Genomic DNA, 48,183 nt, shown 5'->3' with positions numbered 1-48,183 from the left:
TCCATGTCACTTTGAGTGCCCACACAGATTGTCTGATAAATTGTTAAAGAGCAGTTGCGACGCGCTTTAGCGCTCTGTCGCGAGGTCCCGTATAATACGTTTTCCTCATTCAGAGTCAAGCATTTATTTTTGCTTTTCTCTGGCAGAATTTCCGCAGAAACCCTGCTGACCCGGCGGCTTGTCTGCCGTTGTTCCGTGTCAGTGGAGGCGCATTATAGGGAGTTCTGAGACGTTGACAAGCCCTGTTTTAAAAAAACTTTTCAACCGCTCAAAATCCCGCCATCACGCCCATTTTACGTGCTATTTGCTCGTCATTTGTGCGACTTCCCGCGCAAAATTGGCAACCTGCTTCCAGTCGGTATAGACGACTTCTTTACTGGTATCCGTTTCACCGCCGGTCATCTTCATTATCAGGCGAATCATGAAGCGATCGTACCAACGATAGCGCGGGTAGCGCAGCGCGCCGGCAAACACCGCGCTGCGCTGCGGTTGCCATGGCGAATTAAGCAGAAACTTACGCGTATAGCTATTGGTCTGCGGCGTGCGCTTCTCTGGCTTACGCGCAACGAGGTTGACCGAGAAAAATGCCCCCGGCAGCGCATTCAGCGACTGCAGATGTTTCTTCACGAAACGGTCCAGCGCCGGATGAAAGTGCCCGTAACGAATCGAGGCGCCAATCACCACGCGATCGTAGTGGTGCCATTCAACCTCTTCCGTACGGTTGAGATTAACCGTATCCGCATCGATACCCAGCTCTTTCAGCTCAGAGGCCAGGAAGGAGGCAATTTCACGCGTCTGCCCGTCGCGGGTGGAGAATAATATCAACGTTTTCACAAGCACTCCGGTTATTCGCGCCAGAAAGTGGGGGTAAAGAGCACCAGTAAGGTGAACACTTCCAGACGACCAAACAGCATATTAGCAATCAAGATCCATTTCGCGACCGGGTTCATTGTCGCGAAGTTATCCGCCACTACGCCAAGTCCTGGCCCGAGGTTGTTTAACGTTGCCACAACCGAGGCGAAAGCAGAAAAGTCATCCACTCCGGTCGCAATGATAGCCAGCATGCTAATAATGAACACCAGCGCATAGGCAGAAAAGAATCCCCATACCGCCTCCAGAATACGTTCCGGCAGCGCACGGTTACCTAACTTAATGCTATATACCGCATTCGGATGCACCAGACGCTTGAGTTCGCGGTTCCCCTGCTTGAACAACAGCAGTATGCGGATAACTTTCAGACCGCCGCCCGTCGACCCGGCACAACCGCCAATAAATGCCGAGCACAATAGCAGCACCGGCAGGAATAACGGCCAGCGCGCGATGCTGTCGGTGGTAAAGCCCGCCGTCGTCGCCATCGAAACCACCTGGAAGAAGGCCTGATTCAGCGTCGTCAGCGCCGAGCTGTACACATCATGCAACCACAGCACCAGCGTACAAATCACCACCAGTGTCAGTTGGACACCAATAAACATGCGGAATTCAGGATCGCGCCAGTACACCTTCAGACTGCGGCCGCTGAGCAATGAAAAATGGAGGCCATAGTTACAGCCTGAGATCAGCAGGAAAACCGCAATAATCGTATTAATGGCTGGACTGTTAAAATACCCTACGCTGGCGTCATGCGTAGAGAAGCCGCCAATCGCGATAGTCGAAAAGCTGTGACCGATGGCATCAAATGCCGGCATACCCGCGAACCAGAGCGCAAGCGCGCAGGCCACCGTCAACAATACGTAGATAAGCCACAGCGTTTTGGCCGTCTCGGCGATACGCGGGCGCATCTTATTGTCCTTCAGTGGTCCCGGCATTTCCGCCCGATACAACTGCATCCCGCCGACGCCCAGTATCGGCAGTATTGCTACCGCCAGCACAATGATCCCCATACCGCCAAACCACTGCAGCATCTGTCGATAGAAGAGGATGGCATGAGGTAAAGAGTCCAGCCCCACCAGGGTGGTAGCGCCCGTTGTGGTCAGGCCCGAGAATGACTCAAAAAACGCATCCGTTATCGTCAGATTCGGCTGTTCGGCGAAAATAAACGGTAGCGCACCGACGCTGCCCAGCACGGTCCAGAAGAGTACGACAATCAGAAAACCCTCGCGGGATTTCAGTTCGCCCTTCTCACGACGGTTCGGCCACCATAGAAGAGAGCCTATCGCCAGCGCGACAAAAAAGGTCTGGGTAAACGCCCGCCCCGCGCCATCGCGGTATAACAGGGCCACTAATCCCGGAAGGATCATCGTCCCCGAAAACAAAATGACCAACAGTCCAACGATTCGGGTTATGGCGCGAAAATGCATCTCTGGCGCTTCCTTTGGTATGCAAAAAAATCAGGTGGGGATTATTCGTCAATCTTCAGTAATTGCAACGAACCACGACTAAAATCAGCCAGCTTTGTCGAAAAAGAGACCACTTCAGCTTGCGGAAGCGCCACACGAAGCTTGACGAAGGCCTGATAGTCACTATCGACAATTTGTCCTGAGAACTGAGCCAACAGCGTTTCAATGCCAGCTAACTGTCCATATTCACACTGCAAAGTATATGCGGTCAGCGGCGTCTTGCGCTGCGTTGTCAGCCCGGCAAGGGCCTGATGAACGCCACCGCCGTACGCTTTAACCAGACCGCCGGTTCCAAGCAAAATACCGCCGTAGTAGCGTACCACGACGGCCGTTATTTCGCCGACGCCGCTGCCCATCAGCTGCGCCAGCATAGGTTTACCCGCGGTGCCTGCTGGTTCGCCATCGTCGGAAAAGCCCAGCTGTTGAGAGTCATTGGGTGGCCCGGCCACCCACGCCACACAATGATGACGGGCGTCAGGGTGCTCCGCCCTGACCGACTCAACAAACGCCTTTGCCGCTACCACGCCATCGGTATGCGCCAACCGCGTGATAAAACGACTTTTTTTAATCTCTTCGACAAAGGTCACCGGCGCGGCCGGTATCAACCAACTTTCCATTACGCCAGTTTCAGGTCACGCGTCATATTTTCAACACTGTTTTCGTGGATGACGACGTTATCTTCAATACGGATGCCGCCAAACGGCTTCAATGCTTCAATTTTTTGCCAGTTGAAGTGTTTGCTGAACGACCCTTCACGCCACGGCGCCAGCAGAGATTCAATAAAGTAGATGCCCGGCTCGATGGTCAGCACCATACGCGGCTGCAAAATACGCGTGCAGCGCAGATACGGATACTTCGACGGCGCCGCCAGATGAGTACCGGTATCATCCTGCATGAAACCGGCCACATCATGGACCTGCAGGCCCAGCGGGTGACCGATACCGTGCGGCATAAACGGCCCGGTCAGATCGTTTTCAACCATGGCCTCTTCGCTCATGTCGGTCACGATTTGGTACTTACGCAACAGTTTAGCGATGCGTTGGTGGAACTGGATGTGGTAATCCACATAGCTTTTGCCCGCCTTCATCGTGCTAATCAGAGCCAGCTGCTCATCGTTAACGTCTTTAATCAAATGGGCAAAGTCATTGTCGCCATGTGCCGCCCAGGTACGCGTCAGGTCTGCCGCATAGCCGTTGTATTCCGCCCCGGCATCCAGTAAGAAACTGCGCGCTTCTGCCGGCGCGCGATGATCCAGTTTGGTGTAATGCAGTACAGAGGCGTGTTCGTTAAGCGCCACGATATTGCTGTAAGGCACATCGGTGTCGCGATGACCGGTAGCCGTCAGATACGCCTGGTTGATATCGAATTCGCTCATTCCGGAGAGGAATGCCTCATGGGCCGCGCGATGCCCGTTAACCGCCGACTTCTGCGCTTCGCGCATGCAGGCCAACTCATAATCGGTCTTAAAGGAACGATAGTAGTGCAGGAAATCAATCACCCCTTTCGGGTTGATATGACTGGCAGCGATCTCCAGACCAAGCGCCCGCTCCGGCACCGGCCCGATATAGGCGATATTGCCGCGCGCCGCAGGCAGCTGGCTACCGATACCGTCGGCTTTCGGCAGGGCAATCACTTCAACCTCTTCCGTCCAGAACGAGGTCGGCAGCGGTTCAACGTTATGCCAGTAATCGACCGGCAGGTAGAACCACAGTTTCGGTTTGTTGACGCCATCAACCAGCAGCCAGCAGTTGGGCACCTGCGTCACCGGGACCCAGGATTTAAATTGCGGATTGACCTTAAACGGGTACGGATGGTCGTCCAGGAAGACATTGATCAGCTCGCCGGAGTGAATCAGCAACGCATCAAGATTAAAACGAGCCAAAGCATCACGGGTACGTTCTTGTAGGGTAACGATATGATTTTTATAGAGCGCGGCTAGTGATTCCATCTTTCATCCTTTGCTTTTATTAGATGTGATTCCCCGCATCTTAGCACATCGGCCCCAGGCAGGGTGATTTCCGCCGGGTGTGATCAGGCCAGCATTTATTTAAAGACTCGTTTGCAATTCTTTAACATAAATCCCACACTCCGTTGCATCTGGTACGACCAGATCACATTGCTGGATTCAGGAGACTGACATGCTCTACAAAGGCGACAACCTGTACCTCGACTGGCTGGACGATGGCATTGCCGAACTGGTGTTCGATGCTCCCGGCTCGGTGAACAAGCTCGATACCGCAACCGTAGCCAGCCTCGGTGAGGCGCTGGAGGTGCTCGAAAAACAACGCGATCTTAAGGGGCTGCTGCTGCGCTCCGGAAAAGCGGCCTTCATCGTCGGCGCCGACATTACCGAATTTCTGTCCCTGTTCCAGGTACCACAGGAGCAGTTGAGCCAGTGGCTCCATTTTGCTAACAGCGTCTTTAACCGTCTGGAAGATTTACCGGTGCCGACTATTTCAGCGGTGAACGGCTATGCGCTGGGCGGCGGCTGCGAGTGCGTGCTGGCGACGGACTACCGTCTGGCTACGCCGGATCTGCGTATCGGCCTGCCGGAAACCAAACTGGGCATCATGCCGGGCTTCGGCGGCTCAGTGCGTATGCCGCGTCTGCTCGGCGCCGATAGCGCGCTGGAAATCATCGCCGCAGGCAAAGATGTCGATGCCGAACAGGCGCTGAAAATCGGCCTCATCGATGGCATCGTCAAACCAGAGAAGCTGCGCGATGGCGCGCTTGCTATTCTGCGTCAGGCTATTAACGGCGAGCTGGACTGGAAAGCGCAGCGCCAGCCGAAGCTGGAGCCATTGAAGCTCAGTAAAATTGAAGCGGCCATGAGCTTCACCATCGCCAAAGGCATGGTGGCGCAGACCGCCGGGAAGCACTATCCGGCGCCGATGACGGCGGTAAAAACCATCGAAGCGGCCGCGCGTTTTGGCCGCGAAGAAGCCCTGAATCTGGAAAACCAAAGCTTTGTCCCGCTGGCGCACACCAAAGAGGCGCGCGCGCTGGTTGGTATCTTCCTTAACGATCAGTATGTCAAAGCCAAAGCGAAGAAGCTGACCAAAAACGTTGAGACGCCGAAACAGGCCGCCGTGCTGGGTGCCGGGATCATGGGGGGCGGTATAGCCTATCAGTCCGCCTGGAAAGGCGTGCCGGTGCTTATGAAGGATATCAACGACAAATCGCTGACGCTGGGCATGAACGAAGCCGCTAAGCTGCTCAACAAGCAGCTTGAGCGCGGCAAAATCGATGGGCTGAAGCTGGCCGGCGTTATTGGCACGATTCACCCGACCCTCGATTATGCTGGCTTTGAGCGCGTAGATGTCGTGGTCGAAGCCGTCGTCGAGAATCCGAAAGTGAAAAAGGCCGTGCTGGCGGAAACCGAAGAGAAAGTCCGCCCGGATACGGTTCTGGCTTCTAACACCTCAACGATTCCAATCGGTGAACTGGCCAGCGTCCTGAAGCGGCCGGAAAACTTCTGCGGTATGCACTTCTTTAACCCGGTGCATCGCATGCCGCTGGTAGAAGTGATTCGCGGGGAAAAAACCTCAGATGACACCATCGCAAAAGTCGTGGCCTGGGCGAGCAAAATGGGCAAAACGCCGATCGTGGTTAACGACTGCCCCGGCTTCTTCGTCAATCGCGTGCTGTTCCCCTACTTTGCCGGATTCAGCCAACTGCTTCGCGACGGCGCGGACTTCCGCAAGGTCGATAAGGTGATGGAGAAACTGTTCGGCTGGCCAATGGGCCCGGCATACCTGCTCGACGTGGTCGGTATCGATACCGCGCACCACGCGCAGGCGGTAATGGCCGCCGGCTTCCCGCAGCGCATGCAGAAAGATTATCGCGACGCGATCGACGCGCTGTTCGACGCCAGCCGTTTCGGCCAGAAAAACGCTCTCGGCTTCTGGCGGTATAAAGAAGACAGTAAAGGCAAACCGAAGAAAGAAGAAGATCCGGCCGTCGACGCCCTGCTGGCGGAAGTCAGCCAGCCACAGCGTGAGTTCAGCGACGATGAGATTATCGCCCGGATGATGATTCCGATGGTCAACGAAGTGGTCCGCTGCCTGGAGGAAGGTATTATCGCCAGCCCGGCGGAAGCGGATATGGCGCTGGTTTATGGTCTTGGTTTCCCTCCGTTCCACGGCGGCGCATTCCGCTGGCTGGATACCCAGGGCAGCGCAAAATATCTCGATATGGCGCAGCAGTATCAACACCTCGGCCCACTGTACGAAGTGCCGGAAGGGCTGCGTAATAAAGCACGCCATAACGAACCCTATTATCCCCCGGTAGAACCAGCCCGCCCGGCGGGCACTCTGAAAACGGCTTAAGGAGTCACAATGGAACAGGTTGTCATTGTTGATGCAGTTCGCACCCCGATGGGCCGTTCGAAGGGCGGCGCCTTTCGCCACGTGCGCGCGGAAGACCTCTCCGCGCACCTGATGCGTAGCCTGCTGTCGCGTAACCCGTCGCTTGATCCGGCCGCGATTGACGATATCTACTGGGGCTGCGTACAGCAAACGCTGGAGCAAGGTTTCAACATTGCGCGTAACGCCGCGCTGCTCGCAGAGATCCCGCATTCGGTACCGGCGACGACGGTCAACCGCCTGTGCGGTTCATCAATGCAGGCGCTGCACGATGCGGCGCGGATGATCATGACCGGCGACGCCAGCGTCTGCCTGATTGGCGGCGTCGAGCATATGGGTCACGTCCCGATGAGCCACGGCGTGGATTTTCACCCGGGTCTGAGCCGTAACGTGGCAAAAGCGGCCGGGATGATGGGGCTGACCGCCGAAATGCTGGCGCGTCTGCACGGTATCAGCCGGGAGATGCAGGACCAGTTCGCCGCGCGTTCCCACGCTCGCGCATGGGCGGCAACGCAGTCCGGCGCATTTAAAGCGGAAATCATTCCGACAGGCGGCCATGATGCCGACGGCGTGCTGAAGTCATTTAACTATGATGAGGTGATCCGCCCGGAAACCACCGTGGAAGCGCTGGCAGCGTTAAGGCCCGCCTTCGACCCGGTGACCGGTACCGTCACGGCAGGTACCTCATCCGCGCTCTCCGACGGCGCAGCCGCCATGTTATTAATGAGCGAAAGCCGCGCCCGCGAGCTGGGGCTGAAACCACGCGCTCGCGTGCGCTCCATGGCGGTGGTCGGCTGTGATCCATCGATTATGGGCTATGGTCCGGTACCGGCATCGAAGCTGGCGCTGAAAAAGGCCGGACTGACTACCAGCGATATCAACGTTTTTGAAATGAACGAGGCGTTTGCCGCGCAGATCCTGCCGTGCATTAAAGATCTTGGCCTGATGGAGCAGATCGACGAGAAGATCAATCTTAACGGCGGCGCGATTGCCCTCGGTCACCCGCTTGGCTGCTCGGGCGCGCGCATCAGTACCACCTTACTTAACCAGATGGAGCGCAAAGACGCGCAGTTCGGTCTTGCCACTATGTGTATTGGTTTAGGTCAGGGGATCGCCACGGTATTTGAGAGAGTGTAAACCAACAACTCAGGCCGGATAAGCCACGCGCCATCGGGCTTTTGCCCGGGGCGCAACGCTTATCCGGCCTACAGAGGTATCTCTGCGCCATTGACGTCATTGGCGCAGAGAGAAGCGTTTAGTTGCCGTTTTTCCCGCCTGTCAGGGGCGGGTTTTTTATTTCTGTCGTTCTCTGCCCCTCTCCCTGAAGAAAAGGGCGTGAGAATCAGATAAAGGCAAACGCATCGCCGAACAGGCGATCTTCGCGGGCATTGCGCTCATTACAAAACAGCTCACGGGCAATTTTTGCCATCTCGAAGCGGCCGGCAATATAAATATCATGCTCTGCCAGGGTGCCATAGTCCTGCAGTACCGCGGTCAATACGGTGCCAGAGCGCCCACGCCACTCTTCTTCCGGCTGTTCCACAACCGGCTCAACACGCAGACCCGGATGTTCCACGCTCAGCGCTTCCAGCTCAGCCAGATCGTAGAGATGTTTCGCTTCGCGACCGCCCCAGTACACTGCAATATCGCGGTTCGGGTTGCGGGCCAGCGCCGTGAGCAGAATGGAACGCACATAGGAGAACCCGGTTCCTCCGGCGATGAGAATCAGCGGACGATCTTCATCCTCACGCAGCCAGGCTTCACCATGCGGAATATCAACCTCGATCTCGCGCTCTTTCAGAATGCGATCCATGACCGCCATCGCATACAGGTTGAGCTCAGAGGCGCCAATATGCAGTTCAATACATTCCTGCTCCGCCGGTGTGGAAGCCATGGAGAACGGACGCTTGTCGCGCTCGTCCATTACCACCATCAAATATTGACCAGCGCGGAAAGAAAACGCCGCTTCCGGCACTAATCGAACGCGATACACGGTATCGGTAATTGCCTCCACCGAGGTCACTTTACAGCTTAAGGTTGTCATGCGTCCCCTCTGTCGGGTCTATAGAGCAAAACAGCGGCGTTAGCCCCGCTTACTGTTATTTAAAGATAGCCAGCTCATCCCAGATGGCGTCAACACGTGCCGTCACCTCAGGATCTTTCTTAATAGGACGACCCCATTCACGCTGGGTTTCGCCTGGCCATTTATTTGTGGCATCCAGCCCCATTTTTGAACCCAGGCCGGAAACCGGCGAGGCAAAATCCAGGTAATCGATCGGCGTATTTTCTACCAGTACCGTATCACGAGCCGGGTCCATACGGGTAGTAATCGCCCAGATGACGTCGTTCCAGTCGCGCGCATTGACGTCATCATCGCAGACGATCACGAACTTGGTGTACATAAACTGGCGCAGGAACGACCAGACGCCCATCATCACCCGTTTTGCATGGCCAGCGTACTGTTTCTTCATCGTGACCACGGCCAGACGGTAGGAACACCCTTCCGGCGGCAGGTAGAAATCAACAATTTCCGGGAACTGCTTTTGCAGGATCGGCACGAAGACTTCATTCAGCGCGACGCCCAGGACCGCAGGTTCATCTGGCGGGCGCCCGGTATACGTTGAGTGATAAATCGCATCTTCACGCTGGGTGATATGCGTGACCGTAAATACCGGGAAATTATCCACTTCATTGTAGTAGCCGGTATGATCGCCATACGGCCCTTCCGGCGCCATTTCACCGGGCTCAATATACCCTTCCAGCACAATTTCCGCGCTGGCCGGTACTTCAAGATCGTTGGAAACGCACTTCACCACTTCGGTTTTGGTGCCGCGTAGCAGGCCGGCAAACGCATATTCTGAAAGCGTATCGGGAACCGGAGTCACGGCGCCAAGAATGGTCGCCGGGTCAGCGCCCAGCGCCACGGAGACCGGAAAACGTTCGCCCGGATGAGCCGCGCACCACTCCTGGAAATCCAGCGCGCCGCCGCGATGGGAGAGCCAGCGCATGATCAGCTTATTCTTACCAATGAGCTGCTGGCGATAGATGCCCAGGTTCTGCCGCTCTTTATGCGGACCGCGCGTGACCGTCAGTCCCCAGGTAATCAGCGGAGCAGCATCTTCCGGCCAGCAGGTCATGATCGGAATACGCGTCAGATCAACGCTGTCGCCTTCAATGATTTTTTGCTGGCAGGGCGCTCCGCGCAGACGCTTCGTCGGCATATTCAATACCTGCCTGAACTGCGGCAGCTTATCGAACAGATCGCGAAAGCCTTTCGGCGGTTCCGGCTCTTTCAGAAAAGCCAACAGTTTACCCACTTCACGCAGCGAGCTGACATCCTCCTGCCCCATTCCCATGGCGACGCGACGCGGTGTGCCAAACAGATTGCACAACACGGGCATGGTGTAGCCTTTCGGGTTTTCGAAGAGCAGGGCCGGGCCGCCGGCACGTAAAGTGCGATCGGCAATTTCGGTGATCTCAAGGTGCGGATCGACCGGCAGGGATATTCTTTTCAGTTCACCCTGCTGCTCCAGCAATGTCAGAAAGTCGCGTAGATCGTGGTATTTCATGGAGTTATTATTAACCTCTATACAGGCGGCTGATTATACGGTGTTCGCCAGCGCCATGCTGTATTTTTGTTAAATTAGAGTGAAAGAACATAGAATTTTTGATTTCACTTATATTGGCTTTCGCGATCGCACCAGGCTTTTGTTATGCTTGCTGCTAATAGAGTGGAAAGAGTTATTATGCAAGCCTGGTATTTACTGTATTGCAAACGTGGGCAGCTTCAGCGCGCCCAGGAACACCTCGAACGACAGGCAGTGAATTGCCTGATGCCGACGATCGCACTGGAAAAAATCATCCGCGGCAAACGCATTACGGTGAGTGAACCTTTGTTCCCCAATTACCTGTTTGTCGAATTCGATCCGGAAATTATCCACACGACGACTATCAGCGCCACGCGAGGTGTGAACAGCTTCGTTCGTTTTGGCGCCCAGCCAGCCACGGTACCGTCCGCGGTCATTCACCAGCTCTCTATCTATAAGCCGGAAGGTATCACCGACCCGGAAACGCCGCACGAAGGCGACTTCGTCTTGATTACCGACGGCGCGTTTGAAGGCCTGCAGGCTATCTTTAGCGAACCGGATGGTGAAGCGCGCTCCATGCTGCTGCTGAATCTGCTTAACAAACAGGTACTGCAAAGCGTCAAAAATACCGACTTTCATAAAATCTGACGGTACGCTTAAAAACGGATGCCAAAGAGCGTTCTGACATTCGCGTCAGTGATCTCTTCCAGCCGCTGAGCCTCCTCCCCGCGCCATCCGGCAATACTGGCCACAATATGCGGCAGGTATACTGGTTCGTTCCGGCGGGAAGCGGGCTTCGGGCTAAGATCGCGGGGCAGCAGATACGGGGCATCCGTTTCAATCAACAGGCGTTGTGCCGGGATATCCGGCAGCAGCTCGCGCAGCTCAAGCCCTCGTCGCTCATCGCAGACCCAGCCAGTGATGCCAATATACAAACCGCGGTTCACACAGGCACGCATTTCTTCGCGGGTTCCGGTGAAGCAGTGCAGCACCGCACCAGGCAGTTTATCCAGCCAGGGCGTGAGGAGCGCCAGAAAACGTTCATGGGCATCGCGGCAGTGCAAAAAAACCGGCATAGACAGCTCGGCTGCCAGCGCCAGTTGCGCGCTGAAGGCGGCTTCTTGCTCCTGCGGGGTTGAAAAGTTGCGGTTGAAGTCCAGCCCGCATTCACCGATAGCAACAACCTCCGGCTGGCGCGCCAGCTGAGAGAGGGAATCGGCCACCGACGCCGTCCAGCTGCTGCTGTCATGCGGATGCACACCGGCGGTTGACCAGCAGCGGGTATAGCGATGTGCCAGCTGCCGGGCCTGCTCGCTTTCATGCAGGTTAGTCCCGGTGAACAGCATGCCGGTCACGCCCGCCGCCTGAGCGCGGGCCACGACCTCATCGCGATCGCGGGAAAACTGTGGACTGGTCAGATTGACGCCGATATCAAACATCGCTTCTCCAATATGACAACCGCCCTGACGGGCGGCTGGTTACTCTTCTTTGCTGCCCGCTTCTTCAGCGGCGGCATCCTCGTCACGCGTCAGACGTTTTCCGGTATAGAAACGCGCGAAGAAAACCCCGATCTCAAACAAGCAGTACATCGGAATCGCCAGCAGCGTTTGCGAGAAGACATCCGGTGGCGTCAGCAGCATACCGACGACGAAGGCCCCCACCAGTACGTACGGGCGCTTCTTACGCAAATCGTCCGGGGTCGTGACGCCCATCCAGCACAGCAGTACGATCGCAACCGGCACTTCAAACGAAACGCCAAAGGCGATAAACAACGCCATGACGAAATCGAGATAGCTGCGAATATCCGTCGAGACCTGCACGCCCTCCGGCGCCGCGTGCGTCAGGAAGCCAAACGCCAGCGGGAAAACGACAAAATAGGCAAAGGCCATACCGATATAGAACAGCAGCGTACTGGAAACCAGCAGCGGCATCACCAGCCGACGCTCATGCTTATACAACGCCGGGGCAACAAACGCCCAGACCTGGTAAAGAATAACCGGCACCGACAGAATCACCGAGACCATGAAGGTCAGTTTGATCGGTGTAAAGAAAGGGGAAGCCACGTCGGTGGCGATCATCGTTGCACCCACCGGCATCTGCCGGATAAGCGGTGCGGAAACCAGCTGATAGATGTCGTTGGCGAAGTACACTAACGCCAGAAAAATGACCAGTATCGCGATGATGCTATTGATCAGGCGCTTACGCAGCTCAATCAAATGCGAAATTAGCGGTTGAGTATCTTCTACGCCCATTTTTACGGTTTATCACTCGATGCAGGGGAGGAATCGGAAGCGGTGACGGCCACTTTTTCTTTGGCGGCCGGGAGAGGCTCCGGCTGCGTAGCGGGGGAGGCTTCAGCAACACTCTCTTCCGGCGCATGCGCAGGCGCGCTGGCCTGATGTTCAGCCGTCGCCGGCGTAATATTCTGACGCTGCGCTTCACTGCCCTTCACTACCGGGTTATGAATCGTGTTTGCTTCGTCGCTCGCTTTCTCAGGATCATGGGCGGTATAAGAGCGTTTCATCGATTCAGCGGCTTCACGCAGCTCATCCATTGACGCTTTCAGCTCCGGCGTCAGGTTCTCCAGGCTCGCCTTTTCCACTTTCTTCAGGCTTTCCTGGAACTCCTGCAGTTTTAGTTCCTGAGTGATCTCATTTTGTACGGTAGCCGCCAGCGATCGTAACGTGCGAATCCAGCTGGCCACCGTTTTTACCGCTACAGGCAGTCGCTGTGGCCCCAGGACAATGAGGCCAATGACGAACACCAGCAGTAGTTCACTAAAACCGATATCGAACACGAATTACACCTGCTCTTTGTCGTGGCGTTTTGTCTCGTCTTTTTTCGCATCATCCGGCTTATCGGCGATCGATTTCGCCGTAAAATCTGCATCCGGAGCAGAATTTTCAGGTTTTTCATCATCGCTCATGGCTTTTTTAAAGCCTTTGATCGATGCCCCCAAATCTGATCCCAGCGAGCTCAGCTTTTTCGTCCCGAAAAGCAGAACCACAATGACGACGACAATTAATAACTGCCAAATACTGATACCACCCATACACGTTCCTCTATGACAGATGATGAATTATTAGGACGCATTATACACGTCATCCCGCGGGCCGCCTCTCTGTCAGACCGCTCGCATGATTTCGCGCAAAAACGAATGCGCTGCGATCAAGGCGCTTGCCATCAGTGCGTTTTCCGCCAGCCAATCAGCCAGGACACCGCGCCAGCGGCCATCAACCAGCCTGGCATCATGCCCCATTCCGGGCGGTGGATAAATAACAGCGTACCACTCAGTAACAGAACCGCACCTATACCAAACAGATAACGGGACTGCCCCTGGCGAACATGTCGCACCTGGAAGTCGCGCGCAATGCTATCCACGCTGGTCTGCAGCTGCTTGCTCTGCTGCAAAGTCTGGTACACCAGTTCAGGTATTTCCGGCATTCTTTCGATCCAGAACGGCGCTTTTTCTTTAAACGCACGCACCAGCGCCGGAATGCCGACCTGATCTTTAATCCACGACTCAAGGAAAGGTTTCGCCGTTTTCCACAAGTCTAACTGAGGATAGAGCTGGCGGCCTACCCCTTCTACGTAAAGTAATGTCTTCTGCAGCAACACCAGCTGCGGCTGCACTTCCATATTAAAGCGCCGGGCGGTGTTGAACAGGTTCAACAGCACATGGCCAAACGAGATCTCAGCCAGCGGCTTCTCGAAGATCGGTTCGCAAACGGTGCGAATAGCAAACTCGAACTCTTCAACATTGGTATCCGCAGGAACCCAGCCGGAATCCACGTGCAGCTCGGCGACTTTACGATAGTCGCGGTTGAAGAAGGCGATGAAGTTTTCCGCCAGGTAGCGCTTATCCTCTTTGTTCAGCGACCCCACGATGCCGCAGTCAATCCCGATGTACTGGGGGTTCTCCGGATGGTTGTAGCTGACAAAAATATTGCCCGGATGCATATCCGCGTGGAAGAAGCTGTCGCGGAACACCTGGGTGAAAAAGACCTGCACGCCGCGTTCCGCCAGCAGCTTCATGTTCGTGCCCTGCGCCTCCAGCGCCTCCACGTCGGAAACCGGGATCCCGTAAATCCGCTCCATGACCATCATGTTTTCGCTACAGTAATCGGAGTAGACCTCCGGTACATACAGCATCGGGCTGTCTTCAAAGTTACGCCGCAGCTGAATGGCGTTAGCAGATTCGCGTAACAGATTGAGTTCGTCCAGCAGCGTTTTTTCGTATTCGCGAACCACTTCCTGTGGGCGCAGGCGGCGACCGTCGGGCAGTAAACGCGGCACCCAGCGCGCAAGACGATAGATAAGTTTCATGTCCGCTTTAATCACCGGCACAATGTCCGGGCGGATCACCTTGATAACGACCTCTTTGCCGTTCTCTTTCAGCCGTGCGGTATGGACCTGCGCGATAGAAGCCGATGCCAGCGGTTCAATCGAGAAATCGTCAAACCAGGCCTCTACGGGAAGGCCGCCCATCGCCTGTTCGATCTGCTGTTTCGCCAGCCGGCCATCGAAGGGGGCCACGCGATCCTGCAGTAGCGCGAGCTGATCGGCAATTTGCGGCGGGAACAGATCGCGGCGGGTGGAGAGCATCTGGCCGAACTTGATCCACACCGGCCCCAGCTCCTGCAGCGCAAGACGCAGACGTTCACCGAGGGGTTGGTTTTTATGACGATTCGGCATCCAGAACAGCATTCGCCGTCCGATACGCAGCGGCAACGTGATACGCATTTTGGGAATGAGCTCATCAAGCCCATAGCTCAAAAAGGTGCGGATAATAAGATACAGGCGCCGTAATTCTCCTGGCGTCATTTGCCCTCCAGCGTTTCCAGCCGTTTTTCCAGCGCGGAAAGCGCGCGTTCTACAGCCGCGGTTTCTTCGCCAAACCAGGCCATTTCCAGCGGCCCTGGCGCCATACGCCACTCTTCGGTCAGCGCCTCAGCGACATAGCGCTGCTGACGCCGGGCGCCGTGCCGCAGAAAGCGCGCTCCGGAACGAAAGACCTTGCTGATCCCTTCCGCAACGATATCGCCGGTGTAAGGCGCCAGCAGTTCAGCCGGATCGAATTCCGCCAGGTCACATAGCGCCACCGTGTTCTGCACTACCTGCAGATCGCCCTGCACTTCCAGGTCACCGCTGCGAATAAGCGCAGTGAGCTGTTGACGGTTGCGCAGTTGGGGCAGCACGCTGAGGCGGGTAATGACGGTGCAGTCGGCATCGCCTTCCCAGTCCCCCAGCACATCCACCTGATGCTCGCCGAAGACCAGCACAACCGGCGTCGATAGCTCCTTCAGCTCAACGCGCAGCACCTTCCCCAGCAGACGCTGGCGAGCAGGTTTTAACGCTTTGTCGCGCCAGAGAAAGGTGTTGAGAGCGGTTTCAATGCCAGCGGTAACCAGTGGTTTGAAAGGCATGCGATCCCCCCTGTCAGAACTTATAACCGCGGTGCAACGCAACGATACCAGCCGTCAGGTTGTAGTAGTCGACGCTTTCAAAACCGGCGTCCTGCATCATGGCCTTCAGGGTCTCCTGATTCGGGTGCATGCGAATAGACTCCGCCAGGTAGCGATAGCTTTCACCGTCTTTGGCAACCAGTTCCCCTACGCGCGGCAGCACGTGGAAAGAGTAGGCGTCATAGGCTTTGCTGAGTGGCTCAATAATCGGTTTCGAGAACTCGAGCACCAGCAGACGACCGCCCGGCTTCAGGACGCGATACATTGAACGCAGCGCTTTGTCTTTATCGGTGACGTTACGCAGACCAAACGAAATCGTGATGCAGTCAAAAGTGTTGTCGGCAAACGGCAGCGCTTCCGCGTTAGCCTGGATGTATTCAACGTTGCCGACGATACCGATGTTGCGCAGCTTTTCGCGCCCCATTTTCAGCATGGAGTCGTTGATATCCGCCAGCATGACGCGACCCGTTTCACCCACCAGGCGAGAGAACTTCGCCGTCAGGTCGCCGGTGCCGCCGGCCAGATCCAGAACGGTCTGTCCACGGCGCACGCCGCTGCAATCGATGGTGAAACGCTTCCACAAACGATGAATCCCGAACGACATCAGATCATTCATAACATCATATTTTGCGGCCACAGAATGGAATACATGCGCCACCATGTCCGCCTTCTGCTCTTTGGCTACCGTCTGAAAACCAAAGTGCGTCGTTTCTTGTGAATCCTCAACCATCTTAATGCCTGCTTATCAAGAAAATGTTCACCGAGTGTAACAGATTCAGCGCATTTCCCATACGCTTCAACGCGGCGTAGCGGGCTCGCCGGGCATCACCTCATCGGCCGGATCGGCGGTAAATTCGTTATCTTCAAGCGATTTTTGGTCTTCTTCAGAACGATACTCATCGTCATGAGCCGTTGCCCGATCGACTAAATCAGGATTAATCCCGCGCTTCACTTCAACGCCGAGACCGCGGAACGCTTCTGCCTGTACCAGCAGATTCCCGCGCCCGGAAGCCAGCTTTTTCATCGCCTGACGATAGTTATCCTGAGCTTTATCCAGGCTCTGCCCGATGGCGGACATATCATCAACGAACAATCGCATTTTGTCGTACAGCCGACCTGCGCGCTCAGCGATTTTCTGCGCATTGCGACTTTGATGTTCATAGCGCCAGAGATTGGCAATCGTGCGCAGCGCCACCAGCAGCGTCGTCGGGCTGACCAGCATAATGTTGTTCTTCAGTGCTTCGCTGATAAGCTCAGGCTGACGGTCGATAGCCAGCAGGAAAGCTGGCTCCACGGGAATAAACATCAGCACATAGTCGAGCGAACGCAGGCCCGGCAGCTGCTGATAATCTTTACGCCCGAGCAGGCGAATATGGTTACGTACCGAGGCGATATGCTCCTGCAGCGCCGCCTCGCGGGTATAGTCGTCTTCGGCATTAAAATAGCGTTCGTAGGCAACCAGCGTCATTTTGGCATCAATGACCACGTCCTTCCCCTGCGGCAGGCGGACGATCACATCGGGCTGCATGCGCGAACGACTTTCCGTTTCGATACTGACCTGGGTCTGGTATTCATATCCTTCGCGTAACCCGGAAGCTTCCAGCACGCGGGTTAACACCACTTCGCCCCAGTTACCCTGCGTTTTGTTATCCCCTTTCAACGCTCGGGTCAGGTTCAACGCCTCCTGTGCCATCTGCGCGTTCAGCTGCTGCAGATTGCGGATCTCATGAGCCAGGGTATGCCGCTCACGCGCCTCCTGGCCAAAACTGTCCTGCACCTGGCGGCGGAAACCGTCCAGCTGTTCACGCAGCGGCGTCAGCAGGCCATGCAAACTCTGCCGGTTCTGCTCCTCAACGCGCCGGTTGCTGTGTTCGAAAATGCGGTTTGCCAGGTTTTCAAACTGCTCGCTCAGACGCTGTTCGCTGTTCGCCATCTGACGAATTTTATCCTCGGCGTGTATCCGGGTAGATTCAAGGCGGGTGGTGACTTCGCGGAGATCGGCCTCCAGAGAGCTATTGATGTCGCGCAGGCTGCGCAGTTCGTTATTCAGCAGCTCGCATTCATCGCGCCAGTGGGCCTCCTGCACCAGCTGCTGGCGCGCGGCGCTGAGTTCGATATCCAGTTCGCGACGCTCCTCGATAAGATCGGCGCGCACCTGGTCAGCTTTGGCTTTAGTCGCCAGCCATCCTGCGACCAGCCCTACGGCCAGCGCCACAACGGCACTTATCACAATCGAGATATCCACAACGCCCCCTGCGGCAACAGCTTACGACACAAAAATAGAATTGTGCTGTATAAACGTCCAGTTTAAAAGCGATTTCCTGCGAGGCGCCGCGCAAAAAACAAAGGCCGGAAGATCCGGCCCTGGGGTGAGAAGTGAGGAATTACAGCAGGCGGCGAGCCGCTTCCACGACGATTTTTACCGCGTGGCTTTCGGTTTGCTTCATGGTTTCCGCGTTCGGAATTTCCTGCTGGGTACGGTTGACGATAACTCCGGCGACCATCCCGGCACGCAGCCCCTGGCTGGCGCACATGGTCAGCAGGGTCGCCGACTCCATCTCGTAGTTCATGACTCCCATGGACTGCCACTCTTCCATAGACCCTTTAAAACGGCTGACCACGCGACCGGAGAAGGTGTCGTAGCGCTCCTGGCCTGGGTAGAAGGTGTCAGACGATGCGGTCACGCCGATATGGGTGGTCGCCCCGATCGATTTTGCCGCTTCCACCAGCGCAGTGGTGCAGGCAAAGTCAGCTACGGCCGGGTATTCCATCGGCGCAAAGTGCAGACTCGCGCCGTCGAGACGTACGGATGCGGTGGTGACCAGCACGTCGCCGACGTTAATGTGTGGCTGGATAGCGCCGGTGGTGCCGATACGCAGGAAGGTCCGAATCCCCAGCTGCGCCAGCTCTTCAACGGCAATGGACGTTGACGGGCCGCCGATACCGGTAGAGCAGACAATGACCGACTTGCCATCCAGTTCAGCACGCCAGGAGGTAAATTCGCGATGAGATGCCAGTTTGACCGGCTTATCCATCAGCGCAGCGATCTTTTCCACACGCTCCGGATCGCCAGGGACGATAGCCAGCGTAGCCCCTTGTAAATCGTTTTTGGTGAGGCCGAGATGAAAAACATCAGACTTAGACATAAAAAACTCCTCTGTGGGTCGAATTATCAGCAGAAGCAAAACGGTACTGTACAGAAGCTATTTGCTTAATTTTGTGACAAAAATCACCATGAACAAAAATCATTGCAATGATTTTCCATAAAAAAGTGATAGGAGTCACATTAACAAGTTATATTCAGCGGGTCTGAACAAAAGATAGCCTGTTTCAGGCACTGTGCTTTGTTAACGTCCGGTCGATAGCGTCTATAGTTATCGATGCGCTAATAAATAAGGGTACGGAGAATACCATGACCACAACCAAGCAACCTGGCTTTGCGCCTGCAGCCACACCACACGCTTCTACCGCCGTTCATACCTCGGAGGAGAGCATCACCACAGGCGAAACGTCGATCCCCACCCAGGGAGAGCACATGCCGGCGTATCATGCTCGTCCGAAGAATGCCGATGGCCTGCTCCCGGTCGTTATCGTTGTTCAGGAAATTTTCGGCGTCCATGAACATATCCGCGACATTTGCCGCCGCCTGGCGCAGGAGGGATATCTGGCTATCGCACCAGAGCTCTACTTCCGCCAGGGCGATCCGAATGACTATACCGATATCCCCACCCTGTTCCAGGAGCTGGTCAGCAAAGTGCCGGATGCCCAGGTGCTGGCTGACCTCGACCATGTCGCCAGTTGGGCCGCACGCCACGGAGGCGATGCTCATCGTCTGCTGATCACCGGCTTCTGCTGGGGTGGACGCATTACCTGGCTTTATGCCGCCCACAACCCGCAGCTGAAAGCCGCTGTCGCCTGGTACGGGAAGCTGGTCGGGCAGAAAACCCTGAACTCAGCGAAATATCCGCTGGATATCGCCGTTGATCTCAACGCGCCGGTGCTGGGGTTGTACGGAGGCAAAGACGCCAGCATTCCGCAGGATACGGTGGAAACCATGCGCCAGGCGCTTCGCGCGGCCAACGCCAAAGCGGAGATCATCGTCTACCCACAAGCCGATCACGCCTTTAACGCCGATTATCGCGCCAGCTATCATGAAGAGTCGGCCAAAGACGGCTGGCAGCGCATGCTGGCGTGGTTTGCCCAGTATGGCGGGAAGCGCGCGTAAGCCGCTAACGGTTGCCGATATGGCGGTTAATCATATCGGCGATCGTTCCGTCATTCATCCATGTCGCCAGGCAACCACAGACAAATTCATAGTGCTGTAGCCTGTTCCGGGGAACGCAAATCGCTTGCTGTATCTGGCTGAAGCTATCAGGCAACAGGTGAAACTGCGGATATTCCCGCGCCACGCTGGCAAGCGGTTGACGGATCCCGGCAACCATATCCCCTTCCCCGGCGATAAACGCGCGGATTGCCTCCTGGGAGGTCGCGTATTGCTGCATCGTCGCCTGGCGTAACGTTCGAATCAGATACAGTTCATAGGCCGCCCCTTTCCCGACGTTAATCGTCACGCCCGGGCGATCCATCTCTTGTACGGAGTGGATATCGCTGTCGTTTCTGACCAGCAATGAACTTTCAATCGTGACATAGGGCGGGGTGAAGCACAGCTGGTCTTCACGCGCGGGATCAATTGCCAGGAAAGCAATATCCCACTGATCCAGTGGGGCCGCATCAACCACTTTTCCGGCCGTCGGCCAGGTCACAAACCGCGCCTCGCAACCGCATTCAGCGGCCAGTTTTTTGGCTAACTCGGCGGTGATGCCGCCAGGGGTGTTATCCGGCAATAGCGTGGCGAGAACCGGGTTCCCCAGATTAATAGCAAAACATAAAGACCGCTGCGGATCGTCGGGCCTGGTCATCATTCTCCCCCGGGAATATCAGTGCTTGCTCAGTGCAGCTAAGCGTAGCCCAGACGGGGAAACTCCGCAGGTTGAACGGTGCATTTGCCGCTACGGAACAAAAAAGACAAAAGAAGAGGAGGCCTGAGCCTCCTCCGGGACGGGGGTGACAAAATTATGCCTGGCGCAGGTTCTGCGCGGCTTTCACCATGTTGGCCAGTGCGGCGCGGGTTTCCGGCCAGCCGCGGGTTTTCAGGCCGCAGTCCGGGTTAACCCACAGACGTTCCGCCGGGATACGCTGCGCCGCTTTCGCCAGCAACGCTTCAATCCACTCCACGCTCGGGACGTTCGGCGAATGGATGTCATACACGCCCGGCCCGATTTCATTCGGGTATTCGAACTCTTCAAACGACTCCAGCAGCTCCATGTCAGAACGCGAGGTTTCGATGGTAATCACGTCCGCATCCAGCGCGGCAATCGAATCCATGATGTCGTTGAACTCGCAGTAACACATATGGGTGTGGATCTGGGTATCATCCCGCGCCACCGCGGCATTGATCCGGAAGGCTTCCACGCCCCACCGCAGGTAAGCATCCCAGTCGCTACGCTTGAGCGGCAGACCTTCACGCAGCGCCGGTTCATCAATCTGGATGATACCGATACCGGCGGCCTCCAGATCCGCCACTTCATCACGCAGCGCCAGCGCAATCTGCTTAGCGATAGTTTCGCGGCTGACATCTTCACGCGGGAAGGACCAGCACAGGATGGTCACCGGACCGGTCAGCATGCCTTTCACCGGTTTGTCGGTCAGCGACTGGGCAAACTTCGCCCACTCAACGGTGATCGCTTCCGGGCGGCTGACATCGCCGATAACCACCGGCGGCTTCACGCAGCGGGAACCGTAACTCTGTACCCAGCCATTTTGCGTGAAGATGAACCCGTCGAGGTGTTCACCGAAGTACTCCACCATGTCATTACGCTCGGCTTCGCCGTGAACCAGAACATCCAACCCTAAACGTTCCTGCTCTACAATCGCCTGCCTGATGTGTTCAGCGATACCGGTGCGGTAGTTGTTCGCATCCAGGTTGCCTTTTTTGAAGTCCAGGCGCAGGCCGCGGATCTCGGTAGTTTGTGGGAAAGAGCCGATGGTCGTGGTCGGCCACGCCGGCAGATTAAAGCGCGCGCGCTGCGCCTGGGCGCGTTCTGCATAAGGGCTGTTACGCTGGCTGTCCTGTGCGGTAATCGCCGCCAGGCGTTTTTCCACTGCGGCATTATGCACGCGGGTTGAGTGGCGGCGAGCCTGAATCGGCGCGCTCCATTCCACCAGTTTCGCCGTATCGCCGCTGTTCAGCGCATCGCGCAGCAGGGCCAGCTCGGCACATTTTTGCAGGGCGAAGGCGAACCAGCTTTTCACTTCCGCATCGAGGCGGGTTTCCACGCTCAGATCGATCGGGCTATGCAGCAGAGAACAGGAAGAGGCAACCCACAATTCGCGCTTACCGACGATATCTTTAATTTGCGCATACTTCTCCGTCAGGTCGGCGCGCCAGACGTTGCGGCCATTGATCAGGCCCGCAGAGAGCAGCCAGTCGGCTGGCAGACGCTGGTGCAGATCGGCCACATTATCTTTACCGTGAACCAGGTCAACATGCAGGCCCTGTACCGGCAGCGCGGTGATGGTGTCGAGGTTAGCGGTGATGCCTTCAAAGTAGGTGGTCAGCAGCAGCTTAACCTGACCTGCGAGCGCGTCATACGCTGGTTTAAACGCATCCAGCCACGCCTGCGGCAGCTCCAGCACCAGAGCCGGCTCGTCAATCTGCACCCACTCGATACCGCGTTTTGCCAGCTCTGCCAGCACCTGCTGATAAACCGGCAGAATGTCGTTCAGCAGACTCAGGCGGTCAAACTGTTCGCCTTTTACTTTGCCGAGCCACAGATAAGTCACCGGTCCCAGCAGGACGGGTTTAATCTTATGACCCAGCGCCAGCGCTTCGTCCACTTCATCCAGCAGCTGGGTCCAGGTCAGCTTAAACTGCTGGCCTTTGGTGAACTCTGGCACCATGTAGTGGTAGTTGGTGTTAAACCATTTGGTCATTTCTGCCGCTGCCGCCGGTTCGCCGGTCGGCGCACGGCCGCGGCCAATGCGGAACAGGGTATCGATATCAACCGAGCCATCTTTGTTCTGATGACGAGCCGGCACGTTACCCAGTAGCAGGCTGGTGGTCAGAACATGGTCGTACCAGGCGAAATCGCCCACCGGCAGCAGGTCAACGCCCGCTTGCTGCTGCTGCCCCCAGTGGCGGGCGCGCAGCTCGCGGCCCACCGCCAGCAGTTCTTCGCGGGTCGAGTTACCCGCCCAGTAGCTCTCTTGCGCTTTTTTCAACTCCCGACGCAGGCCAACGCGAGGGAAACCGAGGGTGTGATTAATAATTGTCATTTTTAAGACCTCATAATTTTTTAATCCGAAGGATTTCGGATTTAGGGAAGGCGGCAAACTTGATCATCCCCGGGAGCTTACTCATGTAAGTGACCGGGGTGAGCAAGCGCAGCCAACGCACCATAAATTCGAAAGACACAGGATTTAGCCATCCAGATGTTTACACATCCATAATTGACAGGTACTGTATATTCCTCAAGCGCAAATTATTCATGCCGAAGTGAAGGACTTTCATGATCGAAATTAAACACCTGAAAACGCTACAGGCGTTGCGGAACAGCGGGTCTCTGGCAGGCGCTGCGGCAGCACTGCATCAAACCCAGTCCGCCTTGTCTCACCAGTTCAGCGATCTGGAACAGCGCCTTGGCTTCCGCTTGTTTGTACGTAAAAGTCAGCCTCTGCGCTTCACGCCGCAGGGGGAGATCCTGCTGCAACTGGCAAACCAGGTTCTGCCGCAAATCAGCCGTGCGTTGCAGGACTGCCACGAGCCGCAGCAAACCCGCCTGCGCATCGCTATCGAGTGTCATAGCTGTATTCAATGGCTGACTCCGGCGCTGGAGAGTTTCCGCGCCCGCTGGCCGCACGTCGAAGTGGATTTCCAGTCTGGCGTCACCTTTGACCCGCAGCCCGCCCTGCAGCAAAGCGAGCTGGACCTGGTCATGACGTCCGATATCCTGCCGCGTAGCGGCCTGCACTATTCGCCAATGTTTGATTATGAAGTCCGTCTGGTGCTGGCGCCGGAGCATCCGCTGGCGGCGAAAACGCGCATCGCGCCGGAAGATCTGGCGTCGGAACTGCTGTTGATTTATCCGGTTCAACGCAGTCGCCTGGATATCTGGCGCCACTTCCTGCAGCCGGCCGGTATCAGCCCGCAGCTCAAAAGCGTTGATAATACCCTGCTGTTAATCCAGATGGTCGCCGCGCGGATGGGCATCGCTGCCCTGCCGCACTGGGTGGTGGAAAGTTTTGAGCGCCAGGGTCTGGTGGTCACCAAAACCCTGGGCGAAGGACTGTGGAGCCGACTGTACGCCGCGGTACGCGACGGCGAACAGCGTCAGCCGATCACCGAAGCGTTTATTCGCTCAGCGCGGAATCACGCTTGCGATCATTTGCCCTTTGTCCGGAGTGCGGAGCGACCCAACGGCGATGGACCCACAGTGAGGCCAGGATCACCAGAGCCCCTGTAATAAAGCTCGGCCAGTGGGGCTGCTCCTGCCAGATGGCAAGGTTAACCAGCAGCCCGGCTGGCACGTGCACGTTATTCATAATGCCCAGCGTGCCGGCATCCACCTGCGTGGCTCCGTAGTTCCACATAAAGTAGCCCAGCCCCGACGCCGCCACGCCCAGCCAGACCAGCACGCCCCACTGTAGCGTGGTGGTTGGCAACCGCTGCGGATTACCCAGCATAAACCAGGCCGCTACCGCCACCAGGAAAGCCCCCATATAGAACCACGCAAAGGCGTTGTGCTGCGGCATCGGACGCAACTCCATCAGGCGCTTATAGCCCACCATGCCGATAGCAAAACTGAGGTTCGACAGCTGAACCAACAGCAGCCCGGTCCAGAAATGATCGCTCACTTTGTCATAGCGAATAATCGCCGCGCCCAGTACCGCCAGTCCCGCGCTCAGCAGATATCCCCAGCGGAGCTTGCGTCCGCTCAGCAAATCGTAAATCAGCGTGATATAAAGCGGCGTAAAAACGGTAAACAGCAGGAATTCAGAAACCGTCAGGTACACATAGGCGCGGAATGCCAGCAGGTACATGATGCCAAGCTGCATCGCGCCGACCAGCATGTAGAGCACGATAGTACGCGGCGATTGCCCGCGGGTACGCAGAAACGGCAGAAACACCAGCGCCGCCAGCCCCACGCGCATGAGCACGGAAAAGTAGCTATCAACGCTACCTGCCAGGTATTCGCCTATCAGGCTAAAGGAAAAAGCCCACAGGATAGTGGTAATAATCAGTAGCGCCACAATGAATGTCTCTCAGGAAGAAGTGCACTCATTGTAGCGAAGAGTCAGGTTGACAACTGGTCGGTAAACAAACAGTCGTCAATCTTTATCAGGCGAGATAGAGCTTACGCAAATAGTGCGGCACCGCATCGTCAGCGTTGCTGCCGATCACCTCCAGATCCGGATGCAGGTCTTTCAGCCGCTGGTGAGCATTCTGCATGATGCAGCCTTTGCCCGCCATCGACAGCATTTCTGCGTCGTTCATGCCATCGCCGAAAGCGATGCAGTCTTGCAGGCGATAGCCCAGCATTTTAGCAACCGCTTCCAGCGCATGCCCCTTCGACACGCCCCCGGCCATCACTTCCAGGCAGGTCAGCGTGGAGAAGCTGACGTTCACGCGATCGCCCCAGCGGGCGTTGATCGCCTGCTCCAGCGGCAGCAGATGCTCATGATCTTCGCAAGTGAAAAATACTTTGCTGATCCCGTCCGGATCAAGCTCGCCCGCTTCGTAGAGCTTGTAGTTGAACACGGCTTCTTTGAAAAAACGCATCTCTTCCGGGCGATGACGGTTCATATACCACTCGTCTTCGCGGTAGACGTTGGTCACCACTTTCGGGTCATTGCGCATCATTTCAAACAGATCGGCTGCGATGTCGCGGTCAAGGTTATGGGCAAAGATCTGTTTTCCCTCGCCGTCGTGCACGCGCGCGCCGTTGGAGGTGATCATGTAGGATTGAATGCCGAGATTATCGCGAATCTGACCGACATCGATGTAATGACGGCCGGTTGCGAAGACAAAATCGATCCCGCGCGCGGTCAGCAGCTGCAGCGTCTCTTTTGCGTAGGGAGTTAAGTAGTGATCGGGGGAAAGCAGCGTGCCATCTAAGTCAGACGCAACAACCTGGTACATAAAAATTTTAACCTCTAAGCAGAGCGACGAGCGTTTCGCCGGATTAAGAGCCAGGCCCATCAGGCTCTAATTATGTCGACCAAAAAAATCGACGATGGCATTCAGCGCGACTGAGCGCATAGCGTCCTTTTCAAAAAGGATCTCATGGTATGCCCCTTCGATGACAAGCGGCTTATTACCTTCGCAGGGCCGACCTGCCGCGGCACGGAATGCGCAGTAGCGTTCGTGCATGCGGTTATCGACCACACGTTCTTCTTCTGCCTGCAATAACAATGTGGGAGTGGTGTCTTTCTCTACGCCCGCCAGCGCTTCTTCCCCGGCGAGGATCCCCTCGCGCACCCAGTGGTAGGTTGGCCCGCCGACGCGTAGCTGCGGTTCATCGGCATAGAAGCGCAGATTACGGCGATAGCGTTGGCGACTGTGCGTCAGCACGTTGACCGAAAAAGGCAGCGCCCGCCAGCGACCGGTACCCAGCGCATACTCTTCACGAATGCGCTGATGGCCCTCAGCCCAATCGAGAATATGGCGTACCATCCAGTCCGGGAAACGCATCACGATCCCAAACATGGGCGCGCACAGCGCAATGGCGTCGCAATGTTGTTGGTGGCGCTGCAAAAACAGCGTCGCGATGGCGCCCCCCATCGAATGCGCAAGGATAAACCGTTTTCGCCAGTGGCCGGGGGCAACTTCCTGCTGCCAGAGCGCGGCCAGATCGTCGACATAATCGCTAAAGCGCACTACGTGGCCGCGATGGCTGTCGGTCAATATTCGCCCGGATCGCCCCTGGCCGCGATGGTCGATAATCATCACGTCAAAACCGCTGTGGAAAAGATCGTAAGCCAGCTCGGCATATTTAACGTAGCTTTCAATACGCCCCGGACAGATGACCACGACCCGGTCGTTATCTTTGGCGCAAAAGCGAACAAAACGGACCGGGACATCGTCTACGCCCCTGAATTCCGCCTCTTCCCGCTGATGCCAGAAATCGGTGAGCGGCCCCATCGTAAAAGCCGCAAACGCGTTTTCTCGTGTATCCCAATCCTTTTGCTGCCGAAACATCGGGCTTACACCCCTGTTAACCACTGAAAATCATTTTTTTATCGCGTATCACACAATGCTTACGCAATAGCGTATTGTGGCATAAAAACAGACAATCAGGGAGTTTCTCATGACGTTCGAGTGGTGGTTCGCCTATCTGCTGACATCCATTATCCTCAGCCTGTCGCCGGGTTCCGGGGCCATCAATACCATGACGACCTCGATCAACCACGGCTACCGCGGCGCGGCGGCCTCGATTGCCGGATTACAAACCGGGCTGGCGATTCATATCATCCTCGTTGGTATCGGCCTGGGAACGCTGTTTTCCCGCTCGGTGCTGGCCTTTGAAGTGCTGAAGTGGGCCGGGGCGGCTTACCTTATCTGGCTGGGGATTCAGCAGTGGCGCGCGGCGGGATCGCTCAATCTTAATACCCTGGCAAAGGCGCAAACGCGCGGAAAACTGTTCCAGCGCGCGGTTTTCGTCAACCTGACCAACCCGAAAAGCATTGTCTTTCTCGCGGCCCTGTTCCCGCAGTTTATCGTGCCGCATCAACCGCAGGTCATGCAGTATCTGGTACTCGGCGTCACCACTATCGTGGTGGATATCATCGTGATGATTGGCTACGCGACGCTGGCGCAGCGTATTGCCGCGTGGATTAAGGGGCCGAAACAGATGAAGGCGCTGAACAAAATCTTCGGATCGTTGTTTATGCTGGTAGGCGCGCTGTTGGCTTCCGCACGCCATGCCTGACGGGAGAGGCCCGGTTTGCCTTCAGCAAACCGGGAAAATCCGCGCTTAGCGCGAAATGATCAGATGGATGCCGAAGCCGGCAAACAGCGTACCGGCAATGCCGTCGATCCATTTTGCCATTCGCTGGTAACCACGACGCATGGCCGGTAAGGCGAACAGGCTGGCCACGATGGTAAACCAGACCAGCGTTTCCAGAACGATCAGCAGGAAAATCCCCCAGCGCTCGCCCGTGCCGACGCTATCGCCGACAAACAGTGAGAAGACAGAACCAAAATAGATAATCGCTTTAGGGTTGGCGAGGTTGATCAGCAGCCCTTTCAGGAAGCTGCGCCCACTGCGGGCCAGCTCGACCTGCGGCTCCGCCGCCGGCGCATCGCTTTTCTTCAGCGCACCGCGCAGCATCTGATAGCCCATCCAGCACAGGTATAAGCCGCCGCCGACCATGATAATGGTATGCAGCCAGGCCATTTTCTCGATAATCAGGTGCAGGCCAAGCAGCGCGACGCCCGCCCAGACCATCACGCCACAGGTAATCCCCAGCACGCCCATCATCGCCTCTTTACGAGAACGGCTAACGGCGGTCTGAGAGACAAAGAAAAAGTCCGGACCTGGACTCATCAGCGCAATGATATGCACCAGCGCGACGGTGAGGAAAAGCATCAGCATGATTGAACCCTAATCTATCGGTAATATTTAGCAGGAATATAGTGCAGACCGAAACTATCCTGACACTTTTTCACCCGGCTGACTACTCATCTTCACCATCAATGTGCGCGCGGATCAGCGCCATAAACTCTTTGCCGAAACGCTCCAGTTTTCGCGTACCGACGCCGTTCACGCTCAGCATCTCACCGGCGGTTATCGGCGACTGTTCGGCCATTTCGATCAGCGTCGCGTCGTTAAAGACGACGTACGGCGGGATATTTTCCTCATCGGCAATCGCTTTACGCAACTTGCGCAGCTTGGCGAACAGCTTGCGGTCATAATTACCGCCGAAGGATTTTTGCATCGCCTTCGGCTTTAACGCCACGATACGCGGAACGGCGAGCTGCAGCGGAACCTCACCACGCAGCACCGGACGTGCGGCTTCGGTCAGCTGTAGCGCCGAATGCTGGGCGATATTTTGCGTGACCAGGCCAAGATGAATCAGCTGACGAATCACGCTGACCCAGTGTTCATGGCTCTGTTCCCGGCCGATGCCGTAGACCGGCAGCTTGTCATGCGCCATCTCGCGGATACGCTGATTATTGGCCCCGCGCAGGACCTCCACCACGTAGCCCATACCGAAGCGTTGGTTCACGCGGTAAATGGTCGAGAGCGCCTTACGCGCGTCCATTAACCCGTCATACTGTTTTGGCGGATCGAGGCAGATATCGCAGTTGCCGCACGCTTCCTGGCGCCCTTCGCCAAAATAGTTGAGCAGCACCAGACGGCGACAGGTTTGCGCTTCGGCAAACGCGCCCATTGCGTTCAGCTTGTGGCGTTCAATGTCCTGCAGCGGCCCGGCGGGCTTCTCCTCCAGACAGCGACGCAGCCACGCCATGTCGGCCGGATCGTAAAACAGCATCGCTTCCGCCGGCAGACCATCGCGCCCGGCGCGACCGGTTTCCTGGTAGTAGGATTCAATATTACGGGGAATGTCGAAGTGCACCACGAAGCGGACGTTGGGTTTATTGATCCCCATGCCGAAAGCGACCGTGGCCACCACGATTTGCAGATCATCGCGCTGGAATTTCTCCTGCACATCCGCACGAATGTCATTCTCCAGCCCGGCATGATAGGCCGCCGCGCTGATTCCGCGGCTTTGCAGACGGGCGGCGGTATCTTCCACTTTCGAACGGCTGTTGCAGTAGATAATGCCCGATTTGCCGCGCTGGTCCTGCACGTAGCGCATCAGCTGATCGAGCGGTTTAAACTTCTCCATCAGCATGTAGCGGATATTCGGGCGGTCGAAGCTGCTGACCTGAATCAGCGGGTCGTTCAGCCCCAGCAGACGCACGATATCCCGGCGGGTGGTGTCATCGGCGGTGGCGGTTAACGCCATAAACGGAATCTGCGGCACGCGCTGGCGCAGTTGGCCCAGGGCAGCATATTCCGGACGGAAATCATGCCCCCACTGGGAAATACAGTGCGCTTCATCCACCGCCACCATTGCCAGGTTCCAGTGGCTGAGATGCTCAAGGAAATTATCCAGCATCAAGCGCTCGGGGGCGATATACAGCAGGCGAATTTGCCCACTGCGGCAGCCGGCCATGACCTCCTGCTGCTGCTCGCGGCTCTGGGTCGAGTTAAGGCAGGCGGCGGCCACGCCGTTGGCCAGCAGTTGGTCGACCTGATCTTTCATCAGCGAGATCAGCGGCGATACCACCACCGTCAGGCCGCCAAGCACCAGCGCTGGCACCTGATAGCACAGCGATTTGCCGCCGCCGGTCGGCATGACGACCAGGCAGTCGCGCCCGCCCAGCGCCGTATCGATAATGGTTTCCTGGCCTGGGCGAAACTGCTGGTAGCCGAAGGTTTCCTGTAAAACCTGCTTTGCCAGCAATGTTTGATTCAATACTTCCGCCTGCGCCACGTTGACCCCGTCTGCCTGAAAAGAAAACAGGCGCTATTTTCAGCGCCAGTGAGCCAGAGTGCAACGATTAAAACAGATCGTTGAGCATCACCCCGACGCCAACCCGGGTCTGGTTAAAGTTATAATCGATGAGTGATTCGCCGTAACCGCTGTAGACCTGAGTGTAGAAACGCACATGTTTGGTTATCGGATAACTCACCCCAAGTTCCGCACCGCCATAGCCGGTATTCCAGTTATACTGCCCCTGGGCGCTGAGGATAGCATCGCCCAACTGATAGCCGATTTTCAGGCGATAATAGCCCATATATTTCGTGATATCCGGGTTATCGTTGGTGCTGCCGATGACATACCAGGGCTTCACCTCCACCAGCCAGTTGCCATTTTGCGCCATCAGGCGGGCATACAGGCGGTTCCAGCTGCGGGAAGTGGGATCCGAGCGGCCGTTAGAGTCGTGGTTGTAACCCATTTCGACATCACGCAACGTCCAGTCGGCAAACTGATAATCCGTAGCAAATCCCAAAAACAGCTGCGGTTCATAGTTAGTTTCACGAAATGGCGCGGACTCTTTGCTGTTGGAGAGCTGCCACCAGGACTTCTGCGTATAGGAAGCCCCGAGCAGCGAGTTCTCGCCGAGGATCCCTCGCCACAGCGGAAACGCCAGGCTAAGCTGGAATTTCACTTCGTCCTTGCGGGCATTTTTCGCCCAGTCATAGCTGGAGATTGCTTCCTTGTTGATATCGCTACTCCACGAATAGAGCAGGTAGTTGCTCTCATAGGGATACAGCAGGAAAGGATTGTCATGGTCCTGCAACAGGTTAGCGATAATGCTGCCGCGTACCGCAGGGGTATCATGAACGGGATGACTAACCGGTGCATCCTGCGCCAAAACGCCAGCCGGAAGCGCGCTAAGCGCCAACAGCCACGCCAAAAAGATACGCATTACAGTTCTCCTGAATGAGTGATTATTATTTCTGTTTTATCCGGGATTCATTCTACCTGTTTACGGGCTCTCTGCCCGCTTATCCGTTCTGAAAGTGGAAATCACCGTTTTAGAAGCATAAAATCAACATTTCATTAACGAATGGATACAATTGTCATGTCTGAACTCACAGCCGAAGCCGCCCTTAAGCTGGTGGGAGAAATCTTTGTCTACCACATGCCTTTTAATCGCGCCTTAGGCCTGAAGCTGGAGCGTTACGAAAAAGAGTTTGCTCAGCTCAGCTTTAAAAACCAGCCGATGATGGTTGGTAACTGGGCGCAAAGTATTCTGCATGGCGGGGTCATCGCCTCCGCGCTGGATGTAGCCGCAGGACTGGTGTGCGTAGGCAGTACGCTAACCCGACATGACACCATTAACGAAGAAGAGTTACGCCAACGTCTGTCGCGCATGGGGACCATCGATCTGCGCGTTGATTATCTGCGCCCTGGGCGCGGCGAGCACTTTACCGCCACCAGCAGCCTGTTACGCGCCGGGAATAAGGTCGCGGTCGCCCGCGTGGAGCTGCATAACGAAGATCAGGTCTATATCGCCAGCGCCACGGCGACGTATATGGTGGGTTGATCGCGGTAAATAAAGTAACATCATTGTTTTGGCGTAACGGATTCTACCGATGGATGCAAAACAAACGCGGCTGGGGATTATGCTGGCTCTCGCCGCCTATTTTATCTGGGGCATCGCACCTGCCTACTTCAAACTTATCTACTATGTTCCCGCCGATGAAATCCTGACCCATCGCGTGATCTGGTCATTCTTTTTTATGCTGGCGTTAATCAGCCTCAGCCACCAGTGGCCACAGGTGAAAAAACTGCTGCATATGCCGCGTAAAATTTTCCTGCTGGCGCTGTCGGCGGTGCTGATTGGCGGCAACTGGCTGCTCTTCATCTGGGCGGTGAATAACCACCATATGCTGGAGGCCAGTCTCGGCTACTTCATTAACCCGCTGGTGAATATTGTGCTGGGGATGATTTTCCTCGGCGAGCGTTTTCGCCGGATGCAGTGGCTGGCGGTACTGCTGGCCACCTGCGGCGTGCTGGTACAGCTGTGGACCTTTGGCTCGCTGCCGATTATCGGCCTTGGGCTGGCGTTCAGCTTTGCCTTTTACGGGCTGCTGCGTAAAAAAATCGCCGTCGACGCGCAAACCGGGATGTTAGTCGAAACCCTGTGGCTTCTGCCGGTCGCCGCCATATACCTGTTTGCCATCGCCGACAGCCCAACCAGCCATATGGGGCAGAATCCGTGGTCGCTGAACCTGTTGCTGATGGCGGCGGGCGTTGTCACCACCATTCCCCTGCTGTGCTTTACCGGGGCAGCCACCCGCCTGCGCCTTTCCACGCTGGGATTCTTCCAGTATATCGGCCCGACGCTGATGTTCCTGCTGGCAGTGCTATTTTACGGAGAGGTGCCGGGGGCCGATAAGATGGTGACCTTTGGCTTTATCTGGGTCGCGCTGGCTATTTTCGTGATGGATGCGGTTTACACAATACGCAGAACGCGCGGGGCATAACGAAAAAACCGCAGCACCTTCCAGTTTGCTGACAAGGTGCGCGCTGCCGAAACTGCCCGGCGGCGCTTCGCTTGCACGGGCCTACGGATAATCCGCGCCAGCACGACAGGTGATGTTCCACAGGCCAGGCAGGGTACAGTTCTGTAGGCCGGGCAAGGCGTCAGCCGCCGCTCGGCGGAAAAGGTTAAACAGTCTTTCAGCAGGGTAAAAAGACCTTGTTACAGCCAGTTTTTACGCTTGAAGTAGAGATACGGCGCCAGGCCGGCAAGCATCATAAAGACAATTGCCCCCGGGTAACCAAAGCTCCAGTGCAGCTCCGGCATAAACTCAAAGTTCATCCCGTAGCTGGAAGCCACCAGCGTCGGCGGCAGGAACACCACGGAAACCACCGAGAAGATCTTGATGATGCGGTTCTGCTCGATGTTGATAAAGCCCATCGCCGCCTGCATCAGGAAGTTGACCTTCTGGAACAGCGATTCGTTGTGCGGCAGCAGGGATTCGATATCTCGCAGGATCTCGCGCGCCTGCTCCAGCTGTCCCGCAGGTAAACGCGCCTTGCGCACCAGGAAGTTCAGAGCGCGCTGGGTATCCATCAGACACAGACGGACTTTCCAGCCGATATCTTCCTGCTCGGCAAGCGTTGAGAGCGCGTCATCGTACTCATCGCCCTGACGACCTTCCATGATCACGCGGCTGAGTTTTTCCAGATCGCTGTAGATATTTTCGATTTCATCCGCCAGCTGCTCAATTTTGGTTTCGAACAGATCCAGCAGCAGTTCATAGGCGTTGCCATCAACCATTGACTGATTGCGAACGCGCATGCGATAGAGGCGAAATGCCGGCAATTCACGCTCGCGCAGGGTAAACAGGCGCCCTTCGCGAATCGTAAATGCCACAGTGGAGTTACCGGCGTGATCCTCCGCATCTTCAAAAAAGAAAAAGGAGTGAATGTGTAAACCGTCTTCATCTTCGAAGAAACGCGCCGATGCTTCGATATCTTCCAGTTCCGGGCGCGTTGCCAGGTTCTGACCCAGTTCCGTCTGCACGCGGCTTCGTTCGTCGTCGTCGGGCTCGACCAGATCGACCCACACCGAACTGGCAAGATGCTTGATCTCATCAGCTTCAAGGCGTGTTAAACGATTATTTTCCAGTTGAAATGCGCTCAGCATGACCGGGACTCCCAATGCAAAAAAATTATCGGACAGTTCGGTGGGCACACAGAAACAATTTGGGTTTCAGACCATTAAGCCTGACTCAGAGCGACGGGTATGACGGGTCGCTGACAACCGCTAAGGCTATCAGCATAAGAGGATAGCCTTAGGAGTTGTTCCTGACAGACAGGAAGTTGAGCCAGCGTCTACTGGGTGTGTCCAAGGCGAATGTCCTCTTAGCGTAATCGTGCGCGCATGTTACGCCAGCACAAAAACGGCGTCAACACGCAACGGAACGCTAAAGAGCAAATCCTGCCCTTTAGCATATAAGGCTAGCAGATTATTACAAAAAAACGATACTTTTCTTACTGTTACACTGTTTCTAATCGAGCGTAGGCCGCCACTAACCATTTAATACCCTGCCCCTGGAAGGCGACCTGCAAACGGCTATGCTCGCCGCTGCCTTCCAGATTCACAATGGTGCCTTCGCCAAACTTCGGATGGCGTACGCGCTGCCCCAGTTTGTAGCCGGTATCGTTTTCCGCCATCGGCGTGCCCATCCGCTGGTGGCTGACCGGACGGCTCACCGTCGCGCGCAGGCGTACCTCTTCCACACAGGCTTCCGGCAGCTCGCCGATAAAGCGCGACGGGCGGTGGTAAACCTCTTTGCCGTACAAACGGCGGGTTTCCGCATAGGTGAGAGTCAGTTTCTGCATCGCGCGCGTCACGCCGACGTAAGCCAGACGACGCTCCTCCTCCAGCCGGCCACCTTCATCCAGCGCCATCTGGCTCGGGAACATCCCCTCTTCCACGCCAACGATAAACACCTGCGGGAACTCCAGACCTTTCGCCGAGTGCAGGGTCATCAGCTGCACCGCATCCTGCCAGGTATCCGCCTGCCCTTCACCCGCTTCCAGCGCGGCGTGAGAGAGGAAGGCCTGCAGCGGCATTAAATCTTCATCTTCATCGTTGTAGCTGAACTGGCGCGTTGCGGTTACCAGCTCCTCTAAGTTTTCAATTCGGGTTTGACCTTTTTCGCCCTTTTCCTGCTCGTACATCATCCGCAGACCGGAGTCGTTAATCACCCGGTCAGTCTGCACGTGCAGCGGCATATCCGCCGTTTCCTGCGCCAGGGCGTCAATCAGCTCCATAAAGCGTTGCAGCGCGCTGGCGGCGCGCCCGGCGAGGACTTTGTCTTTTAACAGTTCGCGGCACGCCTGCCACAGCGTGAGCTGACGGTCGCGCGACGTTTGACGAACCACGTCCAGCGTGCGATCGCCGATGCCGCGGGTCGGAGTATTGACCACGCGCTCAAACGCCGCGTCATCGTTGCGATTGGCAATCAGGCGCAGGTAAGAGAGCGCGTCTTTAATCTCCTGGCGTTCGAAGAAGCGCATGCCGCCATAGATACGATACGGCATGCTGGCCTGCAGCAGCGCCTCTTCCAGCACGCGCGACTGGGCGTTGCTGCGGTAGAGAATGGCGCACTGCTCCAGCGTCCCGCCGTTCTCCTGCCAGGTTTTGATGCGATTGACGACAAAGCGCGCTTCATCAAGATCGTTAAACGCGCAGTAGAGGGAGATAGGCTCGCCGTCGGCGCCATCGGTCCACAGTTTTTTGCCCAGACGCCCGCTGTTGTTTTCAATCAGGGCGTTGGCCGCGCTGAGAATGTTACTGGTTGAGCGATAGTTCTGCTCCAGGCGAATGGTCTGCGCGCCGGGGAAATCGGTGAGAAAACGCTGAATATTCTCCACCTGGGCGCCGCGCCAGCCGTAGATCGACTGGTCATCATCCCCCACAATCATCACCTTGCCGCTATCGCCCGCCAGTAGGCGAATCCAGGCATACTGGATGTTGTTGGTATCCTGAAATTCATCCACAAGGATGTTGGTGAAGCGTTCGCGGTAGTGCTGGAGAATATGCGGTTTATTAAGCCACAGCTCGTGCGCACGCAGCAGCAGTTCGGCAAAGTCCACCAGACCGGCGCGATCGCAGGCTTCCTGATAGGCCTGATACACTTTCTGCCAGGTCTGTTCCACCGGGTTGCCGTAGCTCTGAATATGATGCGGGCGCAGCCCTTCATCTTTCTGGCTGTTGATGTACCACATCGCCTGGCGCGGCGGCCACTGCTTCTCGTCGAGGTTCATCGCCTTAATCAGACGCTTCAGCAGACGCAGCTGGTCTTCGCTATCGAGGATCTGAAAATCTTGCGGCAGGTTAGCGTCCAGATGGTGGGCCCGCAGCAGCCGGTGGGCCAGCCCGTGGAATGTCCCGACCCACATGCCGCCCTGGGTTGTCCCCATCAGCTGGCCAATACGATGGCGCATCTCCGCTGCCGCTTTGTTGGTAAAGGTCACCGCCATAATCGAATACGGTGAGCAGTTTTCCACGCTCAGCAGCCAGGCAATACGGTGTACCAGAACCCGCGTCTTACCGCTGCCCGCTCCCGCCAGAACCAGCATATTGGTGCGTGAAGCGGCTACGGCTTCACGCTGTTTATCATTGAGGCTGTCGAGCAGGTAAGAAACGTCCATTGGCACCGCCGGAAATGAGCTGCCCGGCCACGCATCGTCTACCGGGCATACTGTTAATATATACAGAACTAGTGGTGATTATATCAGCGAGGTCAGAGATGCCAACCGTGAAATTTCAATGTGCGGCAGCAGGCGGCTGTCGGTCGCACGCATCAGATCGGCCCCCTGCGGTTTGATCCAGCAGGCCTGCATGCCGCAGCGAATAGCGCCCGCCACATCGGTGGTCAGATCATCCCCCACGTGAAGTATCCGATCCAGCGGCAAATCAAGACGCTCCGCCGCCAGATGATACATATCGGCAAAGGGTTTCGATCGCCCGTCCGGACCAGCACGCAGAACAAAACGGAAATAGTCGCTCAAACCAAAGAGTTCAGGTTGCGCGTTGCCGTTGGTCACCGCCACCAGCGGCCATTTCTCCGCCAGCGCGGCCAGCGTATCGTGAGTTTCCTGCGGCACATCGATCAGACTCCGCCAGTGGGCAAAATTCGCCATTGCCGCATCCGCGCCCGCGGCAGCCTGCCCGGGAGAGAGCCCGGCATTGGTCATCCCCAGCACCAGCGCGCGTCGCCGCCACTCGGTCACGTCGTGGTAAATCTCCGGTTCTGTCTCGAGCAGCGTCTGACGCAGCTGTTGCAGCTCGTTCGCATCAAACCGGCTCAGTGACGGATGGTAGCTGCGCACAAAGGCCAGCGACTCGTGCAGCGTCCGGTCGATGACCGGACGGTTGTCGTAAAGGGTGTCGTCCAGGTCAAACGTCAGTGCAGAAATTTGGCCCAGCGGTCGGTAAAAACGCATTATTTCCCCCGTTTGGCGCGCGGATGCGCCGCATCATACACCGAGGCAAGGTGTTGAAAATCAAGATGGGTATAGATTTGAGTCGTCGAGAGATTGGCATGACCCAGCAGCTCCTGTACGCCGCGCAGATCGCCGCTCGACTCCAGCATATGGGTGGCAAAGGAGTGGCGCAGTTTATGCGGATGCACGTGGCTATTCAGCCCCTGCTTAATGCCCCATTCGGCAAAGCGCTTCTGCACATTTCGCGCGGAAATACGTTTCCCGAGTTTAGATAAAAACAGCGCATCGTCATCCGTGCCAAACAGACCGCGTAAATCGAGCCAGTGTTCGATCCACGCCACCGCGCTGCGCCCAATCGGCAGGCGGCGTTCTTTGCTGCCTTTGCCCATCACCCACACCTCCCCGGATTCCAGATCGAGGTGTTTAATATCAAGATTGACCAGCTCGGAGAGACGCAGGCCCGCGCCGTACATCACCTCCAGCATCGCCCGGTCGCGTACCGCCAGCGGATCGTTAAGATCGATATCCAGCAACCGGTTGACGTCATCGACATCGATATTTTTCGGTAAGTGACGGGGAATTTTCGGGGCGGAGATGGCTTTCGCCGGGTTCGCCGCCAGCTCGCCCTGCGCCACCAGCCAGTCAAAGAAACTGCGCAACGCGGAAAGTCGCAGCGCAAGGCTTGCCGGCCCCAGGCCCTGTTTGCGGCTACGAACCGCCAGGCCACGAACCTGAGCGGCATCGCACTGCAGCCAGCTTTTGAGCCCCGCCTGTTCAGCGAGCGCCATCAGCGCATCAAGCTGACGCCGGTAGTTCAGAAGCGTAATCGGGCTCAACTGACGCTCTACGCCCAGATAGCGTAGAAAGCGGTCAACGGCGGTGAATAAGGGAGAGTCGGTCATGCGCGTTCAACCCAGCGCTCCAACAGACCCGGCAGCATTAACGCAATTTCCCGCAACAGCTGCGTTCCCTGGCCTTGTTGATAATGCTGGGCATCGCGGCTGCTGAACAGCATCACGCCAGGAGCGTCATCGCCGCCCAGCAGCGACATCGCCACCGAACCGATAGCTTTCGCTTCCGGCAGTACCACCAGCAGTTCCGGCCCGTGCAGCGGCCCGAGATAATGACGAGACTGCCCAAGACGCTGAATGCGGATGGGCTCAAATGCCTGCCTGCTTAGCGCCAGATGAGTGAATTTCGACGGCGCGCCCAGCCGCCAGCTATCGGGAAACAGACGCACCGTCGCGCCCGCCAGGCCTATCTCGCGCGCCCAGCGATGAAAACGGTTCAGCATCTCATCAAGGCTTTCCGCCGCCGCCAGCCGCGTCTGCAGATGCAGCAGACGCTGGAACAAGCTCTCATTCGCCGTGGCCTGCTCCATCAACAGCATCATGTTCTCTTCCAGCACGTTGATATGGTTACGTGCCCGCACCATGTGCCATTCCACCAGCGAGATCGAGCCGCGCACCGGGTGCGGAACGCGCATGTGCTCGACCAGTGCAGCATTACGAATAAAAAATTCAGGATGTTGCAACAGATAGTCCACCACCGCGCGGTCATTCAGCGCGCCGGTGATTTCCTGCTGTTCTTCCCCGACTTGTTTCATAAGTGAATAAATCCGTCGTAGACATGTGCCGCCGGGCCAGTCATAAACAACGGTTGGCCCGGGCCTTTCCAGGCGATATCAAGACGCCCGCCTGGCAATTCCACGCGTACTTCTTCGGCCAGCAGTCCCTGTTGGATACCAACGGCTACCGCCGCACAGGCGCCGCTGCCGCAGGCCTGAGTTTCGCCGGCGCCGCGCTCATAAACGCGCAGACGAATACGATCGCGCTCGACCACCTGCATAAAGCCGATGTTGGCGCGCTCCGGGAAGCGTTCGTGGCTTTCCATCACCGGGCCAAGCGTTTCCACCGTCGCGGTTTCAACATTATCGACCTGAATGACGCAGTGCGGGTTCCCCATCGACACCACGCCGCACAATACTGTCTGCTCGGCGGCGCGCATAATATAGGTCTTTTCCGCTTTGTTGGCGCGGAATGGCACCTGAGAGGGCTCGAAGTTCGGCTCCCCCATGTTGACGCGCACCAGATCGTCTTCCGTTACGCTTAATACCATACGACCGTTCGCCGTGCTCACGCGGATGTCACGTTTATTGGTCAGGCCTTTCAAGCGGACAAATCGGGCAAAGCAGCGCGCGCCGTTGCCGCACTGCGACACTTCGCTGCCGTCGGCGTTGAAGATACGATAATGGAAATCCAGATCCGGATCGTAAGGCGGTTCAACAACCAGCAGCTGATCGAAACCGACGCCCAGATGCCGATCCGCCAGGCGGCGAATCAGCTCCGGTGAGAAAAAAACATTCTGCGTTACCGCGTCAACGACCATAAAGTCGTTGCCAAGGCCATGCATTTTAGAGAACTGCATCATCTACTCCAGTTGCGCGGAACAGAACGTTATCGTTAATAGTTTACCTGGGTCGGGCCGCCGCTATCGCCGCGATCGTTACGATCCGGCGTCGAGCTCTGGATACCGCTATTGACCGGTTTGGTCGGCGGAGCCGCCGTCTTTTCTGCCGGAGGGAAATAAAGCGGTCCCTTCAGACCACAGCCGGTCAGGCTGAAGATCGCCAATAAAACGGCAAGCGCTGGAAAAACGTTTTTCATTGATAGTTGCCCGTGATTCACTCTTTCTGCTTTCTATCATCGCAGGAGAAGACGTAAAAGCAAGCGTTTAGCATCCGACTGCGCGCGCTTTTGTTTCGCGCTATACTGCCGCCATCTTCAAAAAAGCAGGGTAGAACCATGAACGACAGTGAATTCCATCGCCAGGCTGACAGCCTGTGGATGACCATCGAAGAGCGTCTGGACGAACGGGACGGCGATAGCGATATCGACTGTGAAATCAACGGCGGCGTGCTGACCCTCAGTTTCGAGAACGGCAGCAAAATTATTATCAACCGTCAGGAGCCGCTGCATCAGGTGTGGCTGGCCACGAAACAAGGCGGCTACCATTTTGATCTTAAAGGTGATGAGTGGGTGTGCGATCGCAGCGGTGAAACTTTCTGGGATCTGCTGGAGCAGGCGGCGACCCGGCAGGCCGGTGAAACGGTGAGTTTTCGCTAAGCCAGCGTAACCGGGAAAGCAAAGCCCCGGCGAAAGCGCCACATCGCCGGGGGAAATGGCGACTCAGGCATGTCGATCAGGAATAGTGCTGCTGCAGCATCGGTGACACCGCGGCATCCTGATTCACCGGCGCCGTCACGGCGCCAATCGCCTGGCTGCGGAAGGGAATCACCTGGTGTCGGCCATCAACGTCGACAATCTGATAGAACTGCGGCAGGTTAAAGTTGATAAAACTGGAGCCGTAGGTGAAACGATCGTGGGATGAAGAGTAGAAGCGGCTCACGTCGCGCACCAGCTCCTCTTTACTGCCTTCACAGTGATGATAAACCTCGGCGCGGTTGCTCTCATCGAGAATATAGATATTAAATCCGCTCTCGTTATCCGCCTCTTCAAAGAAGAACTGAATAATCCCTTCGCTGGCAAATCCGTCCACTACCGGCGGCAGCTTAACATGGTTGGTTTCCACCTGGACCGACAGACCGTGCAGCTTGTTATGCGAGATAGCGCCGTAGAATTCAATGGCGTTCTCCAGCTTCTGCACCGACACGTTAAGCCGCTCGAAGAACAGCCCCCAGGTCTGCCCGGACACGCGCAGCGCCTTAAAGCGCCCGGTATCCTGACGGGTACTGGAGAGGCGCAGCTCAATGCATTCGGAGACCAGTTGCTGCACGCGGGTGCGGATAAGTCCGCGCAGGTGCTGACTGTAGCAGAACACTTCAACGCTATCCGGCGGCGCGGCGTCCTGGTGCATTTTACCCAGAATGGTCTTCAGCGCTTCGATCATCGCCTGCTCGCCGTTAAAGTGCAGGGTTCGCACTTCGTTCCACGAGTTGCGGTACAGCAGATCGACGCTGCCGATTAAGCACTTCTGCGCTTCGCCGAAGCTAAAGACGTCCAGCTTGCGGAAGTCAAAATGCACGACCTGATTGCGGAACGCCGCCGTCGGGTCATATTCGAGGTTGACGATAATCGCCAGGTGGCGGATTTCGCAGGGGCTATACAGCGCTTTCGGCGTGGGCGACGGCAGGCGCAGCGGGAAATGGTGCGAAACGTCGGCGACCATCTCCTGTAGCTTCGCCAGATCGACGATACCGTTGCCCTTAATAAACAGGCGAGTACGTGACGTCAGCAGGCCGTTAAACCAGGCCCAGGCCACCAGCTTATTAAGATAACGGTTATATTCCAGCGGCTGATGGCTGATGATCGATTCCATATCCGGCGCGCGGTTATACACATACCAGCCGGTACGGTTGGCACGGCCAGGCGGCACGTGGATAAAGGTCAGATTCGGCTCGGAGAGGTCCGGAGAGATCTGCGGGTTCACCAGCGTCACCTTGCCCGGCAGCGCTTCAAACGCCGCATACAGCTTACGGGTCAGCACGCCGATATCCTGCGGACTGGCGGACACGCTGAGGTTGTTGCGTCGCGCAAAGCGGATCAGGTTGCGATAGCTTTGCATCATCGCATCCAGCAGCTCGTTGTGCGCTTTGCGTACTTCGTCGATCTTCCAGTTCGCCCGGTTGTCGAGCATCATCAGGCGCTTTTCATCCCAGCCCCACTCTTTCACCAGGTGGCTTACCACCTCGCGACGCCAGCCCACGCAGGCGCGCTCGCGGCTGAGTTTTTCGCACACTTTGAGATAGAAACAGCGCCGCACCAGATCGAGGCGCGTGTCGTCTTCAATCGCCTGCAGGTAGGCGGTCACGCGCTCCAGCATCATGCAGTAGGGGTCGAGACCAAACGAGACGATTTCTCCGTCGTGCAGACGCTGTTTTATGTCTTTCGCCAGCAAGCGGTTGTTCGGGTACTCCCAGGAGTAGGCTTCCAGCAGCAGCGTTTTCAGCACCGCTTTATACGGCGAATCGATACTTTTATACAGCTGCCACAGGCTGGCGCCAAAGTACTCTTCCGCCGACAGCGAACTCAGGCCGCCCAGATCGAGCCACTCGTTTGGCGTCAGTACGCCCTGCGCGTAGAGCCCCATCACATAATCGTCGTAATGATCTTCTTCGTCGCACGGCACCATATTCCACAGAATACGTTTTCCGGCGAGACGCACGGCGGTACGGTAGAACTCATCAAGCAGTAAAATATGCTGGGTCGACCCGCAGTCTTCGCCGCCCAGGCTACCGCTTTCGTTATGGCGGAAGCGGTTTTCGTCAATCAGGAAGAAGCTGACTTCAACGCCCAGCGATGCCGCCCAGCTCTCCAGCAGGCTACATTTGCGCTGCAGCAGCTGGCGCTCTTCGGTATCAAGCCATGCCTGATGACAAACCCAGATATCCAGGTCGGAAGAGCAGCTTTGGCCAACGGAGGAGGTACTGCCCATCGAGTAGACGCCGGTAATCGGCAGTTCGCCTTTCGGCGGCTCTTGCGCCAGCATACCGCGGTGCAGTTCTAACTCGTCAAGGTAGTGGCGTTGGGTTTCATCAGGCGTGTAGAGACAAATGCCACGGGGAACGTTACCGTCAAGGTAACCCGGCATCAACGGGTGATGATAATGTAGTAATGTCGGCAGTAGACTGTAAACCTGCTGGAAAGCGGGTCCCATGGCAGCAAGCGCGCGATCCACGCGCAGTTGGTTGATGGCATCCAGTCTCTGTTTCAGTGTCTCAATATAGAGGTACAAGACATATCGCCTGATGTTCAAAAACCCGTCGTACAATAGTACGGAGGATTTCAGTATTTCAACAAAAACCGTCACCATTTGTCGTCGGTGTGGTTGTGATGAGCTGCTGACGGACAAATGGTTTAAAACGTGATCAATCTAACACCTTGCTCATTGACCGTAAAGAAAGATGCGCTACATACCAGTGTAGCACCGTTTACTGCGTGTAAATTCCTCACTACGGTTGTGGCAACCGCAATGGCACCAAACGCAAATAACGCAAAAAAAGAAAGAGCCGCCCCCCTAATCCCACAAAACTAACATCCATAAGGCAACAATGTTAGGATAGTTTGTGGTCGACAATGACGGTAACAAGCATGTTAGACAAAGTTTTGAGAATTGCCACACGGCAAAGCCCACTTGCGCTATGGCAGGCGCATTATGTGAAAGAGCGCCTTGAGTCCTGCCATCCTGGACTGGCGGTAGAACTGGTGCCGATGGTCACTCGCGGCGACGTGCTCCTTGATACCCCGCTGGCAAAAGTGGGCGGCAAGGGCTTGTTTGTCAAAGAGTTAGAACTGGCCATTATGCAAGGGCGCGCGGATATCGCCGTGCACTCCATGAAAGATGTTCCCGTCGAGTTTCCCGAGGGACTGGGGCTGGTCACGATTTGCGAGCGCGAAGATCCGCGCGATGCCTTTGTGTCTAACCACTATGCGTCAATCGATGCGCTGCCGCACGGCAGCATCGTTGGCACTTCAAGCTTACGTCGGCAGTGCCAGCTGGCAGCCCAACGTCCCGATCTGGAGATTCGCTCTCTGCGCGGTAACGTGGGCACCCGCCTCGGCAAGCTCGATAGCGGCGAATACGACGCCATTATCCTTGCGGCCGCCGGGCTGAAACGTCTGGGCCTCGAGTCGCGCATTCGTCAGCCGTTAACGCCGGAGCAGTCGCTGCCCGCGGTCGGCCAGGGCGCGGTCGGCATTGAATGTCGCCTGGACGATCAATGGACGCAAACGCTGTTAGCACCGCTGAATCATACGGAAACCGCCATTCGCGTCCGCGCGGAACGGGCGATGAATACCCGGCTGGAAGGCGGCTGTCAGGTTCCGATCGGCAGCTATGCTGAGTTGATTAACGGTGAGCTGTGGCTGCGCGCGCTGGTCGGCGCGCCGGACGGTTCGCAGGTGGTACGCGGCGAACGACGCGGCCAGCCGGAAGATGCCGAGCGTCTCGGCGTCTCGCTGGCGGAAGAGCTGCTGGATAACGGCGCCCGCGGCATTCTCGCCGCCGTTTATGCAGGAGAAGCCCCGCGATGAGCATCCTGGTCACCCGTCCGTTGCCCAAAAGTGAAGAACTGGTCAGCCGCCTGCGCGCGTTAGGACATGTGGCCTGGAGTTTTCCACTCATTGAGTTTACGCCCGGACGCGAACTGCCTGCGCTAGGCGGCCAGCTGGCCGCCTTGTCCGCAGGCGATCTTTTGTTTGCGCTCTCGCAGCATGCGGTAGAGTTTGCCCATGCTCGCTTACATCAACTGGGCCAACGCTGGCCGAAAGCACCCGGCTATTTTGCGATTGGCCGCACTACGGCGCTGGCCCTGCATACGGTCAGTGGGCAGAACATTCGCTACCCATTAGATCGGGAAATTAGCGAAGTCTTGCTACAATTACCTGAATTACAAAACATTGCCGGGAAGAAAGCCCTTCTTCTTCGCGGTAACGGCGGGCGGGAATTATTAGGTGAAACGCTCCGCGAGCGTGGCGCCGACGTTACTTTTTGTGAATGCTATCAACGTAGTGCGAAGCATTACGATGGCGCAGAAGAAGCAATGCGCTGGCAGTCCCGCGGCGTCACTACGCTGGTCGTGACCAGCGGCGAGATGCTGCAACAGCTTTGGGCGCTGATACCCCAATGGTATCGCGAACGGTGGCTCCTTCGCTGTCGCATTTTAGTTGTCAGTGAACGCCTGGCCCGGCAGGCCCGTGAATTGGGCTGGCAGGATATCCAGATTGCCGATAGCGCCGACAACGATGCGCTGCTACGCGCATTACAATAACTCTCAACATTGGAAGCCATAATGACGGAACAACAAAACCAATCCGCCGTGGTTGAAGAGACCAGGGAGGCCGTGGACAAGGCGCCACAGCCAGAGAAGACCGGAAAGAAAAACGGCGGCAATAAAACCAGTCTCGTTCTGAGTGCGGTTGCTATCGCCATTGCCCTCGCCGCAGGCGTCGGCCTGTTTGGTTTAAATAAACAGCAAGTATCGCGCCAGAATGAGACCAGCACGGCGCTCGCCGATCGGCTGGCGGAGCTGCAAAAAGCGCAAGAAAGCCAAAAAAATGAGCTTGAAGGGATTATCAGGCAGCAGGCGGACCAGCTAACCGCAGCGAAACATCAGCAGGAGACGCTGGCGAAGCAACTGGAAGACGTGCAGCAAAAAGTGGCCGTCATTTCCGGCAGCGATGCCAAAACCTGGCTGCTGGCGCAGGCCGATTTTCTGGTTAAATCGGCCGGGCGTAAGCTGTGGAGCGATCGGGATGTCACCACCGCCGCGGCGCTGTTAAAAAGCGCCGATGCCAGCCTCGCCGATATGAACGATCCCAGTCTGATTAGCGCCCGCCGCGCCATTACCGACGATATTGCGTCGCTGTCGGCCGTCAGCCAGGTCGACTACGACGGTATTATCCTCAAGGTCAACCAGCTTGCTAACCAGATTGATAACCTGCGTCTCGCCGACAATAACAGCGACGACTCGCCGATGGATTCCGACAGCGAAGAGCTGTCCAGCTCCATCGGCGAATGGCGCGTGAATCTGCAAAAGAGCTGGCAGAGCTTTATGGACAGCTTTATTACCATTCGTCGCCGCGACGAAACCGCTGTCCCGCTGCTGGCGCCAAACCAGGATATCTACCTGCGCGAAAATATTCGCTCCCGTCTGCTGGTTGCGGCGCAAGCGGTACCGCGCCATCAGGAAGAGACATACAAACAAGCGCTGGATAATGTTTCCACCTGGGTTCGCGCGTATTACGACACGGAAGATGCCACGACTAGGGCGTTCCTGGAAGATGTCGATAAACTGAGTCAGCAAAGCATCACGATGAACGTGCCGGAAAATCTGCAAAGTCAGGCCATTCTCGAGAAGCTGATGCAAACGCGGGTACGCAACCTGATGGCCCAGCCAGCCGTCACCCAGAGCAGCGCTCCGACGCCCCCTGCCCCCGCCCCTGCGCCACAAGGAGAGTAACGCATGCTGAAAATTCTCTTACTCTTCGCACTGCTGATCGCCGGGATCGTTGTCGGCCCGATTATCTCCGGACACCAGGGCTACGTTCTGATCCAGACCGATAACTACAACATCGAAACCAGCGTCACCGGGCTGGTGATCATCATGATCCTCACCATGGTGGTACTGTTTGCGATTGAATGGCTGCTGCGCCGTATTTTCCGTACCGGCGCCCATACCCGTGGCTGGTTCGTGGGCCGCAAACGCCGTCGCGCACGTAAGCAAACCGAACAGGCATTGCTGAAGCTGGCGGAAGGCGACTATCAGCAGGTTGAAAAGCTGATGGCGAAGAACGCCGATCACGCCGAGCAGCCGGTGGTGAACTATCTGCTGGCGGCGGAAGCAGCCCAGCAGCGTGGTGATGAAGCCCGGGCGAATCAGCATCTGGAGCGCGCAACGGAGCTGGCCGGAGACGACCTGATCCCGGTCGAGATCGCGCGCGTGCGCCTGCAGCTGGCCCGCAATGAAAACCATGCGGCCCGCCACGGGATTGATAAGCTGCTGGAGATTACCCCGCGGCATCCGGAAGTGTTGCGCCTGGCCGAGCAGGCCTATACCCGCACCGGCGCATGGAATTCGCTGCTGGATATTCTGCCGTCAATGGCAAAAGCCAACGTCAGTGATGAAGAGCACCGCGCCGCGCTGGAGCAGCAGGCCTGGATTGGCTTGATGGATCAAACCCTGGCCGATCGCGGAAGCGATGGATTACGTGAGTGGTGGCAAAACCAGAACCGCAAAACTCGCAGCCAGGTATCCCTGCAGGTGGCGATGGCCAGTCTGCTCATCGAGAGCGACGATCACGATACCGCGCAGCAGATTATTATCGACGGACTGAAGAAGCAGTATGATGACCGCCTGGTGACGCTGATTCCGCGCCTGAAGACCAATAATCCGGAGCAGCTGGAAAAAGTGCTGCGTCAACAGATTAAATCGGTCGGCGACAGGCCTTTACTGTGGAGCACGCTGGGGCAATCCCTGATGCGCCACGGCGAATGGCAGGAGGCCAGTATCGCGTTCCGCGCTGCGCTGAAACAGCGTCCGGATGCCTTTGATTACGCATGGCTGGCCGATACGCTTGACCGTATGCATCAGCCGGAAGAAGCGGCGTTAATGCGCCGTGACGGCCTGCTGTTAACGCTACAGAACAATCCTCAGCCGTAACTTCCCTCCCGCTATCGTCTCTTCAAGAGGCGATAGCGCGCTTCTCTGAGCTCTCTTCTGCTCATCCCGTCGCGGACATAAAAAAACGCCTGCACTGAAACCAGGGCAGGCGTTAAAACAGGTCTGTTTGACAACAAATTGGGTGCTTCACTCAACGTTATGTCCATGGTGTTTGATGAGGCGATACGCTGTATCTCTCAAGCGGCTTCGCAGCAGCGTGAAGATCGTGCGTAAAAGCGCGACATCTGTCAGTGGACGATAAGCACCGTAAACGGCTCTGCATCATTCCGGAGTTTATGAGGCCCGAAAGCGAACATAAGAGATGGAATGAGCATCTACCCGTTTATTATCGCACAGGTTGCGTGGAAATTGCATCTGTCACAACAGTAAATTGGGAGGATTCCGGGTACGAAATTACGCGTTCGCAGTGTGCGCGGATAGCGGTTTTTTATTCGGAAGATCAGGGAGATATAAGATAGTCGTGGCGCGGCAGAAAACAAAAAACCCCGCCGAAGCGGGGTTCAAAATTGGTCGGCGAGAGAGGATTCGAACCTCCGACCCACTGGTCCCAAACCAGTTGCGCTACCAAGCTGCGCTACTCGCCGATGTACTGCTTTTTGAATTTTTAGTTCAATTCATTTTAAAAGTCGTGGTGCGAGGGGGGGGACTCGAACCCCCACATCCTAAGGACACTAACACCTGAAG

At 56.6% G+C, this 48,183-nt stretch carries 45 protein-coding genes and 1 tRNA gene; 13 read left to right on the top strand and 33 right to left on the bottom strand.

Annotation, left to right across the window (positions count from 1 at the left end):
• Window positions 1–300: 300 nt before the first annotated feature.
• The 4 genes from hemG to pepQ are packed head-to-tail and all read right to left on the bottom strand — an operon-like array spanning window position 301 to window position 4,284.
• On the bottom strand, window positions 301–834 hold the full coding sequence (gene hemG, locus CWM52_RS21780; protein WP_100685989.1) for a menaquinone-dependent protoporphyrinogen IX dehydrogenase: 534 nt from the start codon (window positions 832–834) through the stop codon (window positions 301–303).
• Between the two features lie 11 nt (window positions 835–845).
• Window positions 846–2,297 (bottom strand): Trk system potassium transporter TrkH, encoded by a 1,452-nt coding sequence (gene trkH, locus CWM52_RS21775; protein ID WP_100685988.1) that lies wholly within the window; start codon window positions 2,295–2,297, stop codon window positions 846–848.
• A 41-nt stretch (window positions 2,298–2,338) separates the two neighbouring features.
• Entirely contained in the window at window positions 2,339–2,953 is a 615-nt protein-coding gene (locus CWM52_RS21770; RefSeq protein WP_100685987.1) for an IMPACT family protein, read from the bottom strand.
• Window positions 2,953–4,284: a Xaa-Pro dipeptidase gene (gene pepQ / locus CWM52_RS21765; RefSeq protein ID WP_100685986.1), complete on the bottom strand. Its 1,332-nt coding sequence runs from the start codon at window positions 4,282–4,284 to the stop codon at window positions 2,953–2,955. The genes CWM52_RS21770 and pepQ overlap by 1 nt, the downstream gene beginning before the upstream one ends.
• Before the next feature lie 190 nt (window positions 4,285–4,474).
• Between pepQ and fadB the strand changes: the two genes are divergently transcribed.
• Together fadB and fadA are read left to right on the top strand one after the other, a co-directional pair.
• Complete coding sequence (gene fadB, locus CWM52_RS21755) at window positions 4,475–6,664, top strand: fatty acid oxidation complex subunit alpha FadB (RefSeq protein ID WP_100685984.1); 2,190 nt, start codon at window positions 4,475–4,477, stop codon at window positions 6,662–6,664.
• 9 nt (window positions 6,665–6,673) lie between these two features.
• Entirely contained in the window at window positions 6,674–7,837 is a 1,164-nt protein-coding gene (gene fadA / locus CWM52_RS21750; protein ID WP_100685983.1) for an acetyl-CoA C-acyltransferase FadA, read from the top strand.
• A 205-nt stretch (window positions 7,838–8,042) separates the two neighbouring features.
• Here the strand turns inward: fadA and fre are convergent, their stop codons facing one another.
• A complete protein-coding gene (gene fre / locus CWM52_RS21745; RefSeq protein WP_004869682.1) occupies window positions 8,043–8,744 on the bottom strand; it encodes an NAD(P)H-flavin reductase in 702 nt (233 codons plus the stop codon).
• A gap of 55 nt (window positions 8,745–8,799) precedes the next feature.
• A complete protein-coding gene (gene ubiD, locus CWM52_RS21740; protein ID WP_100685982.1) occupies window positions 8,800–10,269 on the bottom strand; it encodes a 4-hydroxy-3-polyprenylbenzoate decarboxylase in 1,470 nt (489 codons plus the stop codon).
• Between the two features lie 177 nt (window positions 10,270–10,446).
• On the opposite strand from ubiD, the gene rfaH reads away from it, so the two are divergent.
• Window positions 10,447–10,935 (top strand): transcription/translation regulatory transformer protein RfaH, encoded by a 489-nt coding sequence (gene rfaH / locus CWM52_RS21735; RefSeq protein WP_100685981.1) that lies wholly within the window; start codon window positions 10,447–10,449, stop codon window positions 10,933–10,935.
• Window positions 10,936–10,943: 8 nt separating this feature from the next.
• Here rfaH and tatD read toward each other — a convergent pair whose 3' ends face one another.
• The 9 genes from tatD to udp form a co-directional block, all read right to left on the bottom strand.
• Window positions 10,944–11,726: a 3'-5' ssDNA/RNA exonuclease TatD gene (tatD, locus tag CWM52_RS21730; protein ID WP_100685980.1), complete on the bottom strand. Its 783-nt coding sequence runs from the start codon at window positions 11,724–11,726 to the stop codon at window positions 10,944–10,946.
• 39 nt (window positions 11,727–11,765) lie between these two features.
• The gene (gene tatC, locus CWM52_RS21725; protein WP_100685979.1) at window positions 11,766–12,539 is read right to left on the bottom strand and encodes a Sec-independent protein translocase subunit TatC; all 774 of its coding nucleotides are present in this window, start codon (window positions 12,537–12,539) and stop codon (window positions 11,766–11,768) included.
• Window positions 12,540–12,541: 2 nt separating this feature from the next.
• On the bottom strand, window positions 12,542–13,084 hold the full coding sequence (gene tatB, locus CWM52_RS21720; RefSeq protein WP_100685978.1) for a Sec-independent protein translocase protein TatB: 543 nt from the start codon (window positions 13,082–13,084) through the stop codon (window positions 12,542–12,544).
• A 3-nt stretch (window positions 13,085–13,087) separates the two neighbouring features.
• Entirely contained in the window at window positions 13,088–13,339 is a 252-nt protein-coding gene (tatA, locus tag CWM52_RS21715) for a Sec-independent protein translocase subunit TatA (protein WP_100685977.1), read from the bottom strand.
• A 131-nt stretch (window positions 13,340–13,470) separates the two neighbouring features.
• The gene (gene ubiB / locus CWM52_RS21710) at window positions 13,471–15,111 is read right to left on the bottom strand and encodes a ubiquinone biosynthesis regulatory protein kinase UbiB (protein ID WP_100685976.1); all 1,641 of its coding nucleotides are present in this window, start codon (window positions 15,109–15,111) and stop codon (window positions 13,471–13,473) included.
• Window positions 15,108–15,713, bottom strand: a complete 606-nt coding sequence (gene ubiJ, locus CWM52_RS21705; protein ID WP_100685975.1) for a ubiquinone biosynthesis protein UbiJ — start codon at window positions 15,711–15,713, stop codon at window positions 15,108–15,110. The genes ubiB and ubiJ overlap by 4 nt, the downstream gene beginning before the upstream one ends.
• A gap of 13 nt (window positions 15,714–15,726) precedes the next feature.
• Entirely contained in the window at window positions 15,727–16,482 is a 756-nt protein-coding gene (gene ubiE, locus CWM52_RS21700; protein WP_100685974.1) for a bifunctional demethylmenaquinone methyltransferase/2-methoxy-6-polyprenyl-1,4-benzoquinol methylase UbiE, read from the bottom strand.
• 66 nt (window positions 16,483–16,548) lie between these two features.
• Entirely contained in the window at window positions 16,549–17,997 is a 1,449-nt protein-coding gene (rmuC, locus tag CWM52_RS21695; RefSeq protein ID WP_100685973.1) for a DNA recombination protein RmuC, read from the bottom strand.
• 139 nt (window positions 17,998–18,136) lie between these two features.
• Entirely contained in the window at window positions 18,137–18,898 is a 762-nt protein-coding gene (gene udp, locus CWM52_RS21690) for a uridine phosphorylase (protein ID WP_004869655.1), read from the bottom strand.
• 266 nt (window positions 18,899–19,164) lie between these two features.
• On the opposite strand from udp, the gene CWM52_RS21685 reads away from it, so the two are divergent.
• The gene (locus CWM52_RS21685; RefSeq protein WP_100685972.1) at window positions 19,165–19,977 is read left to right on the top strand and encodes a dienelactone hydrolase family protein; all 813 of its coding nucleotides are present in this window, start codon (window positions 19,165–19,167) and stop codon (window positions 19,975–19,977) included.
• 4 nt (window positions 19,978–19,981) lie between these two features.
• Here the strand turns inward: CWM52_RS21685 and CWM52_RS21680 are convergent, their stop codons facing one another.
• Together CWM52_RS21680 and metE are read right to left on the bottom strand one after the other, a co-directional pair.
• The gene (locus tag CWM52_RS21680; protein WP_100685971.1) at window positions 19,982–20,671 is read right to left on the bottom strand and encodes a transporter substrate-binding domain-containing protein; all 690 of its coding nucleotides are present in this window, start codon (window positions 20,669–20,671) and stop codon (window positions 19,982–19,984) included.
• A gap of 154 nt (window positions 20,672–20,825) precedes the next feature.
• Window positions 20,826–23,087, bottom strand: coding sequence for a 5-methyltetrahydropteroyltriglutamate--homocysteine S-methyltransferase (gene metE, locus CWM52_RS21675; RefSeq protein ID WP_100685970.1), 2,262 nt, complete (start codon window positions 23,085–23,087; stop codon window positions 20,826–20,828).
• 233 nt (window positions 23,088–23,320) lie between these two features.
• Here metE and metR point away from each other — a divergent pair, with 233 nt between their 5' ends.
• Window positions 23,321–24,274 carry an HTH-type transcriptional regulator MetR gene (gene metR / locus CWM52_RS21670; protein WP_100685969.1) on the top strand — a complete coding sequence of 318 codons (954 nt, stop codon included), beginning with the start codon at window positions 23,321–23,323 and terminating at the stop codon, window positions 24,272–24,274.
• Here the strand turns inward: metR and CWM52_RS21665 are convergent.
• The 3 genes from CWM52_RS21665 to pldB all read right to left on the bottom strand — a co-directional run bounded on the left by CWM52_RS21665 (window position 24,162) and on the right by pldB (window position 27,009).
• Entirely contained in the window at window positions 24,162–25,061 is a 900-nt protein-coding gene (locus CWM52_RS21665; RefSeq protein WP_100685968.1) for a carboxylate/amino acid/amine transporter, read from the bottom strand. The two genes, metR and CWM52_RS21665, sit on opposite strands and share 113 nt — an antisense overlap.
• Before the next feature lie 88 nt (window positions 25,062–25,149).
• Complete coding sequence (gene yigL / locus CWM52_RS21660; RefSeq protein WP_100685967.1) at window positions 25,150–25,950, bottom strand: sugar/pyridoxal phosphate phosphatase YigL; 801 nt, start codon at window positions 25,948–25,950, stop codon at window positions 25,150–25,152.
• Between the two features lie 66 nt (window positions 25,951–26,016).
• Window positions 26,017–27,009, bottom strand: coding sequence for a lysophospholipase L2 (pldB, locus tag CWM52_RS21655; RefSeq protein WP_100685966.1), 993 nt, complete (start codon window positions 27,007–27,009; stop codon window positions 26,017–26,019).
• Window positions 27,010–27,118: 109 nt separating this feature from the next.
• Here pldB and rhtB point away from each other — a divergent pair, with 109 nt between their 5' ends.
• A complete protein-coding gene (gene rhtB / locus CWM52_RS21650) occupies window positions 27,119–27,739 on the top strand; it encodes a homoserine/homoserine lactone efflux protein (protein ID WP_100685965.1) in 621 nt (206 codons plus the stop codon).
• 45 nt (window positions 27,740–27,784) lie between these two features.
• Here the strand turns inward: rhtB and rhtC are convergent, their stop codons facing one another.
• From rhtC to pldA, 3 genes are all read right to left on the bottom strand, one after another.
• Window positions 27,785–28,405 (bottom strand): threonine export protein RhtC, encoded by a 621-nt coding sequence (gene rhtC, locus CWM52_RS21645; RefSeq protein WP_100685964.1) that lies wholly within the window; start codon window positions 28,403–28,405, stop codon window positions 27,785–27,787.
• A gap of 82 nt (window positions 28,406–28,487) precedes the next feature.
• Window positions 28,488–30,314 (bottom strand): ATP-dependent DNA helicase RecQ, encoded by a 1,827-nt coding sequence (recQ, locus tag CWM52_RS21640; protein ID WP_100685963.1) that lies wholly within the window; start codon window positions 30,312–30,314, stop codon window positions 28,488–28,490.
• Window positions 30,315–30,381: 67 nt separating this feature from the next.
• Window positions 30,382–31,254 (bottom strand): phospholipase A, encoded by an 873-nt coding sequence (gene pldA, locus CWM52_RS21635; RefSeq protein ID WP_100685962.1) that lies wholly within the window; start codon window positions 31,252–31,254, stop codon window positions 30,382–30,384.
• A gap of 156 nt (window positions 31,255–31,410) precedes the next feature.
• On the opposite strand from pldA, the gene yigI reads away from it, so the two are divergent.
• Complete coding sequence (gene yigI, locus CWM52_RS21630) at window positions 31,411–31,875, top strand: acyl-CoA thioesterase YigI (RefSeq protein WP_100685961.1); 465 nt, start codon at window positions 31,411–31,413, stop codon at window positions 31,873–31,875.
• 49 nt (window positions 31,876–31,924) lie between these two features.
• Window positions 31,925–32,818, top strand: a complete 894-nt coding sequence (gene rarD, locus CWM52_RS21625; RefSeq protein ID WP_100685960.1) for an EamA family transporter RarD — start codon at window positions 31,925–31,927, stop codon at window positions 32,816–32,818.
• A gap of 218 nt (window positions 32,819–33,036) precedes the next feature.
• Here rarD and corA read toward each other — a convergent pair whose 3' ends face one another.
• From corA to lptM, 8 genes are all read right to left on the bottom strand, one after another.
• Window positions 33,037–33,987 carry a magnesium/cobalt transporter CorA gene (gene corA, locus CWM52_RS21620; RefSeq protein WP_100685959.1) on the bottom strand — a complete coding sequence of 317 codons (951 nt, stop codon included), beginning with the start codon at window positions 33,985–33,987 and terminating at the stop codon, window positions 33,037–33,039.
• Between the two features lie 148 nt (window positions 33,988–34,135).
• The gene (gene ysgD / locus CWM52_RS27195) at window positions 34,136–34,192 is read right to left on the bottom strand and encodes a YsgD/CorL family protein (RefSeq protein ID WP_407081267.1); all 57 of its coding nucleotides are present in this window, start codon (window positions 34,190–34,192) and stop codon (window positions 34,136–34,138) included.
• A 148-nt stretch (window positions 34,193–34,340) separates the two neighbouring features.
• On the bottom strand, window positions 34,341–36,503 hold the full coding sequence (gene uvrD / locus CWM52_RS21615; RefSeq protein ID WP_100685958.1) for a DNA helicase II: 2,163 nt from the start codon (window positions 36,501–36,503) through the stop codon (window positions 34,341–34,343).
• A gap of 78 nt (window positions 36,504–36,581) precedes the next feature.
• The gene (yigB, locus tag CWM52_RS21610; RefSeq protein WP_004869603.1) at window positions 36,582–37,298 is read right to left on the bottom strand and encodes a 5-amino-6-(5-phospho-D-ribitylamino)uracil phosphatase YigB; all 717 of its coding nucleotides are present in this window, start codon (window positions 37,296–37,298) and stop codon (window positions 36,582–36,584) included.
• The gene (gene xerC / locus CWM52_RS21605) at window positions 37,298–38,200 is read right to left on the bottom strand and encodes a tyrosine recombinase XerC (RefSeq protein WP_100685957.1); all 903 of its coding nucleotides are present in this window, start codon (window positions 38,198–38,200) and stop codon (window positions 37,298–37,300) included. Before xerC ends, yigB begins: the two co-directional genes overlap by 1 nt.
• Window positions 38,197–38,904, bottom strand: coding sequence for a DUF484 domain-containing protein (locus tag CWM52_RS21600; RefSeq protein WP_100685956.1), 708 nt, complete (start codon window positions 38,902–38,904; stop codon window positions 38,197–38,199). The genes xerC and CWM52_RS21600 overlap by 4 nt, the downstream gene beginning before the upstream one ends.
• Entirely contained in the window at window positions 38,901–39,725 is an 825-nt protein-coding gene (gene dapF, locus CWM52_RS21595; RefSeq protein ID WP_100685955.1) for a diaminopimelate epimerase, read from the bottom strand. The genes CWM52_RS21600 and dapF overlap by 4 nt, the downstream gene beginning before the upstream one ends.
• Window positions 39,726–39,760: 35 nt before the next feature.
• A complete protein-coding gene (gene lptM, locus CWM52_RS21590; RefSeq protein WP_100685954.1) occupies window positions 39,761–39,964 on the bottom strand; it encodes an LPS translocon maturation chaperone LptM in 204 nt (67 codons plus the stop codon).
• A 138-nt stretch (window positions 39,965–40,102) separates the two neighbouring features.
• On the opposite strand from lptM, the gene cyaY reads away from it, so the two are divergent.
• Complete coding sequence (cyaY, locus tag CWM52_RS21585) at window positions 40,103–40,423, top strand: iron donor protein CyaY (protein ID WP_100685953.1); 321 nt, start codon at window positions 40,103–40,105, stop codon at window positions 40,421–40,423.
• Between the two features lie 76 nt (window positions 40,424–40,499).
• Here cyaY and cyaA read toward each other — a convergent pair whose 3' ends face one another.
• Window positions 40,500–43,052 (bottom strand): class I adenylate cyclase, encoded by a 2,553-nt coding sequence (gene cyaA / locus CWM52_RS21580; protein WP_100685952.1) that lies wholly within the window; start codon window positions 43,050–43,052, stop codon window positions 40,500–40,502.
• Between the two features lie 356 nt (window positions 43,053–43,408).
• Here cyaA and hemC point away from each other — a divergent pair, with 356 nt between their 5' ends.
• The 4 genes from hemC to hemY are packed head-to-tail and all read left to right on the top strand — an operon-like array spanning window position 43,409 to window position 47,478.
• Entirely contained in the window at window positions 43,409–44,350 is a 942-nt protein-coding gene (gene hemC, locus CWM52_RS21575) for a hydroxymethylbilane synthase (RefSeq protein ID WP_100685951.1), read from the top strand.
• Entirely contained in the window at window positions 44,347–45,087 is a 741-nt protein-coding gene (gene hemD, locus CWM52_RS21570) for a uroporphyrinogen-III synthase (RefSeq protein ID WP_100685950.1), read from the top strand. Before hemC ends, hemD begins: the two co-directional genes overlap by 4 nt.
• Before the next feature lie 21 nt (window positions 45,088–45,108).
• Window positions 45,109–46,278 (top strand): uroporphyrinogen-III C-methyltransferase, encoded by a 1,170-nt coding sequence (gene hemX, locus CWM52_RS21565; RefSeq protein WP_100685949.1) that lies wholly within the window; start codon window positions 45,109–45,111, stop codon window positions 46,276–46,278.
• Between the two features lie 3 nt (window positions 46,279–46,281).
• On the top strand, window positions 46,282–47,478 hold the full coding sequence (gene hemY / locus CWM52_RS21560; protein WP_100685948.1) for a protoheme IX biogenesis protein HemY: 1,197 nt from the start codon (window positions 46,282–46,284) through the stop codon (window positions 47,476–47,478).
• 528 nt (window positions 47,479–48,006) lie between these two features.
• Here hemY and CWM52_RS21555 read toward each other — a convergent pair.
• Window positions 48,007–48,083 (bottom strand) — tRNA-Pro (locus tag CWM52_RS21555).
• Window positions 48,084–48,183 lie beyond the last annotated feature (100 nt).

Source organism: Raoultella sp. T31, from assembly GCF_002806725.1.
In the GTDB taxonomy this organism is placed as follows: domain Bacteria; phylum Pseudomonadota; class Gammaproteobacteria; order Enterobacterales; family Enterobacteriaceae; genus Klebsiella; species Klebsiella electrica.
The sequence above is the reverse complement of the archived record's forward strand: the minus strand, read 5'-3'. Positions and strand labels throughout refer to the sequence as shown.

Coding starts and splice junctions, on each gene's coding strand:
- trkH (WP_100685988.1), bottom strand. CDS start 2,297: ATGCATTTTCGCGCCATAACCCGAATCGTTGGACTGTTGGTCATTTTG.
- CWM52_RS21770 (WP_100685987.1), bottom strand. CDS start 2,953: ATGGAAAGTTGGTTGATACCGGCCGCGCCGGTGACCTTTGTCGAAGAG.
- pepQ (WP_100685986.1), bottom strand. CDS start 4,284: ATGGAATCACTAGCCGCGCTCTATAAAAATCATATCGTTACCCTACAA.
- fadB (WP_100685984.1), top strand. CDS start 4,475: ATGCTCTACAAAGGCGACAACCTGTACCTCGACTGGCTGGACGATGGC.
- fadA (WP_100685983.1), top strand. CDS start 6,674: ATGGAACAGGTTGTCATTGTTGATGCAGTTCGCACCCCGATGGGCCGT.
- fre (WP_004869682.1), bottom strand. CDS start 8,744: ATGACAACCTTAAGCTGTAAAGTGACCTCGGTGGAGGCAATTACCGAT.
- ubiD (WP_100685982.1), bottom strand. CDS start 10,269: ATGAAATACCACGATCTACGCGACTTTCTGACATTGCTGGAGCAGCAG.
- rfaH (WP_100685981.1), top strand. CDS start 10,447: ATGCAAGCCTGGTATTTACTGTATTGCAAACGTGGGCAGCTTCAGCGC.
- tatD (WP_100685980.1), bottom strand. CDS start 11,726: ATGTTTGATATCGGCGTCAATCTGACCAGTCCACAGTTTTCCCGCGAT.
- tatC (WP_100685979.1), bottom strand. CDS start 12,539: ATGGGCGTAGAAGATACTCAACCGCTAATTTCGCATTTGATTGAGCTG.
- tatA (WP_100685977.1), bottom strand. CDS start 13,339: ATGGGTGGTATCAGTATTTGGCAGTTATTAATTGTCGTCGTCATTGTG.
- ubiB (WP_100685976.1), bottom strand. CDS start 15,111: ATGACGCCAGGAGAATTACGGCGCCTGTATCTTATTATCCGCACCTTT.
- ubiJ (WP_100685975.1), bottom strand. CDS start 15,713: ATGCCTTTCAAACCACTGGTTACCGCTGGCATTGAAACCGCTCTCAAC.
- ubiE (WP_100685974.1), bottom strand. CDS start 16,482: ATGGTTGAGGATTCACAAGAAACGACGCACTTTGGTTTTCAGACGGTA.
- udp (WP_004869655.1), bottom strand. CDS start 18,898: ATGTCTAAGTCTGATGTTTTTCATCTCGGCCTCACCAAAAACGATTTA.
- CWM52_RS21685 (WP_100685972.1), top strand. CDS start 19,165: ATGACCACAACCAAGCAACCTGGCTTTGCGCCTGCAGCCACACCACAC.
- CWM52_RS21680 (WP_100685971.1), bottom strand. CDS start 20,671: ATGACCAGGCCCGACGATCCGCAGCGGTCTTTATGTTTTGCTATTAAT.
- metE (WP_100685970.1), bottom strand. CDS start 23,087: ATGACAATTATTAATCACACCCTCGGTTTCCCTCGCGTTGGCCTGCGT.
- metR (WP_100685969.1), top strand. CDS start 23,321: ATGATCGAAATTAAACACCTGAAAACGCTACAGGCGTTGCGGAACAGC.
- yigL (WP_100685967.1), bottom strand. CDS start 25,950: ATGTACCAGGTTGTTGCGTCTGACTTAGATGGCACGCTGCTTTCCCCC.
- pldB (WP_100685966.1), bottom strand. CDS start 27,009: ATGTTTCGGCAGCAAAAGGATTGGGATACACGAGAAAACGCGTTTGCG.
- rhtB (WP_100685965.1), top strand. CDS start 27,119: ATGACGTTCGAGTGGTGGTTCGCCTATCTGCTGACATCCATTATCCTC.
- rhtC (WP_100685964.1), bottom strand. CDS start 28,405: ATGCTGATGCTTTTCCTCACCGTCGCGCTGGTGCATATCATTGCGCTG.
- pldA (WP_100685962.1), bottom strand. CDS start 31,254: ATGCGTATCTTTTTGGCGTGGCTGTTGGCGCTTAGCGCGCTTCCGGCT.
- yigI (WP_100685961.1), top strand. CDS start 31,411: ATGTCTGAACTCACAGCCGAAGCCGCCCTTAAGCTGGTGGGAGAAATC.
- rarD (WP_100685960.1), top strand. CDS start 31,925: ATGGATGCAAAACAAACGCGGCTGGGGATTATGCTGGCTCTCGCCGCC.
- corA (WP_100685959.1), bottom strand. CDS start 33,987: ATGCTGAGCGCATTTCAACTGGAAAATAATCGTTTAACACGCCTTGAA.
- uvrD (WP_100685958.1), bottom strand. CDS start 36,503: ATGGACGTTTCTTACCTGCTCGACAGCCTCAATGATAAACAGCGTGAA.
- yigB (WP_004869603.1), bottom strand. CDS start 37,298: ATGCGTTTTTACCGACCGCTGGGCCAAATTTCTGCACTGACGTTTGAC.
- xerC (WP_100685957.1), bottom strand. CDS start 38,200: ATGACCGACTCTCCCTTATTCACCGCCGTTGACCGCTTTCTACGCTAT.
- CWM52_RS21600 (WP_100685956.1), bottom strand. CDS start 38,904: ATGAAACAAGTCGGGGAAGAACAGCAGGAAATCACCGGCGCGCTGAAT.
- dapF (WP_100685955.1), bottom strand. CDS start 39,725: ATGCAGTTCTCTAAAATGCATGGCCTTGGCAACGACTTTATGGTCGTT.
- lptM (WP_100685954.1), bottom strand. CDS start 39,964: ATGAAAAACGTTTTTCCAGCGCTTGCCGTTTTATTGGCGATCTTCAGC.
- cyaY (WP_100685953.1), top strand. CDS start 40,103: ATGAACGACAGTGAATTCCATCGCCAGGCTGACAGCCTGTGGATGACC.
- hemC (WP_100685951.1), top strand. CDS start 43,409: ATGTTAGACAAAGTTTTGAGAATTGCCACACGGCAAAGCCCACTTGCG.
- hemD (WP_100685950.1), top strand. CDS start 44,347: ATGAGCATCCTGGTCACCCGTCCGTTGCCCAAAAGTGAAGAACTGGTC.
- hemX (WP_100685949.1), top strand. CDS start 45,109: ATGACGGAACAACAAAACCAATCCGCCGTGGTTGAAGAGACCAGGGAG.
- hemY (WP_100685948.1), top strand. CDS start 46,282: ATGCTGAAAATTCTCTTACTCTTCGCACTGCTGATCGCCGGGATCGTT.